55 protein-coding genes are annotated in these 56,570 nt (G+C 60.9%); 30 read left to right on the top strand and 25 right to left on the bottom strand.

The features are described 5' to 3' along the window. Positions 1–163: 163 nt before the first annotated feature. The 4 genes from DBP26_RS21580 (at position 164) to DBP26_RS21565 (ending at position 4,436) form a co-directional block, all read left to right on the top strand. Entirely contained in the window at positions 164–2,071 is a 1,908-nt protein-coding gene (locus DBP26_RS21580; RefSeq protein WP_108239547.1) for a sigma-54-dependent Fis family transcriptional regulator, read from the top strand. A 106-nt stretch (positions 2,072–2,177) separates the two neighbouring features. Then, positions 2,178–3,527 carry a UDP-N-acetylmuramate:L-alanyl-gamma-D-glutamyl-meso-diaminopimelate ligase gene (gene mpl / locus DBP26_RS21575; RefSeq protein ID WP_108239548.1) on the top strand — a complete coding sequence of 450 codons (1,350 nt, stop codon included), beginning with the start codon at positions 2,178–2,180 and terminating at the stop codon, positions 3,525–3,527. Next, positions 3,524–4,153 (top strand): flavin prenyltransferase UbiX, encoded by a 630-nt coding sequence (gene ubiX, locus DBP26_RS21570; RefSeq protein ID WP_108239549.1) that lies wholly within the window; start codon positions 3,524–3,526, stop codon positions 4,151–4,153. Before mpl ends, ubiX begins: the two co-directional genes overlap by 4 nt. Further along, positions 4,146–4,436, top strand: a complete 291-nt coding sequence (locus tag DBP26_RS21565; protein WP_108239550.1) for a YceK/YidQ family lipoprotein — start codon at positions 4,146–4,148, stop codon at positions 4,434–4,436. The genes ubiX and DBP26_RS21565 overlap by 8 nt, the downstream gene beginning before the upstream one ends. A gap of 80 nt (positions 4,437–4,516) precedes the next feature. Here the strand turns inward: DBP26_RS21565 and DBP26_RS21560 are convergent, their stop codons facing one another. From DBP26_RS21560 to DBP26_RS21550, 3 genes are all read right to left on the bottom strand, one after another. After that, a complete protein-coding gene (locus DBP26_RS21560; protein ID WP_108239551.1) occupies positions 4,517–5,158 on the bottom strand; it encodes an oxidoreductase in 642 nt (213 codons plus the stop codon). 205 nt (positions 5,159–5,363) lie between these two features. Then, the gene (locus tag DBP26_RS21555) at positions 5,364–7,079 is read right to left on the bottom strand and encodes a C13 family peptidase (protein WP_108239552.1); all 1,716 of its coding nucleotides are present in this window, start codon (positions 7,077–7,079) and stop codon (positions 5,364–5,366) included. A 138-nt stretch (positions 7,080–7,217) separates the two neighbouring features. After that, complete coding sequence (locus DBP26_RS21550) at positions 7,218–7,673, bottom strand: MaoC family dehydratase (RefSeq protein WP_108239553.1); 456 nt, start codon at positions 7,671–7,673, stop codon at positions 7,218–7,220. A gap of 316 nt (positions 7,674–7,989) precedes the next feature. Between DBP26_RS21550 and DBP26_RS21545 the strand changes: the two genes are divergently transcribed. From DBP26_RS21545 to DBP26_RS21535, 3 genes are read left to right on the top strand one after another with little or no spacing between them, the layout of a single operon-like run. Then, positions 7,990–8,352: a CidA/LrgA family protein gene (locus DBP26_RS21545; protein ID WP_108239554.1), complete on the top strand. Its 363-nt coding sequence runs from the start codon at positions 7,990–7,992 to the stop codon at positions 8,350–8,352. Beyond that, the gene (locus tag DBP26_RS21540; protein ID WP_108239555.1) at positions 8,349–9,065 is read left to right on the top strand and encodes an LrgB family protein; all 717 of its coding nucleotides are present in this window, start codon (positions 8,349–8,351) and stop codon (positions 9,063–9,065) included. Before DBP26_RS21545 ends, DBP26_RS21540 begins: the two co-directional genes overlap by 4 nt. A gap of 24 nt (positions 9,066–9,089) precedes the next feature. Continuing rightward, positions 9,090–9,680 carry an LON peptidase substrate-binding domain-containing protein gene (locus DBP26_RS21535; RefSeq protein ID WP_108239556.1) on the top strand — a complete coding sequence of 197 codons (591 nt, stop codon included), beginning with the start codon at positions 9,090–9,092 and terminating at the stop codon, positions 9,678–9,680. Positions 9,681–9,734: 54 nt separating this feature from the next. On the opposite strand, the gene DBP26_RS21530 is transcribed toward DBP26_RS21535, so the two are convergent. Both DBP26_RS21530 and DBP26_RS21525 read right to left on the bottom strand, forming a co-directional pair. Further along, positions 9,735–11,051, bottom strand: a complete 1,317-nt coding sequence (locus DBP26_RS21530; RefSeq protein ID WP_108239557.1) for a bifunctional DedA family/phosphatase PAP2 family protein — start codon at positions 11,049–11,051, stop codon at positions 9,735–9,737. Positions 11,052–11,054: 3 nt separating this feature from the next. Then, a complete protein-coding gene (locus DBP26_RS21525) occupies positions 11,055–11,735 on the bottom strand; it encodes a DNA-3-methyladenine glycosylase (protein WP_108239558.1) in 681 nt (226 codons plus the stop codon). A 216-nt stretch (positions 11,736–11,951) separates the two neighbouring features. Between DBP26_RS21525 and DBP26_RS21520 the strand changes: the two genes are divergently transcribed. The 12 genes from DBP26_RS21520 (at position 11,952) to lipA (ending at position 23,416) form a co-directional block, all read left to right on the top strand. Further along, complete coding sequence (locus DBP26_RS21520; protein ID WP_108239559.1) at positions 11,952–13,226, top strand: glutamate-5-semialdehyde dehydrogenase; 1,275 nt, start codon at positions 11,952–11,954, stop codon at positions 13,224–13,226. After that, positions 13,192–13,935 (top strand): nicotinate-nucleotide adenylyltransferase, encoded by a 744-nt coding sequence (gene nadD / locus DBP26_RS21515; RefSeq protein WP_256601867.1) that lies wholly within the window; start codon positions 13,192–13,194, stop codon positions 13,933–13,935. The genes DBP26_RS21520 and nadD overlap by 35 nt, the downstream gene beginning before the upstream one ends. A gap of 16 nt (positions 13,936–13,951) precedes the next feature. After that, entirely contained in the window at positions 13,952–14,344 is a 393-nt protein-coding gene (rsfS, locus tag DBP26_RS21510) for a ribosome silencing factor (RefSeq protein WP_108239560.1), read from the top strand. Between the two features lie 9 nt (positions 14,345–14,353). Next, entirely contained in the window at positions 14,354–14,821 is a 468-nt protein-coding gene (gene rlmH, locus DBP26_RS21505) for a 23S rRNA (pseudouridine(1915)-N(3))-methyltransferase RlmH (RefSeq protein ID WP_108239561.1), read from the top strand. A 31-nt stretch (positions 14,822–14,852) separates the two neighbouring features. Then, positions 14,853–16,754, top strand: coding sequence for a penicillin-binding protein 2 (gene mrdA / locus DBP26_RS21500; protein WP_108239562.1), 1,902 nt, complete (start codon positions 14,853–14,855; stop codon positions 16,752–16,754). A 31-nt stretch (positions 16,755–16,785) separates the two neighbouring features. Beyond that, positions 16,786–17,889: a rod shape-determining protein RodA gene (rodA, locus tag DBP26_RS21495; RefSeq protein ID WP_177411110.1), complete on the top strand. Its 1,104-nt coding sequence runs from the start codon at positions 16,786–16,788 to the stop codon at positions 17,887–17,889. A 41-nt stretch (positions 17,890–17,930) separates the two neighbouring features. Continuing rightward, complete coding sequence (gene mltB / locus DBP26_RS21490; RefSeq protein WP_108239564.1) at positions 17,931–18,941, top strand: lytic murein transglycosylase B; 1,011 nt, start codon at positions 17,931–17,933, stop codon at positions 18,939–18,941. Further along, positions 18,941–19,975: a septal ring lytic transglycosylase RlpA family protein gene (locus tag DBP26_RS21485; RefSeq protein WP_108239565.1), complete on the top strand. Its 1,035-nt coding sequence runs from the start codon at positions 18,941–18,943 to the stop codon at positions 19,973–19,975. The genes mltB and DBP26_RS21485 overlap by 1 nt, the downstream gene beginning before the upstream one ends. Before the next feature lie 203 nt (positions 19,976–20,178). Continuing rightward, positions 20,179–21,339, top strand: coding sequence for a D-alanyl-D-alanine carboxypeptidase family protein (locus tag DBP26_RS21480; protein ID WP_108239566.1), 1,161 nt, complete (start codon positions 20,179–20,181; stop codon positions 21,337–21,339). 109 nt (positions 21,340–21,448) lie between these two features. Then, positions 21,449–21,724 carry a DUF493 domain-containing protein gene (locus tag DBP26_RS21475; RefSeq protein WP_108239567.1) on the top strand — a complete coding sequence of 92 codons (276 nt, stop codon included), beginning with the start codon at positions 21,449–21,451 and terminating at the stop codon, positions 21,722–21,724. Then, positions 21,724–22,371, top strand: a complete 648-nt coding sequence (gene lipB, locus DBP26_RS21470) for a lipoyl(octanoyl) transferase LipB (RefSeq protein ID WP_108239568.1) — start codon at positions 21,724–21,726, stop codon at positions 22,369–22,371. The genes DBP26_RS21475 and lipB overlap by 1 nt, the downstream gene beginning before the upstream one ends. A gap of 1 nt (position 22,372) precedes the next feature. Then, complete coding sequence (gene lipA / locus DBP26_RS21465; RefSeq protein ID WP_108239569.1) at positions 22,373–23,416, top strand: lipoyl synthase; 1,044 nt, start codon at positions 22,373–22,375, stop codon at positions 23,414–23,416. 663 nt (positions 23,417–24,079) lie between these two features. Here lipA and DBP26_RS21460 read toward each other — a convergent pair. Together DBP26_RS21460 and arfA are read right to left on the bottom strand one after the other, a co-directional pair. After that, on the bottom strand, positions 24,080–25,414 hold the full coding sequence (locus DBP26_RS21460; RefSeq protein WP_108239570.1) for a lytic murein transglycosylase: 1,335 nt from the start codon (positions 25,412–25,414) through the stop codon (positions 24,080–24,082). A gap of 88 nt (positions 25,415–25,502) precedes the next feature. Further along, entirely contained in the window at positions 25,503–25,661 is a 159-nt protein-coding gene (gene arfA, locus DBP26_RS21455; protein WP_108239571.1) for an alternative ribosome rescue factor ArfA, read from the bottom strand. Positions 25,662–25,884: 223 nt separating this feature from the next. Between arfA and DBP26_RS21450 the strand changes: the two genes are divergently transcribed. Continuing rightward, complete coding sequence (locus DBP26_RS21450; RefSeq protein WP_108239572.1) at positions 25,885–27,564, top strand: hypothetical protein; 1,680 nt, start codon at positions 25,885–25,887, stop codon at positions 27,562–27,564. Here the strand turns inward: DBP26_RS21450 and DBP26_RS26895 are convergent. Next, positions 27,533–27,814 carry a hypothetical protein gene (locus DBP26_RS26895; RefSeq protein WP_146749675.1) on the bottom strand — a complete coding sequence of 94 codons (282 nt, stop codon included), beginning with the start codon at positions 27,812–27,814 and terminating at the stop codon, positions 27,533–27,535. The genes DBP26_RS21450 and DBP26_RS26895 overlap by 32 nt on opposite strands. A 153-nt stretch (positions 27,815–27,967) precedes the next feature. On the opposite strand from DBP26_RS26895, the gene DBP26_RS21445 reads away from it, so the two are divergent. Continuing rightward, positions 27,968–29,644 carry a hypothetical protein gene (locus DBP26_RS21445; RefSeq protein WP_108239573.1) on the top strand — a complete coding sequence of 559 codons (1,677 nt, stop codon included), beginning with the start codon at positions 27,968–27,970 and terminating at the stop codon, positions 29,642–29,644. A gap of 21 nt (positions 29,645–29,665) precedes the next feature. Here DBP26_RS21445 and holA read toward each other — a convergent pair whose 3' ends face one another. The 3 genes from holA to leuS all read right to left on the bottom strand — a co-directional run bounded on the left by holA (position 29,666) and on the right by leuS (position 34,049). Then, on the bottom strand, positions 29,666–30,703 hold the full coding sequence (gene holA, locus DBP26_RS21440) for a DNA polymerase III subunit delta (protein ID WP_108239574.1): 1,038 nt from the start codon (positions 30,701–30,703) through the stop codon (positions 29,666–29,668). 42 nt (positions 30,704–30,745) lie between these two features. Beyond that, positions 30,746–31,351 (bottom strand): LPS assembly lipoprotein LptE, encoded by a 606-nt coding sequence (gene lptE, locus DBP26_RS21435; protein ID WP_108239575.1) that lies wholly within the window; start codon positions 31,349–31,351, stop codon positions 30,746–30,748. Between the two features lie 91 nt (positions 31,352–31,442). Continuing rightward, entirely contained in the window at positions 31,443–34,049 is a 2,607-nt protein-coding gene (gene leuS / locus DBP26_RS21430; protein ID WP_108239576.1) for a leucine--tRNA ligase, read from the bottom strand. Positions 34,050–34,340: 291 nt separating this feature from the next. Here leuS and DBP26_RS21425 point away from each other — a divergent pair, with 291 nt between their 5' ends. Then, positions 34,341–34,739: a hypothetical protein gene (locus DBP26_RS21425; protein ID WP_108239577.1), complete on the top strand. Its 399-nt coding sequence runs from the start codon at positions 34,341–34,343 to the stop codon at positions 34,737–34,739. 84 nt (positions 34,740–34,823) lie between these two features. After that, positions 34,824–35,585 carry a YdcF family protein gene (locus DBP26_RS21420; RefSeq protein ID WP_108239578.1) on the top strand — a complete coding sequence of 254 codons (762 nt, stop codon included), beginning with the start codon at positions 34,824–34,826 and terminating at the stop codon, positions 35,583–35,585. Positions 35,586–35,696: 111 nt separating this feature from the next. Here DBP26_RS21420 and lnt read toward each other — a convergent pair whose 3' ends face one another. The 5 genes from lnt to miaB all read right to left on the bottom strand — a co-directional run bounded on the left by lnt (position 35,697) and on the right by miaB (position 41,155). Next, entirely contained in the window at positions 35,697–37,217 is a 1,521-nt protein-coding gene (gene lnt / locus DBP26_RS21415) for an apolipoprotein N-acyltransferase (protein ID WP_108239579.1), read from the bottom strand. Positions 37,218–37,240: 23 nt separating this feature from the next. Next, positions 37,241–38,083: an HlyC/CorC family transporter gene (locus DBP26_RS21410; protein WP_108239580.1), complete on the bottom strand. Its 843-nt coding sequence runs from the start codon at positions 38,081–38,083 to the stop codon at positions 37,241–37,243. A 5-nt stretch (positions 38,084–38,088) separates the two neighbouring features. Next, positions 38,089–38,589, bottom strand: coding sequence for an rRNA maturation RNase YbeY (gene ybeY / locus DBP26_RS21405; protein ID WP_108239581.1), 501 nt, complete (start codon positions 38,587–38,589; stop codon positions 38,089–38,091). Next, entirely contained in the window at positions 38,582–39,589 is a 1,008-nt protein-coding gene (locus DBP26_RS21400) for a PhoH family protein (protein ID WP_108239582.1), read from the bottom strand. Before DBP26_RS21400 ends, ybeY begins: the two co-directional genes overlap by 8 nt. Before the next feature lie 237 nt (positions 39,590–39,826). Further along, positions 39,827–41,155: a tRNA (N6-isopentenyl adenosine(37)-C2)-methylthiotransferase MiaB gene (gene miaB, locus DBP26_RS21395; protein WP_108239583.1), complete on the bottom strand. Its 1,329-nt coding sequence runs from the start codon at positions 41,153–41,155 to the stop codon at positions 39,827–39,829. A gap of 135 nt (positions 41,156–41,290) precedes the next feature. On the opposite strand from miaB, the gene DBP26_RS21390 reads away from it, so the two are divergent. Continuing rightward, complete coding sequence (locus tag DBP26_RS21390; protein ID WP_108239584.1) at positions 41,291–41,617, top strand: DUF1820 family protein; 327 nt, start codon at positions 41,291–41,293, stop codon at positions 41,615–41,617. Between the two features lie 9 nt (positions 41,618–41,626). On the opposite strand, the gene DBP26_RS21385 is transcribed toward DBP26_RS21390, so the two are convergent. The 4 genes from DBP26_RS21385 to DBP26_RS21370 form a co-directional block, all read right to left on the bottom strand. Further along, the gene (locus tag DBP26_RS21385) at positions 41,627–42,190 is read right to left on the bottom strand and encodes a tetratricopeptide repeat protein (protein WP_108239585.1); all 564 of its coding nucleotides are present in this window, start codon (positions 42,188–42,190) and stop codon (positions 41,627–41,629) included. Between the two features lie 401 nt (positions 42,191–42,591). Further along, positions 42,592–43,875: a glutamate-1-semialdehyde 2,1-aminomutase gene (gene hemL / locus DBP26_RS21380; protein ID WP_108239586.1), complete on the bottom strand. Its 1,284-nt coding sequence runs from the start codon at positions 43,873–43,875 to the stop codon at positions 42,592–42,594. Between the two features lie 49 nt (positions 43,876–43,924). After that, entirely contained in the window at positions 43,925–44,551 is a 627-nt protein-coding gene (gene thiE, locus DBP26_RS21375) for a thiamine phosphate synthase (protein ID WP_108239587.1), read from the bottom strand. A 24-nt stretch (positions 44,552–44,575) separates the two neighbouring features. Then, complete coding sequence (locus DBP26_RS21370; protein WP_108239588.1) at positions 44,576–45,373, bottom strand: hydroxymethylpyrimidine/phosphomethylpyrimidine kinase; 798 nt, start codon at positions 45,371–45,373, stop codon at positions 44,576–44,578. Positions 45,374–45,707: 334 nt separating this feature from the next. Between DBP26_RS21370 and DBP26_RS21365 the strand changes: the two genes are divergently transcribed. The 4 genes from DBP26_RS21365 (at position 45,708) to DBP26_RS21350 (ending at position 51,737) form a co-directional block, all read left to right on the top strand. Further along, positions 45,708–47,666 (top strand): hybrid sensor histidine kinase/response regulator, encoded by a 1,959-nt coding sequence (locus tag DBP26_RS21365; RefSeq protein WP_108239589.1) that lies wholly within the window; start codon positions 45,708–45,710, stop codon positions 47,664–47,666. A gap of 149 nt (positions 47,667–47,815) precedes the next feature. Beyond that, the gene (locus DBP26_RS21360; protein WP_108239590.1) at positions 47,816–49,465 is read left to right on the top strand and encodes an acyl-CoA dehydrogenase family protein; all 1,650 of its coding nucleotides are present in this window, start codon (positions 47,816–47,818) and stop codon (positions 49,463–49,465) included. 77 nt (positions 49,466–49,542) lie between these two features. Then, positions 49,543–51,039: an AMP nucleosidase gene (gene amn, locus DBP26_RS21355; RefSeq protein WP_177411108.1), complete on the top strand. Its 1,497-nt coding sequence runs from the start codon at positions 49,543–49,545 to the stop codon at positions 51,037–51,039. Positions 51,040–51,104: 65 nt separating this feature from the next. Further along, positions 51,105–51,737, top strand: coding sequence for a pseudouridine synthase (locus DBP26_RS21350; protein ID WP_108239591.1), 633 nt, complete (start codon positions 51,105–51,107; stop codon positions 51,735–51,737). A gap of 45 nt (positions 51,738–51,782) precedes the next feature. Here DBP26_RS21350 and DBP26_RS21345 read toward each other — a convergent pair whose 3' ends face one another. The 3 genes from DBP26_RS21345 to DBP26_RS21335 form a co-directional block, all read right to left on the bottom strand. Next, positions 51,783–51,989, bottom strand: coding sequence for a DUF2788 domain-containing protein (locus DBP26_RS21345; RefSeq protein ID WP_108239603.1), 207 nt, complete (start codon positions 51,987–51,989; stop codon positions 51,783–51,785). 48 nt (positions 51,990–52,037) lie between these two features. Continuing rightward, a complete protein-coding gene (locus tag DBP26_RS21340) occupies positions 52,038–52,517 on the bottom strand; it encodes an Lrp/AsnC family transcriptional regulator (protein ID WP_108239592.1) in 480 nt (159 codons plus the stop codon). A gap of 412 nt (positions 52,518–52,929) precedes the next feature. Next, positions 52,930–53,382, bottom strand: coding sequence for a hypothetical protein (locus DBP26_RS21335; protein ID WP_256601891.1), 453 nt, complete (start codon positions 53,380–53,382; stop codon positions 52,930–52,932). Positions 53,383–53,535: 153 nt separating this feature from the next. Here DBP26_RS21335 and DBP26_RS21330 point away from each other — a divergent pair, with 153 nt between their 5' ends. Continuing rightward, positions 53,536–54,114: a DUF6515 family protein gene (locus DBP26_RS21330; RefSeq protein ID WP_108576140.1), complete on the top strand. Its 579-nt coding sequence runs from the start codon at positions 53,536–53,538 to the stop codon at positions 54,112–54,114. Between the two features lie 56 nt (positions 54,115–54,170). Here DBP26_RS21330 and DBP26_RS21325 read toward each other — a convergent pair whose 3' ends face one another. Next, a complete protein-coding gene (locus tag DBP26_RS21325; protein ID WP_108239594.1) occupies positions 54,171–55,076 on the bottom strand; it encodes a cation diffusion facilitator family transporter in 906 nt (301 codons plus the stop codon). Between the two features lie 30 nt (positions 55,077–55,106). Next, on the bottom strand, positions 55,107–55,532 hold the full coding sequence (locus DBP26_RS21320) for a polyribonucleotide nucleotidyltransferase (RefSeq protein ID WP_108239595.1): 426 nt from the start codon (positions 55,530–55,532) through the stop codon (positions 55,107–55,109). Positions 55,533–55,676: 144 nt separating this feature from the next. On the opposite strand from DBP26_RS21320, the gene DBP26_RS21315 reads away from it, so the two are divergent. Next, positions 55,677–56,570: DEAD/DEAH box helicase (locus DBP26_RS21315; RefSeq protein ID WP_146752956.1), on the top strand; the 894-nt coding region annotated here is incomplete at its 3' end.

Here is a 56,570-nt window from a genome sequence, read left to right as displayed (position 1 = left end):
TTTCAGACGTCCGGCAGGGGCGTGTGTGCCAACCCTGGCACAGGGAAGCGTGACACTTTGTATCGAATCTGGGACAGCGATCTGGGTTGAGCCTTTGGGAGCATTGCAATGACCCAAGGTGAGGAGGATGCTGATTGGCAATGCAGCGGGGGAAGAATAAAAAGTGCCCAGCAACCACCTGACTCGACATGCCCAACAGGTCCTGACCGTCACTCAAGGCAAGGCCAATCATCGTTATGGACCTGGCGCCGATCCTTCCATCGCCCGGTCGTGGACGCGCTGCCTTGAGGATTATCATCTCGATCCCGCCCAACCCATGGCCCCTACTGTGCTGGAACATGCTCGGGTGTTGGAAAGCCGCCAGCGACTGCGGCAGGTACTGAGCATCGCGGGAAGCGAAATGAACAGCCTGCATCGCCAGCTCTCCGGCGGCCACGCCGTGCTGCTGACAGACGACCGTGGCGTGATCCTCAACTGCGTCACTGAGCCTGGCGAGCGGCGAATCTTCGAACGGGCGGGCCTCTGGCTCGGCGCGGACTGGAGCGAGTCGCGCGAGGGCACTAACGGCATCGGCACCTGCCTAGTGGAGCGCCAGTCCGTGACGATCCATCGCGACGAACATTTTCGAGGCCGACACACCGGGCTGACCTGCTCCGCCAGCCCGGTATTCGATCCACATGGCGAGCTGTTGGCAGTGCTCGATGTGTCCTCGGCGCGCCATGACGTGTCTCGCCAGAGCCAGTTTCACACCATGGCGCTGGTAAACCTCTCGGCCAAAATGATTGAAAACAGCTACTTCCTGCGTCATTTCGAGGACCAATGGTTGCTGCGTTTTCACCTCCAGGCGGGCTCGGTCGGGTTGTTCAGCGAGGGCTTGCTGGCCTTCGATGGCGACGGGCGGGTGATGGCGCTGAACCAGAGCGCGTTGAACCTGTTGAGCGTAGGGCCCGTGGAGCTGGTGGGGCAGCCTGTCGAAGCGCTGTTCGAATGCTCGCTAGATGACTTGTTGAGTCGAGCGTCTCCAACTGCTGCCGCTGGCTGGCCATTGCGTACGCGCGACGGCCGAGGATTTTTCGCGGTGCTGCGGGGCCAAACGCGATCCGTATTGAAGGTCATGCCGCCTGCGGCTGTGGGTCAGCGTGGTGAGGTGCCGGCGCCAAGCGGCGTGTGCCTGGAGGATCCTGCGCTTCGCAGCGCCTTGTGTCGGGCATTGAAAGTCTTCGAGCGCGACATCCCTCTGCTGATCAACGGCGAGACAGGATCGGGCAAAGAGGCATTCGCCAAGGCTGTGCATCAAGCCAGTCAACGTGCGGGCAAGCCCTTCGTGGCGCTCAATTGTGCGGCGATTCCCGAAAATCTGATCGAGAGCGAACTGTTCGGCTACCGTGGCGGCAGCTTTACCGGTGCCCGCAAAGAAGGCATGAGCGGTAAATTGCAGCAGGCCGATGGCGGCACGTTGTTTCTGGATGAAATCGGCGACATGCCGGTGGCCTTGCAAACCCGGCTGCTACGGGTATTGGAGGACCGGCTGGTGGTGCCCATCGGCGGCGAACCTCAGCCCATCGACGTGCGCATCATCAGCGCCACTCACCGGAATCTGTTGGAAAGGGTAGAAGGCGGCACGTTCCGTGAAGACCTCTTCTACCGCCTCAACGGGCTGGAAGTCGCGCTGCCGTCGCTGCGTGAGCGCAGTGACAAGTCGCAATTGCTGGATTTTTTGCTGAAAGAAGAATCAGGTGGTCATCCGGTGACGCTCGATCCCGAAGCCAGGCAGGCGCTGCTGGATTTCAGTTGGCCGGGCAACGTGCGGCAAATGCGCAATGTCCTGCGAACACTGGCCGCGCTGTGCGAGGACGAACGAATCGAGCTGTCCGATTTGCCGTCTGCCGTTCGTCAACGGTCGGCGCCGCGCCCCACCGAAGCCGATTCCCCGTTGGAGTGCGCCGAGCGTGCGGCATTGATCAGGGCCCTCGAAGCACGGCGCTGGCACATGACTCACGCGGCTGAGGCGCTGGGGGTCAGCCGCAATACGCTCTATCGCAAGCTGCGCAAGCATGGGATTTCACGTTAGCCGCGCCTGACGCCGGGCGAAGACGTCTGCCGTGCGGAGCGGCAATTGAACTGTGCGAACCGACTCTCTCTAAGCTAACCTGCGCGAATGTTTTAAGAGGTCGGTCATGCACATTCATATTCTGGGTATCTGCGGCACATTCATGGGCTCGTTGGCGGTTCTCGCCAAGGACCTGGGCCATAAAGTCACCGGCTCCGACGCCAACGTCTACCCCCCGATGAGCACGCAGCTCGAGGCGCAGGGCATTGAGCTGATGCAGGGGTATGACCCTGCCCACCTGGACCCGGCTCCGGATCTGGTGGTCGTCGGTAACGCCATGTCGCGAGGCAACCCGGCAGTCGAATACGTGCTGAACAAGGGGTTGCCCTACGTATCCGGCCCGCAATGGCTGGCTGACCATGTGCTACGCGGGCGCTGGGTACTGGCGGTGGCCGGCACCCACGGCAAGACCACCACCAGCAGCATGCTCGCCTGGGTGCTGGAACATGCCGGGATGGCTCCGGGGTTTTTGATCGGGGGCGTGCCGCAGAACTTCTCCGTCTCTGCACGTCTGGGCGACACGCCGTTTTTCGTGGTCGAGGCCGACGAGTACGACAGCGCCTTCTTCGACAAACGCTCGAAATTCGTCCATTACGGCCCGCGCACCGCGATCCTCAATAACCTGGAATTCGACCACGCGGACATTTTTCCTGATCTGCCGGCCATCGAGCGGCAGTTCCACCACCTCGTGCGTACGATCCCGAGCGAGGGCCTGGTCATTCACCCGACCACCGAGCCCGCCCTGGAGCGGGTGATCGCCATGGGGTGCTGGACCCCGGTGCAGACCACCGGCCAGGGTGGCCAATGGCAGGCGAAGTTGCTGAGCGAAGACGGCTCCAGGTTCGAAGTCTGGTTCGAAGGTGTGGCGCAAGGTGTGGTCGACTGGGGCATGACCGGTCAGCACAACGTAGCCAACGCGTTGGCCACACTGGCAGCCGCTCGCCACGTGGGTGTGGTGCCGCAGCAGGGTGTGCAAGCCCTCAGCGCGTTCAAGAGCGTGAAGCGGCGCATGGAGAAAGTCGCTGAAGTGCGCGGCATCACCCTGTATGACGACTTTGCCCATCACCCGACCGCCATCGCCACCACGCTGGACGGCTTGCGCAAGAAAGTCGGTGATGCGCCGATCATCGCCATCGTCGAGCCACGCTCCAATTCCATGAAGCTGGGCGCGCACCGAGACGGCTTGCCGGAAAGCGTCGATCAGGCAGATCAGGTGGTCTGGTACGCTCCGGCGAATCTGGGTTGGGACCTGGCGGCCACGGCGGCCTTGTGCAAAACGCCTTCTGTGGTCTGCGACTCGCTGGACGCCATCATCGAGCAGGTCAAACGCCAGGCACAGCCCGGCACGCATATCGTGATCATGAGCAACGGTGGCTTTGGCGGATTGCACGGGAAGCTGGCCGGGGCGCTGAAATGAGCGGCCCGGAACGCATCACCCTGGCCATGACCGGCGCGTCCGGCGCGCAATACGGCCTGCGCTTGCTGGACTGTCTGGTGCGCGAGGACCGCGAGGTGCATTTCCTGATTTCCAAGGCCGCGCAACTGGTGATGGCGACGGAAACCGACGTGACGCTGCCTCCCAAGCCGCAGATGATGCAGGCTTTTCTGACGGAGTACACCGGCGCAGCCGATGGGCAGATCAGGGTATATGGCAAAGAGGACTGGATGTCGCCTGTCGCCTCTGGCTCGGGTTCCCCGGCGGCGATGGTCGTCGTGCCGTGTTCGACGGGCACGTTGTCAGCCATCGCCACTGGCGCCTGCAACAACCTGATCGAGCGAGCTGCAGACGTCACGCTCAAAGAGCGCCGGCAGTTGATCCTGGTGCCTCGCGAGGCACCGTTCTCCAGCATTCACCTGGAGAACATGCTGAAGCTGTCGAATCTGGGTGCAGTGATTCTTCCAGCGGCGCCCGGCTTCTACCATCAGCCGCAGACCATCGACGATCTGGTGGATTTCGTCGTGGCGCGGATCCTCAATCTGCTGAACATTCCTCAAGACATGCTCCCGCGGTGGGGCGAACACCATTACGGCGCCGATGAATAAGAAACTCTTTGTCCTCACCCTCGGCTTGCTGCTGGCGACGGGCTGTTCGACCGTTCGGACCCTCGACGCCAATCAACCGGGCGCGCCGGTGATCTATTCCGGAACGCGGTTGGATCTTTATGCGATTCGAGGGGGTTGTTGCGAGAAGGATCGCTTCGGCGCCGAAGCGCCGAAATACCCTTTGCTGGATCTGCCGGGCAGTGCGTTGCTCGATACGGTGCTGTTGCCGTTATCGGTGCTGACGGCATTGGGTGTGGGGTATCAGGCGACGGGTGGGATCTAGCGTCCCAGGCCAACGCAGCACTTGGGCGGGGTATTCGCGAGCGGCTACCCCTCCATGATGCCTGGGCGCATCGGATCGGCTCATTTGCCCAACCGCCGCAGCTCATCCGACTCGACGATCCTCACCCCGTCCTGCTCCTCCAGCGCAAGGCGCCACAGGGCGCGAGCCAGCTGACAGGCTTCGATGCCACCGTATTTGCCCGGGATCAGCTTGGCGATCGGCGCCGCGATCTGCTCGACCAGTCGTTGGTCCTGCCGCTCGCCGATCAACAGCGAAGGGCGCGCGATGGTCAACTGAGGCCAGTCCTGGTCCCTGAGCGCTTGCTCCATTTCGCCTTTGACACGGCTGTAAAAAATGCTCGATTCAGGGTCGGCGTTGACCGCGCTGACCACCAAAAGATGCCTTGCACCCAACTCGCGAGCGCGTTTGCCAAAGGCCACCACCATGTCCTTGTCGACGGCACGGAAGGCGTCCTGCGAGCCTGCCTGCTTGATCGTGCTGCCCAGGCAGCAAAAGGCGATATCCACGCGCCCACCCAGTTCCGCCAGCAGGGATGTGAAATCACCCACGGGGTTTTCCAGATGAGGATGGTCAGCCAGAGGACGACGGCTGGGAGCCAAGACCCGGCTGACGGTCGGCTCATTGAGCAGGCGGTCGAGCAGATGCTCCCCGGTCAACCCCGTCGCCCCGGCCAGCAGAATGTGTTGCGGCGTCAAGTACATGTTTTCCACCCCCCTGATACAACACAGGCTACGACACAAGCATAGGCGCTCTAACGCAACAGACTGCCGGGTAGCGCAGCGGGTTTCACAAATCTTCGCAAATCTTCATGGCGGTGCACCGTTACGCTTTGGCTTTACGCCCCCGCAGGCTTCGCACTGCCGAGCGTGCGTTGCACCCACGTGCTGCTGAACGCGTGCCGTGCCGCTAGGGATGGTGCAGGTTCTTATCGATAGCCACGGTATTCAACGCCCGCTCCGCCTGACTCTTGCGCAACTTCTGCCAGTGCGCGAGCACGCCTTTGGGGGCCCAGATTTGCGGCTCTGACGCTTCGAAGTTTTCCTCGATCTCGCGTTTTGCCACGATGACTCTTGCGTCATTGAACGCCTGTTGCAGGTCGTCGGTCTCGACCAGCGCCTTGCCGAACAAGGCCTCGCCGAAGTAGGTGAAATCCGCTTCTTCCGAGCACCCGAAGGACACCCGATCCTGTCGCGACGCCGTGATGACCAGGGTTTTCTCGTCCTTGAGTGCCGGGATGAAGCCCCCGGAATAACAGGCGGAAATCACCACGATCTTGTCGCGATTCTTGAGCGGGGCCAGCACGGCAGCCATTTCGTCGGCAGGCAGATCCGAAAGCTCAAGGCGGGGTTGATCCAGTACCAACTCATGGTCATGGGTACCGTGGCTAGTGAGGTAGATGAAGACCAGATCTTCGGGGCCGCTGCGCTGAGCGAGGGTCTGCACGGCGCGTTTGATGTTTTCTCGGGTCGCCAGCGGCCGGTCGGCCATGTGGTCGCGGTGGTTGACCAAGGTGATCTGCCCCATTGCACCAAAGCGGGTGGCCAGCAGTTTGTTGACGTAGTCGGCTTCACGCAGGAATACGCTCTGTTTGCCGTCGCCACCCACGACTAGGCTGTACAGCTCGGTGGCGGGTGTGGATGCCGGAACCGCGGCCAGCGCCTTTTCCATCAGCGGGCCCTGTGCGAGCAAACCGACCTCCAGAGGGTCGGGCAACAACCGGCCCGATGCATCACGCACCCGTTGGCCATTGGACCAGGTGCCGCTCTGCACGCTGCCGTCGGGTGTGGTGAGTACCCCCGCGCCGTCATAATTGTCATTCTCGAATCGGCCGACGTACAGGCTGCCGTCCGGCAGCTTGAGGCGACCTTCGCCCGAGAAACGCCAATTGCGGAACTGCCCTTGGTACTGGGTCCCGTCCGTGCCGATCAGCTCGCCTTTGCCCGTGAATGCGCCTTCCTTGAACTCGCCGGACCACACGTCGCCGTCGGCATTTTCGTAGCGCCCATGGCCGCTCAACTGGTTATCGTGAAAGCCTCCGACGTATTGATCGCCATCGGCGCTGTTGAAATTGCCGGTGCCTTGTAACTGGCCATCGACGAACTTGCCACTGAATTGATTGCCTGCTGCGTCGCTGCGCTGGCCCTCGCCATTGGGTTTGCCGTGAGCGAATTGACCTTGGTATTCGCTACCGTCCTCCAATTCCAAGTGGCCCAGGCCGTCGTAAAGGTCCGCCTTGAATTCACCCCGGTAGCTCATGCCATGCTCTTTAAGGGTGCCTTCGCCATCGCGCCGTCCCAGCTTGTAGCCGCCGACGTAGGTTCCGGCGCTGGTGGTCAGCGTGCCCTGGCCGTGAAAAAGACCGTCCTGAAAGCCGCCCTTATAGACGTCGCCGTTGCTGGCGTGCCATTCGCCCTGGCCATTCCATTGCCCGTTCTTGAACGTGCCGGCGTACCAACTGCCATTGGGATAGTCGATACGGCCTTGGCCTTGCAAAACCCCATTGACCACGTCGCCACGGTAGCGACCGCCGTCGGGCAGGCGTGCGTCTGGGGGCAGCAGTGATTCGCCGTCACCGCAGGCGGTCAGCAGGAGGGTCAGGGCCAGAGGAGCAAGCGCACGCATGATAAATCCCGAAGATGAGGGGTTCGGCGTGCTTGGGGCGCGTTGGGTCATGCGTCACTTACACAGCCGCAGCGAGTATGCCGCAGGCGGGAAGCGTCATGAAACAGTCAGTTACGACTGTTTCATGTTCGACAGCGCTTACACGAAGCAGAGAGAGAGGGGTTCAGCGATGAACGCCGGCTTGTCCTGCCCGTCGATTTCAAGCGTCGCAGTGGCTTTGAGCAACCATTGCCCTGGTTTCTTTTCGGTCACCTCGGCCAGGGTGACTTTTAGACGAACGCGGGAATCCACCTTCACCGGCTGAATGAAACGCACACTGTCCAGGCCGTAGTTGACCACCATCTTCATGCCTTCGGGCATCACCAGCAGCGACTCCATCAACTTCGGCATCAAAGACAGCGAGAGAAACCCGTGGGCAATGGTCGAGCCGAATGGCGTCTGCGCTGCTTTGACGGGGTCGACGTGAATGAACTGGAAGTCGCCGGTGGCCTCGGCGAACAGATTGATGCGGGCCTGGTCGATCAGCAGCCAGTCGGAACATCCCAGTTCCTTGCCTTCATAGCGCTTGAGTTCTGCAACAGGTACGTAGGGCATGGGTACTCTCCTTGTCGATATTGTTTTCAGCTTTGTGCGGCGGTAGGCGCTTTTATTGCTTCACTCAATTCACGGGGCTACCTCGCTCACCACTGTAGGAGCGCGCTTGCCCGCGATAGGGGTGCATCAGGCAACAAAGGCGTCACAGACAAATCGCCATCGCGGGCAAGCGCGCTCCTACAGCCTGGGCGTGCCTGGATTTGAAGGTCACCACGCCATCGAGCGTTGGTCAAGAACCCCAAACCTCACGAATACCAAACCATAGTCCAGTGCGTGGCGTGCTTATAATGGCGCCGCAAATTGGCTGGAGTTGTTTATGTTGCTCAGAGGCCTGACATGGCTGGTGCTGTTCCAGTTGCTGGGAACCGCTTTGAATCATTTGTGCTTGCCCATCTTGCCCGGCCCGATCATCGGTCTGGTCCTATTGCTCATTTACCTGATGATCCGCGGTGAGGTGAGTGAACCGGTCAGTCTGGCGGCGAGCAGCCTGCTGCGTTATCTGCCCTTGTTGTTGGTGCCGCCCGCCGTGGGTGTGATGGTGTATGCCGGCCAGATCGCCGATGACTTCTGGGCCATAGTGGGCTCGCTGGTCTTGTCATTGATGATCGCACTCACCTTTGCAGGCTGGTTGATGCAGAAACTCATCGATCGGCAGGCCAAGCGCCGGGAGCCATCATGACCCTGGACTGGCAAGGCGCATGGCTGTCGGTGATCCATCACCCACTCTTCGGTATCGCTGTCACGTTGGGCGCCTATCAACTGGTGTTGGCAGCGTATGAGAAAACGCGTTGGGTGTTCCTGCAACCGGTGCTGGTCTCGATGCTGGTGGTGGTCGGCGTGCTGGTGATGTGCGGCCTGGATTACGCCGAGTACCGCAAGAACACCGATATCCTCAGTATTCTGCTGGGCCCCGCCACGGTGGCGCTGGCGGTACCGCTTTATCTGAATCTGCGTCGAATCCGGCAGTTGTTCTGGCCCGTGTTGACTACGCTGATGGTGGGCGGCGTCGTGGCCACGGGGTTATGCCTGGCGCTGGGCGAGTGGCTGGGGGCCAATCACATGATCCTCATGACCATGGCACCGAAGTCCGTGACTTCGCCCATTGCGATGTTGGTCGCTGAGCAGATTGGTGGCGTGGCCGCCCTGGCGGCTGTCTTCGTGTTGATCACCGGGGTGATCGGCGGCATATTCGGTCCCGGCCTGCTGACACTGGCGGGCGTCCACAGCCCAGAGGCCCGAGGGATGGCGCTGGGGTTGACCGCTCACGCAGTGGGGACTTCCGCGGCGCTGCAGGAAGGTGAAGAGTGTGGCGCCTTTGCGGCGCTGGCCATGAGTTTGATGGGAGTCGCCACAGCATTGTTTCTACCATTGGCGATCTCGCTGGTCGCTTGACGATGGGTGCTTGAGGATAGGTTTATGTCGTTGCCTTTGTTTCCGCTCAACGCTGTGCTGTTCCCGGGATGCGTACTCGATCTGCAGATATTCGAGGCGCGGTACCTGGACATGATTGGCCGATGCATGAAGCAGGGTGAGGGCTTCGGCGTGGTGTGCATCACCGAAGGCAGCGAGGTGGGGAATGTCCCCGAGGGCTTTTCTCAGATTGGCTGCGAAGCGGTGGTCACTGACTTTCAGCAACAGGACAACGGTCTGCTGGGGATTCGCGTGGTGGGCGGTCGGCGTTTCCGGGTGAGCGCTGCCCAGGTGCAGAAGGACAACCTGCTCGTCGCTGACGTGGAATGGCTGGAAGCACCCCAGGAAAGTCCCCTTCAAGAAGAAGACGAGGACCTCGTCGCCTTGCTTGCCGCGCTCGCCGAGCACCCGATGGTGGCTGCTTTGGAGATGGGCCTGACGGCGGAGGGGCAGCAATCGCTCTCCAACCAGTTGGCCTACCTGCTGCCCTTCGCCGAAGAAGACAAGATCGAACTGCTGGAAATCGACGACGCCGAGGAGCGGCTCGACGCCATTCAGGATTTGCTCGATGAAATGCAGGGAGATATGCAGCCATAGGGCACCGCGCCTTCGATAGGTTTGCGTTGATACGCCCTATGAAGTGGCCTCTCGTCAGTATTCATAGCGAACCAGTCCATGGGTCAGCGAATGCACGGCTACTCCGATCACCACGGCAAGTACCGCCGGCAGCAGCAACCACCACACCCGCATCGGCAAGGCCGGCAGCGACTGCTTGTTTTGCACGCAGGCCAGGCTGGTGGCGCAGCAGAAAAACGCCAGCAGCATCCCTGCCAGTACGTCGGTAGGCCAATGCACGCCCAGGTAAACCCGGGACACGCAGATCGACGCAGCAGGAATGGCGCCCAGCAATAGCCAGGTCAGTCGCAGGCGCACTGGCTGCCCACGGCCCGCCAGCACCGCCAGGGTCATGAACAGCGCGAATGACGCGGAGGCATGTCCACTGGGCATGCTGAAGGTGGTCAGGGGTTCGTTCAGTACCTCCGGGCGGGCGCGGGCGAAAGTGTGCTTCATGGTCTGGTTGAGGATCGCGGCGCCCAGTGTCGTCGCGCAGGCGAAGATCGCGTGCCGCCATTGGCGAGTCAGCACCAGTACCAGCAGGACCACGGCAGCAGCGAAGAACTGCGTCTTGAAGTCACCAAGCCCAGTGACCAGCACCACGAAGGTTTGTGCGGTTTCGCTGCGGTGCTCCTGGACGAGGGTCATGATGCCTTGATCGAGATGGGCCAGATACGGCCAGCCCAGAAAGACCGCGACGAGCAGGATCAGGCAGGTCAGCGCAATGGCTTTGGTGGCATAGGCCTTGCCCCGAACGCTGGTCTGGACCGCCACGCCCAGAAGAATCGCCAGCCCGGCACCGACGACCGCGGCTTCCGGCCAGAAACCCTCCGGCAGCGGCAAGCGGATGGCCGCGCCGGTCGCCCAGCCCGGCAGGATGTAGGCCACCGACCAGCCTGCCGCCGCGACCACGCTGACCAAGGCGAAACGCACAAACGGCATGTCGAACATCCCGGCCACCATCGGCAGCATCGGGCGCAACGGACCGATGAAGCGGCCGACCAAGAGGCTGGCAATGCCGTAGCGCTGGAAATAGGTCTCGGCACCGGCCATCCATTCCGGATGACTGCGCAACCCGGGCAGGCGACGAATGTTCTGGTGAAAGCGGCGACCGAGGAAATAGGAGACGAAATCACCCAGCAGGCCACCCAGCAACCCCAGCAACAGCGCTTCGCTCAGCGGTAGAATCCCGCTGCCGGCCAGCGTCGCGATGGCGAACAGCGCAACGGTCCCAGGGACAATGATCCCGGCGATGGCCATGCACTCGAGGAATGAAACCAGAAAGATCGCGGCGCCCAACCAAGACGGGTTGGCGCCAAGCCACGCGGTAACGCTGTCGAGCCATGAGCCCATGGATCAGTTTCCTTGCGCGATGATGAAGTAATCGCGGCCTTCGACTTGGCCGCGTCTTAGGGGGTTGCGGGTGCAAAAGCGTGCGTAGTCCAGGTCCACGAAGCGGTACATCAATTGTTCGTCTCGCCCGGTTGGGATGCCCAGGCGCGTGGTCTGCACGATTCGCTCAGGCCGCTGACCGACATCCTCGACAAAAAGCTGGGCGTGATCGAAGCGTTTGGCGTCCCACATCGGCACTTTCAGCCCCAGCGCCTTGCACAGCAGTGTCTGGCCCGCACACAGCCTTTCGGGCGGTCGCAGGTTGCCGCTGGCATCAGGGTTGTTCAGTTGCATCTGCGCCAGGCTGTTCTCGTCCGAAACCTCGTCGACCCAGGGATAGGCGGATTTGATCAAGACGGCATTGCCCGGGCCCGCGGCGCTGAAGTTGAGCGAATCGCCTCCCCTGGCGTAATACATATAGATGTGGCCGCCATCCAGAAACAAAGCCTTACGTTTTTCTGTGTAGCCGAGCGACGCGTGACTGCCTTTTTCCTCGAGGTAATAGGCTTCGGTCTCTATGATCCGAGCCGACAGCCACAAAGGGCCGACCTTGTGCCGGATCACCTTGCCCAGCAGGTCGCGGGCGAGGGTCTGGGCATCGCGGTCAAAGAAGTGGTCGCACAAGGCGCGTCGGTGATCGGGCATGGTTGGGCAGCGTGATGGCATGGCTGGGGATGATAGCAATGTCGGGCTTAATTGAGGCTGAATGAAGCGAATCCGCAAGCGCCTTGACGCTGCAATGTTTCAGTGGCCGTCCGCGCAACGATGGCTTATATCGACCATCCGCCTGTCGCCGCTGTCGTTCGTCACGCTCGGCAGCTATAATCGACCGCTTTCCTCTCTGCCAAGACCTCTGAGACCATGACTGAGTCCGTTCTTGACTACATGACCCGTCTGGGTCGCGCCGCCCGCGAAGCGTCACGTGTGATAGGCCGAGCCAGTACCGCGCAGAAAAACCGCGCGCTGGCCGCCACCGCGGCCGCGTTGGACGCTGCCCGTGACGAGTTGACTGCCGCCAACGAACGGGACCTGGCCAATGGCCGGGCCAACGGGCTCGAACCCGCCTTGCTCGAACGTCTGGCCCTAACCCCCGCACGTATCGACAGCATGATCGCCGGGTTGCGTCAGGTGGCGAGTCTGCCGGACCCGATCGGAACCTTGCGCGACATGAACTTCCAGCCGTCGGGTATCCAGGTCGGCAAGATGCGCGTCCCGTTGGGCGTGGTCGGAATCATCTATGAGTCACGGCCCAACGTGACCATCGATGCCGCCAGCCTGTGCCTCAAGTCGGGCAACGCCACCATCCTGCGCGGCGGCTCAGAGGCCATTTTTTCTAATCGGGCCATTGCCGCCTGCGTTCAGCGGGGGCTGGCCGAGGCCGGTCTGCCTGCCGCCGTGGTCCAGGTCGTCGAAACCACTGACCGCGAAGCGGTCGGCGCATTGATCACCATGCCGGAGTATGTGGACGTCATTGTTCCGCGTGGCGGCAAGGGCCTGATCGAGCGCGTCAGCCGTGACGCCAAGGTGCCAGTCATCAAGCATCTGGACGGCATCTGCCACGTCTACGTCAGCGCGCACGCCGATCTGGCGGCAGCGCAGAACATCTGCTTCAACGCCAAGACCTACCGCTACGGGATCTGCGGTGCCATGGAAACCTTGCTGGTGGATCAGGCCATTGCCGCCGATTTCCTCCCACGCATGGCCGCGCAATTCCGCGAGAAGGGCGTCGAGCTGCGCGGCTGCGAGCGGACCCGCGACTTGATCGAAGCCCTCGCGGCCACCGAAGACGACTGGCATACCGAATACCTTGCCCCGATTCTGTCGATTCGCATCGTGACCGGGCTGGATCAGGCCATCGAGCACATCAATCACTACGGTTCGCACCACAGTGACGCGATCGTTTCCGATTCCCAGGCCCAGACCCGCCGTTTCATGACGGAAGTCGACTCCAGTTCGGTGATGATCAACGCGCCAACCTGTTTCGCCGACGGTTTCGAATACGGCCTGGGCGCGGAAATCGGCATTTCCACCGACAAGATTCACGCGCGGGGCCCGGTGGGGCTCGAAGGACTGACCTGCGAGAAGTACGTCGTGGTCGGCGATGGTCGTCAATTGCGCGGACAAGGACCTGTCTGAGTTGACCGATGATCGGCAACACCCAGGCCAAGATGCACAGCCTGACGAAGCGCCCGTTCGACCTAGGCCGAAACGCATCGGCATGTTGGGCGGGACCTTCGACCCCGTGCACATAGGGCATTTGCGCGGCGCGCTGGAGGTGGCCGCGTTGCTGGAACTCGATGAGCTGCGTCTGACGCCCAGCGCCAGGCCGCCTCATCGCGATACGCCCAGTGTCTCGGCGCAGGATCGTCTGGCGATGGTCTGCAGTGCAGTGCGCGGGGTATCGCCTTTAACGGTGGATGACCGCGAACTGTCGCGGGACAAACCGTCGTACACCATCGACACGCTGGAATCGATGCGTGCAGAACTGTCTGTCGACGACCAGCTTTTTTTGGTGTTGGGGTGGGATGCCTTTTGCGGATTGCCGACCTGGCATCGATGGGAAGAACTGCTGGAGCACTGCCACATCGTGGTACTCCAGCGTCCGGATGCCGACAGCGAGTCGCCGGACACACTGCGTAACCTGCTGGCGGCACGTGCCGTCAGTGATCCCAAGGCCCTCAAGGGGCCGGGCGGACACATTACATTCGTCTGGCAGACGCCGCTTTCGGTGTCTGCCACCCAGATCCGTCAACTGCTGGCCAGCGGTAAGTCGGTACGTTTTCTGGTGCCAGACGCGGTACTGGCCTACATCGAGGCGCACGGGCTGTACCGTGCGCCCAATTGAACTGAATGAGTTTTATATGACACAGCAAAAAAACATCGTTACTGGCGAAGAGCTGGTTGAACTGGCCAAGGCCGCACTGGAAGACGTCAAGGCTCAGGACATCCAGGTCATCGACGTTCGCGATAAACACAGCCTGACCGACTACATGGTGATTGCCACCGGTACGTCGAACCGTCAGATCAACGCCATGCTCGACAAGGTCCGTGAAAACGTCAAGGCCAAGGGCGCGCAGCCCCTGGGCGAAGAAGGCAAGGGCGAAAGCGACTGGGTACTACTGGACCTGGGCGACGTCATCGTGCACATGATGACTGCCGCCGCACGCCAGTTCTATGACCTGGAACGCCTGTGGATGGGTGCCGAGCAGAGCCGCGCGGCCAGCGGTGCGCACCACACCCCGGGCAACGAATAAGGGCTCGTCGTGCGTCTGCGTCTGATTGCCGTCGGTTCACGCATGCCCAAATGGGTGGAAGAAGGTTGGCACGAATATGCCAAGCGTCTCCCGTCCGAATTGGCCCTTGAACTGGTCGAGATTCCGCTCAACACCCGAGGCAAGAACGCCGACGTGGCGCGCCTGATCCGTCAGGAAGGCGAGGCGATGCTCGCCAAAGTGCAGCCGGGTGAGCGAATCGTCACCCTCGAGGTCCATGGCAAGCCGTGGAGCACCGAGCAACTGGCCGCGGAGCTCGATCGCTGGCGCCTGGATTCGCGCACCGTGAACCTGATGGTGGGCGGCCCGGAAGGGCTGGCGCCAGAGGTGTGCGCCCGCGCCGAACAGCGCTGGTCGTTGTCGCCGTTGACGTTGCCGCACCCGCTGGTACGCATCCTCATCGGCGAGCAGATCTATCGTGCCTGGACGGTGTTGTCCGGCCACCCTTATCACAAGTAGCGCCGCTGCCTTCACTGTGAACACGCCCTAAATGTCTCAGCCGATTCGCCTGAAAGACCACGAAAAGGACGCACGCCTGGTGCGCAATCGCGTCGTGGTCGGCGCTGTGATCGTCATCGTGCTGATCTGCGTGTTGGTGGCGCGGCTGTATTTCCTGCAGGTGATCCAGTACGACTATCACTCCACGCTGTCGGAAAACAATCGGGTGCACGTACAGCCGATTCCGCCGAGCCGGGGCTTGATCTTCGACCGCAATGGCGTGGTCATCGCGGACAACCGGCCCAGCTTCAACTTGAGCATGACCCGCGAGCGCGCGGGAGGTGAGTGGGCCAAAGTGCTCGACACCATCATCGAAGTGCTGGAGTTGACGCCGGATGACCGGATCATCTTCGAAAAGCGCATGAAGCAGGGCCGCCGCCCCTTCGAGCCTGTGCCGATCCTGTTCGAACTGACGGAAGAGCAGATCGCCCGCATTGCCGTGAACCAGTTCCGGTTGCCGGGCGTGGAGGTGGTTGCGCAATTGATCCGGCACTATCCGCAGGGTGCGCATTTTGCGCACTCGGTGGGCTACATGGGCCGCATCAACGAAAAAGAACTCAAATCCCTCGATCCGGTGAATTACAGCGGTACCCATCACATGGGCAAAACCGGCGTCGAACGGTTTTACGAGGCCGAACTGCACGGGCAGGTGGGCTATGAAGAGGTCGAGACCAATGCCCGTGGCCGGGTATTGCGTGTCCTCAAACGGACCGATCCGGTGCCGGGCAAGGACATCGTCCTCAGCCTCGACATCCAGTTGCAGGAAGCTGCCGAGGTGGCCCTTGGCGGCCGTCGTGGCGCGGTGGTCGCGCTCGATCCGAACACCGGTGAAGTGCTGGCCATGGTCAGTCAGCCGAGTTTCGACCCGAACCTGTTCGTCACGGGCATCAGCTTCAAGGCCTATTCAGAGCTGCGCGACTCGGTCGACCGGCCGCTGTTCAACCGCATCTTGCGCGGTCTTTATCCCCCCGGCTCGACCATCAAGCCAGCGGTGGCCATTGCGGGCCTTGACACGGGCGTGGTGACGGCCAGTACCCGGGTATTCGACCCCGGCTACTACATGCTCCCCAATTACGACCACAAATACCGTAACTGGAACCGCACCGGGGACGGCTGGGTCGACCTCGACACCGCGATCATGCGTTCCAACGACACCTATTTCTACGACCTCGCCCACAAGGTGGGGATCGATCGCCTGTCTACTTACCTCAACAAGTTCGGCATCGGCCAAAAGGTCTCGCTGGACATGTTCGAAGAGTCACCCGGCCTGATGCCGTCCCGCGACTGGAAACGCATCACACGCCGTCAGGCCTGGTTCCCGGGCGAGACGCTGATCCTCGGGATCGGTCAGGGCTACATGCAGGCGACCCCGCTGCAGCTTGCCCAAGCCACGGCATTGGTGGCCAACAAGGGCAAATGGAACAGGCCGCATCTGGCCAGGACGATTGAAGGCGAAAAGCCGGTGGATCACAATCCGATGCCGGATATCGTCCTTCGCGACCCGTCGGACTGGGCCAAGGTCAACCACGGCATGCAACAGGTCATGCACGGCGCGCGTGGCACCGCGCGCAAGGCGTCCATCGGCGCGCAATATCGCATCGCTGGCAAGAGCGGCACGGCCCAGGTCGTGGCGATCCGGCAGGGCGAGAAGTACGACCGCTCGAAGGTTCAGGAGCGCCATCGCGACCACGCCTTGTTCGTGGGCTTCGCGCCGGCCGACAACCCGAAGATCGTGGTGGCGGTGATGATTGAAAACGGTGAGTCCGGCTCCGGCGCGGCGGCTCCCGTGGTACGTCAGGTCATGGATGCCTGGTTGCTGGGCTCGGATGGCCGCCTGAAACCTGAGTACGCCGCCAACACACTGCCTCCGGAGACCGCGGCCCGTGAAGAGTAATTTCGACCGCATCCTTTCCAGCGAAGATGTGATGCGCCGTCGCGCCACATTCCTGCAGAAAATCCACGTCGATGGTCCATTGCTGATCTTGCTCCTGACGCTGGCGGCCGGCAGTCTCTTCGTGCTGTATTCGGCCAGCGGCAAAAGCTGGGACCTGCTGATCAAGCAAAGCACGTCGTTCGGAATCGGGCTGGTGTCGATGTTCATCATCGCGCAGCTGGAGCCGCGTTTCATGGCGCGCTGGGTGCCAGTGGCCTACGTACTCGGCGTCCTGCTGCTGGTCGCGGTGGACGTCATGGGCCATAACGCCATGGGCGCGACCCGATGGATCAACATTCCAGGGGTGATCCGCTTTCAGCCTTCCGAATTCATGAAAATCATCATGCCGGCGACCATCGCCTGGTATCTGTCCAAGCGCACATTGCCGCCGCACCTCAAGCATGTGGCGGTCAGCCTGGGTTTGATCGGCTTGCCCTTCATCCTGATCGTGCGCCAGCCGGACCTCGGCACTTCATTGCTGATCCTGGCCTCCGGGACGTTCGTTCTGTTCATGGCAGGGCTGCGGTGGCGCTGGATCATTGGGGTCATCGCCGCCGCGGTGCCCGTGGCGGTCGCGATGTGGTTTTTCTTCATGCACGACTACCAGAAGCAGCGGATTCTGACGTTCCTCGATCCCGAGAGCGACCCCCTGGGCACTGGCTGGAACATCATTCAATCCAAGGCTGCGATCGGTTCGGGCGGCGTCTTCGGCAAAGGCTGGTTGTTGGGCACCCAGTCCCACCTGGATTTCCTGCCCGAAAGCCACACCGACTTCATCATTGCTGTTCTGGGCGAGGAGTTCGGCCTGGTGGGCATCTGTGCCCTGTTGTTGATCTATCTGGCGCTGATCGGGCGTGGGTTGGTCATTACCGCGCAGGCCCAGACCCTCTACGGCAAGCTGCTCGCGGGCAGTCTGACCATGACATTTTTTGTTTACGTGTTCGTCAACATCGGTATGGTCAGCGGTTTGCTGCCGGTGGTTGGGGTGCCGTTGCCCTTCATTAGCTATGGCGGAACTTCGCTCGTGACGCTGCTGTCAGCGTTTGGGGTTTTGATGTCGGTCCATACGCACCGCAAGTGGATCGCTCAGGTTTGATTACAGTGAATAACCGGTCAGGTTTTAAGGTCAGGAACTCAATGCAGGTAGTGCGTGGCTGGGCTGCTCGATATGCGCCGCTGGTCGGTCTGATGGGCATCCTCGGCTCAGTGCAGGAGTCGCTTGCCGGTGACTATGAAGGCTCCCCGCAGGTCGCGCAGTTCGTCAGCGACATGACCCGGGATTATGGATTCGCCGGGGAGCAACTGATCGAAGTCTTTCGTAATGTCGAACGCAAACAGTCGATCCTCGACGCCATTTCCAAGCCCGCCGAACGGGTGAAGCCGTGGAAGGATTACCGCCCCATGTTCCTGACTGACGCCCGAGTGGCGCGCGGCGTGGATTTTTGGCGGCAGCATGAGGCGGTCCTCGCGAGGGCCGAACAAGAGTACGGTGTACCGGCCCAGGTCATCGTCGCGATCATTGGCGTGGAAACGTTTTTCGGACGTAATACCGGTAATTACCGGGTGATCGACGCATTATCCACACTGGGTTTCGATTATCCGCCCCGCGCAGAGTTTTTTCGAAAGGAGCTCCGGGAGTTCCTTTTGCTCGCGCGTGAAGAGCAGGTGGACCCGTTGACCCTCAAGGGCTCGTATGCCGGTGCAATGGGTTTGCCGCAGTTCATGCCCAGCAGCTTCCGCAATTACGCGGTGGATTTCGACGGTGACGGTCACATCAACATCTGGACCGACCCGGACGACGCCATCGGCAGCGTCGCCAGTTATTTCAAGCGCCACGGCTGGGTGGCGGGCGAGCCGGTGGTCAGTCGTGCGACCGTGCGCGGCGACCGGGTCGACGAGGGGTTGAGCCCCGGCATCGAGCCGGTCAAGACCGTGGGGGAGTTGCGAGCGTTGGGGTGGGCGAGTCATGATGCGCTGCGCGATGATTTGCCGGTCACGGCGTTTCGCCTGGACGGCGACGCGGGGCCTGAATACTGGATGGGTTTGAAGAATTTTTACGCAATCACGCGTTACAACCGCAGCGTGATGTACGCCATGGCCGTGCATCAGCTGTCTGAACTGCTTGTTCAAGCTCGGGACGTCAAGTAATGCGGTCGATCCAAAAACCATTGAAGCTGGCAGCGTTTGCAACGCTTGCGTTGCTGGTCGTCAGTTGCTCCACCAGCCGACCGACAAAGCAGCAAGGCAATATCATCCGGTCGCAACCGGGGCTGGACATCAATCGCGCGCACAAAGACGGCGCGCCATGGTGGGATGTCGATGTTTCACGTATCCCGGACGCCGTCCCGACACTGCACACCGGTCCTTACAAGGCCAACCCTTACACGGTGCTGGGCAAGACCTATTTCCCGCTCACCGACTCCGCCAGCTATGTGCAGACCGGTACGGCGTCCTGGTACGGCACCAAGTTTCACGGGCAGAACACCGCCAACGGCGAGGTGTATGACCTGTATGGCATGAGCGCAGCGCATAAGACGTTGCCGCTGCCCAGCTATGTTCGGGTGACCAACCTGGATAACAACCGCACCGTGATTCTGAGGGTCAACGACCGCGGGCCGTTTTATTCGGATCGCATCATCGACCTGTCGTACGCCGCAGCGAAAAAGCTCGGCTATGCCGAAATCGGTACGGCCCGGGTCAAGGTGGAAGGCATCGATCCTGCCCAGTATTGGGCTCAGCGGGGCAAACCGGCTCCGCTGATGCTGGATCAGCCGCAAGTCGCGCTCAGCGGGCCTGCGGCTCGGCCGCAGCCTCAAGCGGCCACCCCTGTGATCACTGCGTCGGCGGGCGCCATCGAGCAATGGACGCCGCCGCCGCAACAGCATGCCGCCCCTGTGACGCCCGTGCCGATCGACGCAAAAAAAAACGCTTCCGGACAAGCGTCTGGGCTGTTTCTCCAAGTGGGAGCCTTCGCCAACCCGGACGCTGCGGAACTCCTGAGGTCGAAACTGAGCGGAATGGTGAGGGCTCCGGTCTTCGTCAGCTCGATAGCGCGCAATCAACAGACGCTCTATCGCGTCCGATTGGGGCCGGTAGACACGCCGGGTGAAGCCCAGCAGCTGCAGAACAGCGTACGTTCGGCGAACCTGGGGTCGCCAAGCGTCGTGACGTCGGACCAGTAAAAGAACGCAACGGTCCGAACCCCGACAGCGGGGGAGGATCGAAGCGCCTGGCAGACGCTTGCTATCAGCGCAGCACTGTCAGCAGCTTTTCACGGGACCATCCAGGGTGCCACCTGTAGAATGTGGCTCCGCTCGCCAGGTCCGCCTGGCATTACGCTTTGCCCGCAAGGGCATGTTTGCCCATTAGCAATTTCGAGAGACGGATGAACATCACCACCTTTGCAAAACGCCTATGCCTGCTTATCCCGCTATTCACCGCGCCTGCCGTGTTCGCGGCCGAGCAGATGACGCCATCGCCACCGCAACTGGCTGCCAAGGCTTACGTGCTGATGGACGCCAACAGCGGTAACGTGCTGGTCGAAAACAACGGCGACCAGCGTCTCCCACCGGCCAGCCTGACCAAGCTGATGACGGCCTACATCGCCACGCTGGAAATCCGTCGTGGGCAGATTGGCGAAAACGATCCCGTGACCATCAGCGAAAACGCCTGGCGTACCGGCGGTTCCCGGATGTTCATCAAGGTGGGCAGCCAAGTAACCGTCAGCGACCTGCTGCACGGCATCATCATTCAGTCGGGCAACGATGCGAGCGTCGCGGTTTCCGAGCACATTGCCGGCAGTGAAGACGCTTTCGCCGACATGATGAACAAGACCGCTGGCGACCTGGGCATGGTCAACAGCCACTTCATGAACCCAACGGGCCTGCCGAACCCGGATCATTACTCCACCGCGCACGACATGGCGATCCTTGCTCGCGCGATCATTCATGAAGACCCGGCCCACTACGCCATCTATTCGCAGAAAGAGTTCTTCTGGAACGGCATCAAACAGCCGAACCGTAACCTCCTGCTGTGGCGCGACAAGACGGTCGACGGCCTGAAGACCGGTCACACCGAGGAAGCGGGCTATTGCATGGTGTCATCAGCAGTTCGTGACGGTATGCGTCTGATCGCGGTCGTGTTCGGTACCACCAGCGAGCAGGCCCGCGCCGCGGAAACCCAGAAACTGCTGACCTACGGCTTCCGCTTCTTCGAAACCCAGACCTTCTACCAGAAGGGCACCGAACTGGCCCAAGCGCCGGTCTGGAAAGGTACCGAGCGCCAAGTGAAGGCCGGTCTGGCCGAAGACTTGTCCATGACCATGCCTAAAGGTGAAATCAAGAAGCTCACCGCCAGCATGACCATCAATCCGAAACTGGTCGCCCCTATCGCCAAAGGCGATGTGATCGGTCAGGTTGAAGTGAAGCTGGAAGATAAAGTGGTACGCACCGCTAATCTCATCGCGATGGACAGCGTTGAAGAAGGTGGTATCTTCCGCCGCCTGTGGGACAGCATCCGCATGTTCTTCTACGGTCTGTTCAACTGATTGCCGGTTGGCTATCGACTGACCGCGCATTGACTGTTGTTCCGTCCGCCCCTGCCGCTGATCGCGGCAGGGGCCTGTCCGTTTTCCGGCTTACGAGGCCGTTACTGCCATGACAGATACCGAAGCTAAAGCTCCAAAAATCGAATTTCCCTGCAAGGATTACCCGATCAAGGTGATCGGGGACACCATCGTGGACATCAAGCAGCAGATCATCGACATCGTGAAGAAGCACGCCACGATCAACGATGAGCGGGTGGACGAGCGCCAGAGCAGCAACGGCAAATACACCACCATCCAACTGCACATCTTCGCCACTGGCCAGGATCAGCTTTACGACATCAACAGCGAACTGCGGGCCACCGGTTTCGTGCACATGGTGCTGTGATGGCGGGGCGTCTGGGTTTTCGTGATCTGGGACTGATCGATTACGAGCCCACCTGGCAAGCCATGCAACGTTTCACGGACGGCCGCGACCGCGACACGCCGGACGAAGTGTGGCTGGTTCAGCACCCCCCCGTATTTACCCAGGGGCAGTCCGGCAAGCCCGAGCATCTACTACTTCCGGGTGATATTCCGGTGGTACAGGTCGATCGCGGCGGGCAAGTGACTTATCATGGCCCCGGGCAACTGGTGGCCTACCTGCTGCTGGATGTGCGTCGCCTCGGGTTTGGCGTGCGCGAACTGGTGACCCGGATCGAGCACAGCCTGATCGAGCTGCTGGCCAGCTTTGGCGTCGCGGCAGCTGCGAAACCCGAAGCACCGGGGGTCTATGTCGACGGGGCGAAGATTGCCTCGCTGGGCCTTCGTATTCGCAACGGCTGTTCGTTTCATGGGTTGGCGTTGAACGTCGACATGGATCTGGACCCGTTTAAACGGATTAATCCCTGCGGGTATGCGGGGCTGGCGATGACCCAGCTTCGCGAACAGGCAGGTCCGATTGAATTTGCCGAGGTCAGTGCCCGGCTGCGTGCGCAGCTCGTCAGACACCTCGACTACGCTGAGCAGACGACCCTAACGGGCGGAATCGATTGATATGACTACTGCGCATGAGACGGCCGACGGCGCCGTGCAAACCCAGATCCCGACAGTCAACGTGCATACGCCCGAGCGTCCTGTGCGTCCCAAGGTCGAAGCCGGCGTGAAGCTGCGCGGTGCCGAGAAAGTCGCGCGTATCCCGGTGAAGATCATCCCGACGGTCGAACTGCCGAAAAAACCGGACTGGATTCGGGTCCGTATCCCGGTGTCCCCGGAGGTAGACCGCATCAAGGCACTCCTGCGCAAACACAAGTTGCACAGCGTCTGCGAAGAAGCCTCCTGCCCGAACTTGGGCGAATGCTTCTCTGGCGGCACTGCGACTTTCATGATCATGGGTGACATCTGCACCCGTCGCTGCCCATTCTGCGATGTGGGTCATGGTCGTCCGAAGCCGCTGGACGTCGATGAGCCCAAGAACCTCGCCGTTGCCATCGCTGACCTGCGCCTGAAGTACGTGGTGATCACCTCGGTGGACCGCGACGACCTGCGTGACGGCGGTGCCCAGCATTTCGCCGACTGCATTCGTGAAATTCGTGCGCTTTCGCCGAACGTGCAGCTCGAGACACTGGTCCCGGACTATCGCGGTCGTATGGACATCGCGCTGGAAATCACAGCTGCGACGCCTCCCGATGTGTTCAACCACAACCTCGAAACGGTACCGCGCCTGTATAAGGCTGCCCGTCCCGGGTCGGATTATCAGTGGTCGCTGACCTTGCTGCAGCGCTTCAAGGAAATGGTCCCGCATGTGCCAACCAAATCCGGCCTGATGCTGGGCTTGGGCGAAACCGACGACGAAGTCATCGAAGTGATGCACCGCATGCGCGAGCACAACATCGACATGCTCACTTTGGGTCAGTACTTGCAGCCGTCCCGTAACCACCTGCCGGTTCAGCGTTTCGTGCACCCGGATACCTTCGCTTGGTTCGCTGAAGAAGGTTACAAGATGGGCTTCAAGAACGTAGCTTCCGGGCCGCTAGTACGCTCTTCTTACCACGCCGACGAACAGGCCAAGCTGACCAAGTCGTTGCTGACTGCGGGCTGATCAAAGCGGTAACAGAAAAAAGGGCCGGATAGCGATATCCGGCCCTTTTTGTTTGAACTGTGCGCCGTCCTGTAGGAGCGCGCTTGCGACTACGCCAGCCCATCCGACACCTCTCTGTCGTATGTTCCGGCCGTTCGCGGGCAAGCGCGCTCCTACAGGTGTTTCGCCATCACGGCCTGCGCAGGTTATTCAGCAACTCTTGCGTGGGATAGCCGTCCGTTGGTCAGCCATAGGCCTGCTGGGCGCTTCCGGGCCGCTGGTACGCTCTTGTTACCACGTCGACGAATAGGCCACATTTGAACTGTGCGCCGTCTGTAGGAGCGCGCTTGCCCGCGACTACGCCAGCCCATCCGATGCGTCAGTGTCATATGTTCCGACCGTTCGCGGGCAAGCGCGCTCCTACAGGTGTTTCCCCATCACGGCCTGCGCAGGTTATTCAGCAACTCTTGCGTGGGATACCCGTCCGCAGGCCAGCCAAAAGCTTGCTGGGCGCTTCCGGGCCGCTGGTACGCTCTTGTTACCACGTCGACGAATAGGCCAAATTTGAACTGTGCGCCGTCAGTAGGAGCGCGCTTGCCCGCGACTACGCCAGCCCATCCGATACTTTTCTGTCGTATGTTCCGACCGTTCGTGGGCAAGCGCGCTCCTACAGGTGTTTCCCCATCACGGCCTGCGCAGGTTATTCAGCAGCTCTTGCGTGGGATAGCCGTCCGCAGGCCAGCCAAAAGCCTGCTGAGCGCTACGGATCGCCTTGCGCGTGTTGGCGCCGATAATCCCGTCTGCAGCGCCTGCATCGTACTGACGGGCTGACAACAGGGTTTGCAGCTCGATACGCTCTGAACGGCTCAGTGGGCGATCACCGCGCGGCCACTGGCCAATCACATAACCGCCGCCACTGAAACGCTCTGACAGCAGCCCGACGCCCAACGCGTAGGAAGAGGAGTTGTTGTATTTGAGGATCGCGCGGAAGTTGTCCATCACCAGAAATGCCGGGCCTTTGTACCCGGCGGGCAACAACAACGCAGCCTGCTGTTGCAACAGGTTGGCTGGCAGCGCGCCACCGCTGGGTAGTTTCAGGCCCAGTTGTTGCCATTCACCGACGCTCTTGCGGGTCGAGGCGTCCGCCAGTGCATAGTCGAAACCCGGGCGCAATTGCACCTCGAAACCCCAGGGCTGCCCTTTCTGCCAGCCAGAACTTTGCAGGTAATGGGCGGTGGAGGCGAGGGCGTCCACGGGTGAATTCCAGATGTCGCGACGGCCGTCTCCGTCGAAATCCACCGCGTGAGTGTTGTAGGTCGTGGGAATGAATTGCGTCTGCCCCATGGCCCCCGCCCAAGAGCCGAGCATGCTCTGAGCGTCAATGTCTCCATGCTGGATGATCTGCAGCGCTGCGATCAGTTGGTCCTGCGCGAACTGCGGGCGGCGGCCTTCATAGGCCAGCGTCGCCAGCGAGCGGATCACCGACTGGGTACCCTGGAACTGCCCAAAGCTGCTTTCCATGCCCCATACCGCAACCAGCGCCTGACGATCCACGCCATAGCGCTGTTCGATGGCGTTGAGCACATCCTCGTACTGCGCCAGCAGCGCCTGACCCTTGCGCACGCGCACGGGCGACATCGCGCCGTCAAGGTATTCCCAGACTGGCCGGGTGAATTCAGGCTGGCTGCGGTCGGCTTTGACAACGCTCATGTCAGGGGTAATGCCGGCGAACGCGTTATCGAAGACATCGGCGCGGATCCCGGCGGCAAGCGCCTGTGCGCGGAAGGCCGTCTGCCATTCGGCAAAGCTCATTGCTGGCTGGATTTCGAAGTTCGAATCGTCGGGCTGGGCGACGGCAGTCTGGGCGTTTGACGCTGGCTTGGCGACCGCCATAGGGGCGGTTTGCAGGGGAGTGGCGACGGCAGCGGTGGGTTGCTCCGCGCAGGCGACCAGCACAAGGAAACTGGAGGCGGCGATCAACTGGCGAACGGGCCAGCGATGGGAAAAGCTCGAGGGCATTCTGGGGTCCACAGGGATAAACCGTAAGGTGCAGACCTTAACATGTCGGCCCTGTCGGCGGGGCGCCGGTCAGTAACCTGAAATGTTTTCAAGCCGCCTTAACGGAAGAAGCCTCCCAGTTTTTCGACTGGAAGGCTTCGCGGCGGTAGCTGCCTTTGCCCTTGGCGGGTTGTTCCTGGCGGCTGCGGAACAGGGGCTGGGCGATGATGGATTTGGCTTTATTCGGCCGCTTTTTGGCTTTGGTCATAGAGAACGCTCTTGGGTCGGTTAACCATGGGGCGGGGATCATCGGACAACGAGGTCTGTACGTCCAATTGATCGCCGCTATCGACATGTCGAATCCTCTTTCCAACCGCATGCTTATCGCGAGACGTTCTTGCCTGCTGTCACTTCTGACAGTAGTTGCGCGCGCAGACCTGTAGCAGAGTTTCTCAAGGAGTGGCCAATAAGCACCATGACTGGAGAAGCACATGAAAAGGATTTTCATACCCTTGCTGCTGTTTTTGATTCTGGGTGCCTGCACCCGTACAGAAGCGCCTGAGGTTGCGCCAACGGTTCAGGCGCGCCAGGCAACCCTCGCAACCGTAGCCGATCGCCTCATCGCTCGTTATAACAGCGCGGTGACCAGTTGCGCCGGGGGCACCCCAGCCTTCAATTGCTCCGGCGTGTTGATCCGCCGAGTGAACTACGATCCGAACTCCGATTTCTGGGGGTATAGCGCCGATGAGGCACGTGTGGGTTCTGCGACCTTTTCTTACATCCGCAATGGATTGAATTCCAGTAGCGATGACATCACCAGTGGCTACGTTCTAATGGATCCAGACAGCGCCAAGGCCGCAGGTAAGCTTGTGCTCAAAGCACGCTGCATATTTCCGTTCATGGCGGATGCTCAGTCAAACAGCCGGGCAATGCACGGTTGCGGATTTGCCAATCGACCCGATCCCACACCGTTGCCTGACGATCTGAGCAATTGCGCCACACTAGCGGTTCCGGCAGTGACCCCGCCCGCCTGGATCAAGAACTTCAACGAACACGGCTCCAGCCGTATCAATCAGTGCTCGTTAAGCACCATGGTTGCAGCACAGTTTGCCACGAGCTTGACGGTTAGAGCCTCCTACCCGGATCTCACAAATCTGTACGGCAATGAAGTCCTCTTTGAACCGTGGGAGACTCAGGCGCCTGCAAATCTTCCAATCGAAGCTATTTTCTATAACGCCTCGAAGGAGGGCAGTCTGGTCAATGCGCAGGCGCTCAAGCATGCCTATCGAACGAAGACCGATATCGAATTGCCGATCATTCGACTGGACTTTGGTACAGGCGCGAAGCGTTTCGTACTGAGGGAGGTTGACCAGGAAGACGGCTGGACGGTTGCCAAGCGGCTGAATGAACGTTACGCCAATACCACGGGTGAATGCCCTGGCGCGAAAGCGGCGGTGTATTGCAGCGGAGTGCTGGCTCGGGCTATTTCCTACAGTACTAGTTACAAGGCATGGAACCCTAACCCCGGCAGCGCGCAACCTGAGGGCGTGTCGTTCAGTTTCTTGAGGGCGGATGTAAAGACGCTGGCGATGTTTCGCGACAAGCCGGCGGGGATCATATTTCGTGAGTTGGAGTACGCACACAATGCGGGGCTGACGCCCGTGCAGGCTTTATGCATTTTTATTGATGATGGCGCTACCGATCGGCGTCTTGATAAAGGATGTGGCGCTCACGCAAAACATCCGACTGGAAGTGCAAGTTGTGCTTCGCAGGGTATTACAACATTTGACCAGTTTCGCCAGCATTACCTGTCGATAGCCAATTTGAGCACCCGTCGGGAACACGAATGCAGCCTCGCTATCGAACCCGTGCCGTTCATGCTGTCCATTGAGTCACGACGCCAACTGGTGACCGGTAGCGAATCCGTCTATCACCGCTTTAACGAACTGATGATCGAGGCCTGGCCCATGGACATCCCGTCCCGACTACCGCTCGACACTTTTTACTACGTTGCCGGCGAGAGCAGCGGTGATGGACTCAGGCAAGCCAAAGAAATCCAGAAAGACTTCTGGCGCTCGACCGACGGGCTAATCAAGCCGGTCATTCGGCTAAACCTTGCAGCGTCAGCGGGCGATTGGTTCACGTATCAACGTGATGAGCAGGCGTATTGATCAGGCTCGTACAACCATCGGAGTGAATGCCGGCACGCCGTGCCTTCAGTTGCGCGCCGTGTTTGACCCGAACCGTTTGGTGAGAGCGCGACACACCGAGACTTTCGCTGACCAGCTTCACTGGCACTGACCGCTGGCAAGCTGACTTCCTGATAAAGCTTGCGCCATGGGAAAAGCTGGTTGGCGTGATGCCGTTGCGCGTGACGCCCACCGAAACGCTTTGCCCGGGTTCCATGCGTTCGCGCACCATGGCCAGCTTTTGCTCGCTACTTCAGCTCTACTGGCGCTCCTGGTCACTGTCATTTTTGACAGTCGACAATAAATAACTTCAGAACGCTAACGGAAATCTGCGGGATGGATAAGGGCGAGGTCGGTAACGCCGAGCCTGTCAAGGAGAGACTATATGAAGACCTTGATGCTCATCATGAGCCTGTTGATGCTCGGCGGTTGCACGACCAGCCATGTACCTTCGATAGCCAATTCGCAGCAAACGGCCAGCGGTGTTGCGCGGCCGCTGGAGGATCTCGAAGACAGGCTTACAAACCGCTACATCAGCAACGTGGCGAAATGTTCGGGCGATAGGCCTGCATACAACTGCTCGGGGCTTCTCATTCGGCGTGCGAACTACAATCCGAGCTACGACTTCTGGGGCCTCAGCGCTGACGCCATTCGACTGGGCTCCACGACCTTTTCCTATATCCGTAGCGGCGTTAATTCGGACAGCAGTGATCTGACCAACGGGTTTATCAGGATGGACCCCGACAGTGCACAGCAGGCGGGCAAGCTGGCGGTCAATGCGCGCTGCATTTATCCGTTCATGGCCGACACTCAGGAGAACAATCGAGCAATGCACGGATGCGGCTTTGCGAACGGGCAAGACCCCATTCCTCTTCCCGCCGATCTCGCCAGTTGTGCGACCTTATCAATGCCTGCGACATCGCCTGATGCCTGGATTGAAAACTTCATTAGCCACGGCTCTTCCCGCATCAACCAATGTTCGCTGAGTACGCAAGGCGCAGCGCAGTTCATCACCAGCCTGACGGTGCGTCCGCGCTTTCCGGACCTGACCCGCGCCTATGGCAATGAGATCCTCTTTGAGAACTGGAACACGGCCGACCCCGCTCGGTTGCCGATCGAAGCGATTTTTTACGAGGCTTCCAGAGGAAGCTTGCTCAATGCTCAGCAGCTCAAGCTGGCTTATCAAGCCAAGTCTGGCATCGAGTTGCCCATCGTCCGCATCGATTTGACCAACAGCGCCAAACGCTTCACTGTGGTAAGGGCTGGCGACGGCGAAGGTGCGCTGGTAGCCCAGCGTTTGAACGCGCGACACGCCAATCTCACGCCATCGTGCGCAGGAGGCACGGCCCCTGTGTACTGCAGCGGCGTCCTTGTTCGCGCTGCGTCATACAGCACCAATTATCACGCCTGGAACCCCAACGAGGATTCCGCTCCTGCGGGCGCAACTGCCCTCTCCTATCTCCGAGGAGATATCAAGACGCTGGCGTTGTACAGCAGTAAAGGCCAGGGGATCATCTTTCGGGAATTGGAATCTATTCCGGCAGGGCTGCCTGCCATGCGTGCGCTATGTATCTACATGGCCGATGCCGATAGTTGGAAGCGTGCTGACAAAGGATGCGGGCTGCACATTAGCAGTCCGACCCCAGGGAGCGAGAGCTGCGCTTCCCAAGGTATCACCACGCTGGCACAGCTGGGGGCTCATTGGCGTACCCCTCTCGAGACGCCTGAGTGGGAGCGACGGAACCACCAGTGCAGTTTAGCGATCTCACCTGCGTCCTTCATGCTGGCCGTCAATGGACGCAAGGAAAACATCACTGGCACGGAGTCACCTTATTACCGCTACAACGAGATCATGATCGAAAACTGGAAAATGAACGCGGCTGAGTACGTCGATGCGGTTTATTACATCTCGGGAAATGCCGAAGGGCTTCGGCAAGCGAACGAAATCCAGCAAGACATCCGGCGCTCAGCTGACGGACTGATCAGGCCGGTCATACGCATCGACTTGAATCGAGCGGCGGACGCTGTGTTCAGTTTTCACCCGGAAGATCAGTCGTTTTGACGTCGTGAGGGCGTTGGGAAACTATTCCGACGGCAACGCCAGCCGCTGTCCGGCCATGTGCAGCGCAAGCAGGTTTAGATTGTTCCAGACTGAGCCGGGTGCCTGGCCCTTGATTTGCGCGTCGATGTACTGAGCGTCCATCAAGAGCTGATTCCAGCGTCGCGCTGAGTGGCGTTGTAGGGCTTTGCTCATCAGCGGCCTGCGCTTGTCCCAGATCGGCGGGCGCGCTTGGCTGAAGGCTTTATCGAGCGGTGTCCCCTGGCTGAACTGCAACGCAAGATTGGCCAGCACGCGCAACTCTCGGGACAATGCCCAAAGAATGACTGGCGGCTCGACACCTTCGCCGCGCAGGCCTTCAAGTATGCGCAAGGCGTGGGAAGCTTCGCCGTTGAGGATCGCGTCGGTCAGGCCGAACACGTCGAACCGCGCACTGTCCGCCACGGCCGCCTGCACGGTTTCGACCGTGATCTGGCCGTCCTCGGCCATCAGCTTGAGCTTCTCGATTTCCTGCGCGGCGGCAAGCAGGTTGCCTTCCACACGGGCGGCAATCAGCTCCACGGCGTCAGGGCTTGCGGCCAGACCGGCTTGTGCCAAACGCTGGCGAATCCATTGCGGTAGCTGGCTCCCATCCACCGGCCAGATCTGCACGAATTGAGTCTGTGGACCCTCGACCAAGGCCTTGCCCCACTTGGTCTTCTGCGCGGCGCCGTCCAGCTTGGGCAGGCTGATCAGCAACAGCGTGTCTTCGGCAGGGCGATTGCAGTATTCCAGCAGCGCAGCGGCGCCTTTATCGCCCGGTTTTCCCGAGGGAAGGCGCAGTTCAAGCAGGCGGCGTTCGGCAAACAGCGACATGCTGGCACCCGCTTGCAGCAGCGTGCCCCAGTCAAAGCTCGAGTCGGCGCTGAACACTTGGCGCTCATCGAAGCCTTGCTGGCGGGCAGCGCTGCGAATGGCGTCGCAGGCTTCCTGGCATTGCAGGGGGTCGTCGCCGCTGACGATGTAGACAGGCGACAACGCACCTTGGAGGTGTTTGGAAAGCTGGGCGGGGGCGAGTTTCATGGTTCAGAAACGATCGGGGCCGGCGAACCGGCCCCGATGCTGTCACTTGGTCGGGAATTCGACAGGTGACTGCTGCGGCGTCTCGTCGCGAATGCGTTGAGCCGCTGCTTCGGCGTCGGCCTGCGCGCGGGCGGCGGCATCGGCCTTGGCTTGCAGTTCGTCGAGACGCTCGGGTGTCAGCTGTTGCAGACGCGCGATCATCTTCTGCACGAGTTCACTGCGCATTTCCTTGCGCACCTGTGCGGCTTCCTGGTCGGAGCCGATCAGGTTGTTGCCGTCATGCACGAAGGTGCGGGTCGACTGGACGTTGTCGTCCAGCAGTACCACGTTCTTGGTGCCCTGGATCTGATACTTGAGCACCGTGGTCAACTCGTACTCGGCGGAGCGACCCGAGCCGGCGTAGCTGGCGGTGCGCTGGGATTCATCCTCGCGCGCCAGGAACAGTTTGTACTGGGCACCGGTGTACACATGTACGCCGCTGTTGCTCAGGGTCTGACGCAACTGGGTCACTACGTCGCCATAGGCATCACGAGCACTGACGTCCAGTTCCTTGACGGCCAAGGTGTTGGTGCCGGTCCCGCGCAGCTGGAAACCGCAGGCGCTCAGCAATACGGCGAGGCCCATTACCAGCAGATTGCGTTTGATCATCTTGTAGCTCCCCTTGAATCCGTTTGAGCCCGAAGCGGCGGGCCCTGGAAGTGTTGTGGGCGCCTGGTTGAGTGCCAGGCGCCTGATCCAATCAGCTGGCGACGATGTTCACCAGTTTGCCGGGCACGACGATCACTTTGCGAATCGTCAGGCCCTCGGTGAAGCGCAGCACGTTTTCGTTGGTGCGGGCAGCGGCTTCGACGTCTTCGCGGCTGGCGCTGGCAGACACTTCGATCTGACCGCGCAACTTGCCGTTGACCTGGACCACCAGTTGCAACGTGTCCTGCACCAGCGCGGCCTCATCGACCACGGGCCATTGGGCGTCGATCACCGGGTCGGCGTGACCCAGCGCGTTCCACAGTTCGTGACTGATGTGCGGCGTGATCGGGGCCAGCAGCAAAGCCACCGTTTCCAGGCCTTCCTGAAGCAGACCGCGGTCCTGTTCCGATGCCTGGGGGGCCTTTTCCAGCACGTTCATCAACGTCATGACCTGTGCGATGGCGGTGTTGAATTTGTGATGCTGGCCAACGTCCTGGCCGGCTTGCCTGATTGCCAGGTGGATCGAGCGGCGAATGGCTTTCTGGTCGTCGCTCAGGGCTGCCTTGTCCAGCGCGCCCGGAAGGCCCGCCGCCACGTGGGTCTGCGCCAGGCGCCAGACGCGCTTGAGGAAGCGATGCGAACCTTCGACGCCGGAGTCGGACCATTCCAGGCTCATGTCAGGCGGCGAGGCGAACATCATGAACAGACGGCAGGTGTCAGCCCCGTACTGGTCGATCATCGACTGAGGATCGACGCCGTTGTTTTTCGATTTGGCCATCTTCTCGATGCCGCCGATTTCCACCGGCAGGCCATCGGCGATCAGCTTGGCGCCAATGATCTTGGCCTTGCTGTCGCGTTCGAATTCGACATCTGCCGGGTTGAACCAGGTCTTGCTGCCATTGGCTTCGAGGCGATAGAAGGTCTCGGCGACCACCATGCCCTGGGTCAGCAGGTTCTTGAACGGTTCGTTGGAGCTGACCAGGCCTTCGTCACGCATCAATTTGTGGAAGAACCGTGCATACAGCAAGTGCAGGATCGCGTGTTCGATACCGCCGATGTATTGATCGACCGGCAGCCAGTGGTTGGCGGCTTTCGGATCGACCATGCCGCCTTCGTAGTGAGGTGAGGCGTAGCGTGCGAAATACCAGGACGATTCGACGAAGGTGTCCATGGTGTCGGTTTCGCGTTTGGCCGGTGCGCCGCATTTAGGGCAGGTGCACTCGTAGAACTCAGGCATGCGCGCCAGGGGTGAGCCTGCTCCGTCCGGCACCACGTCTTCAGGCAGCTTGACCGGCAACTGATCTTCAGGAACCGGCACGTCACCGCAGGCGTCGCAGTGGATGATCGGGATTGGGCAGCCCCAATAGCGCTGGCGGCTGATGCCCCAGTCGCGCAGGCGGAACTGGGTGCGCGATTTGCCGAGATCTTTTTTGATCAGCGCGGCTTCAATGGCATCGAACGCTCCCGCGAAGTCCAGACCGTCGAACTCCCCGGAATTGATCAGTTGGCCGTGCTCGCCATAAGCGTCTTGCCAAGGGGCCGGCGAAGCGTCGCCAGCACTGGTACGCACCACCGACTTGATCGGCAGGTCGTACTTGGTCGCGAATTCGAAGTCCCGCTCATCGTGGGCGGGAACGGCCATGACCGCGCCATCGCCGTAATGCATCAATACGTAGTTGGCGACCCACACCGGCAGTTTTTCGCCGGTCAGTGGGTGCTCCACGAACAGGCCCGTCGGCAGGCCTTTCTTTTCCTGGGTCGCGACGTCGGCTTCTGCGACGCTGCCGCTCTTGCACTCGTGGATGAAGGCTTGCAGCTCAGGATCGTTCTGCGCTGCCAGGGCCGCCAGCGGGTGCTCGGCGGCGACGGCCACGTAGGTCGCGCCCATCAGGGTGTCAGGGCGAGTAGTGAAGACTTTCAGTGCGCCCGCTTCGCCGATCGATGCCTGGTCATAGGGGAACTGGACTTCCATCCCGCGCGATTTGCCGATCCAGTTGCGCTGCATGGTCTTGACCTGTTCAGGCCAGCCCGGCAGTTCGTCGAGGCTCTCCAGTAGCTCATCGGCGTAGGCCGTGATCTTGAAGTAGTACATCGGGATTTCGCGTTTTTCGATCACCGCCCCGGAGCGCCATCCGCGGCCGTCGATGACCTGTTCGTTGGCCAGCACGGTCTGGTCGACCGGGTCCCAGTTCACCGTGCCGTTCTTGCGGTAGATCACACCCTTTTCGAACAGGCGAGTGAACAGCCACTGCTCCCAGCGGTAGTAGTCAGGCTTGCAAGTCGTGACCTCGCGGGACCAGTCGATCGCCAGGCCCAGGCTCTTGAGCTGGGTCTTCATGTAGGCGATGTTTTCGTACGTCCACTTGGCAGGGGCGACGTTGTTCTTCATCGCGGCGTTTTCCGCCGGCATGCCAAAGGCGTCCCAGCCCATCGGTTGCAGGACGTTCTTGCCCTGCATGCGCTGATAGCGCGCGATCACGTCACCGATGGTGTAGTTGCGCACGTGCCCCATGTGCAGCTTGCCGCTCGGGTAAGGGAACATCGACAGGCAGTAGTAAGTGTCCTTGCCGGGTTGCTCGCTGACTTCAAACGACTTTTGCTCTTCCCAGAACGTCTGGGCGGCGGCTTCGGTTTCGCGGGGCTGATAGAGTTCGTGCATGGCTACTTTTGACTAAAGATGGGTGACCCTTGACCGCTTCGCTGCATTCCCGGACCGGATGGGCGTGCTGTTCAGGCAAGGCCGTTCGGTGGCGCGGTGTGTTCGTGTCCGGGTGAGCGGAAGTGGAATGACAGGAAGCCCCGTAGCATACATGAGGGCAGACTGCCGAGGGAAACCCTGATTACATGCCTCAAGCCCCCGCCCGCCGTTGGTCGCGGCACCGCGCCAGTTTTTGCAGTGCCGCTAAGCTCATTGACGAGGGTATGGGTTTATCTTCAGTGAGGTGAACGGATGGCAGAGCTGCGGCACCAAGCAAAGATTTCTGATCTGTATGACCGTTTGATCGATCGTCTGGGGCTGGCCCTGGACATGGCAAAAACAGCAGTCCGGCTTCGTGACGAGCACCCCCTCGAACTGGAGTTGCGTGGGTTAAGCCACGCCGAATTCCAACTCATCGAGGCTTACCTGGACCGAAGCGAAATACGCCAGGCCGTCTTGAAACAAGCCGTGGTCAAAGAGGAAACACTCGGCGTAAAGAAAGGCAGTTCCAGCGCTTCACGGGAGCCTTCGGAGCCGTCGTTCCGTGCACCGCGTCCGGCAGCCAATGTCATCTGGCTGAAGGATCAGCGTCGTGCCAAGGTGTCGGCGAAGTTGAGTCGCTACAGTTCCAGTAAACATTTCAAGCGGTAACCTCTGCGGGTCTCATTCCCGCCTGTTTAAGCATTGTTGCTTAGTGTCATTCCCATTAGGCTTCGGGCATCTCTGGAGATGCCCATGCCTTTTCGCTACTTCATCAAGAATCTTCTTTTGCCCCCAGGCGCCTTTTTACTGCTCCTGTTGTTCGCCTGGTGGTTGAGAAATGCCCGGCCCCGGCTTGCGCGGATGCTGTTTGCCATTGGGCTGATCGGGATGACGGCGATGAGTTTGCCGATTGTCGTGCAATGGTCGGCGAGGGCCATCGAGACCGTTCCGCCTTTGTCACAGGACGATTGGGCCACCCTGGCGCAGCGCGCCGATGCCATTGTGGTGCTGGGATCTGGGCGTGAGCGCAACGATCCGAGCTGGGGCGCCGATATTCCCACGGGCGTCGCGCTGGAGCGGATGCGCTATGCGGCGCGGTTGTCGAAAGCCTCGGGCCTGCCGATTCTCACCACCGGTGGCTTGCATTACGGGGCGCCTCCGAGCGAAGCGTCGATCATGGCCGAGTCACTGCGCGATGACTTTGGCGTGAGCGTGCGTTGGCAGGAGGGCGAGAGCCGCACGACCTGGGAAAATGCAACCATGAGCGCGGCGATCTTGCTGCCCCAGGGCATCAAGCGGGTGGTCGTGGTGACACAGGCCTGGCACATGCCACGGTCGGTCTGGAGTTTCGAGAAGGCAGGCTTTGACGTGGTGCCCGCGCCGGTCGGTTTTTTGAGCGTCGACAACGCACGCCCATTCGGTGGCTGGACGCCTGAGGCCAAGGCGGTCTGGCAGAGCGGGCAGTTGTTGAATGAAGCGGCGGGACTGGTCGGGTATCGGTTGTTTTATCGCTAGGGTGGCATGCTCTCTATTGTAGGAGCGCGCTTGCCCGCGATGGCGGTTTATCAGTGAGTTCACCTCTAACTGACAGAACGCTATCGCGGGCAAGCGCGCTCCTACAATGACCTAGACCGTCTTGGCAATCCGGCTCGCCAGCAGTGCCCAGCCAATCAACAGCACCGACAGAATGATCAGCGGCCACGAACGCCAATGCAGGTAAGGCGTGAGGTTGTGCATCGGCGTCACCTCGCCGTACATCACCGCACGCTGGAACTGCGGGACGGTGCGGGTGATTTTGCCGAATGGGTCGATCAGCGCGCTGACGCCATTGTTGGTGGCGCGGATCATCCAGCGTCCGGCCTCCAGAGCCCGCATCTGCGCCATCTGCAGGTGTTGCAACGGACCGATCGAGGTGCCGAACCAGGTGTCATTGCTCACTGTCAGCAGCAAGTCGCTCTGGGCGGACAGGCCGGCCGCAAACTCCGGGTAGACCACTTCGTAGCAGATGAACGGAGCGATTTCGTAACCTTTGGCCTGCAACAGGGCCTGATCGGCGGGGCCGCGGGCGAAGTCAGACATTGGCAGGTCAAAGAAGGTGATCAACCCGCGTAGCAGGTCCTGCAGCGGCACGTATTCGCCAAACGGGACGAGCTTCTGTTTCAAATAAGTGCCGTCACCCTCTCCGGTCACCGTGATCGCGTTGTAATAACGGAATTCGCCGCGGCCGGTTTTCTGCCGCAATGGCACACCCGTGATCAATGCCGCGTCTCGGTCGGCCGCAAATTTGCCCATGACCGACAGGTAGCCCTCCACCGACTCCTTGAGTACCGGCACCGCGGTTTCCGGCCAGACGATCAGGTCGGCCTTCTGCGACGCGAAGGTCATGTCGCGGTACAGCGCCAGTTGCGCGTTAAGCGCAGCCGGGTCCCATTTCATGCTTTGTTCGACATTGCCCTGCATGGCCGCGACTGACAGCGGCGCGCCGGACGGCTCGGTCCACGCGTGGTTTTTCAGGCTCAGGCCAATGACCCAAGGCGCGAGTAGCAGAACGACGCCTGCGGCGAGAAAGCTTTTGCGGGCGCGCAGCCGTGGAAGGTTGCAGAGCAGGGCGGCGGTCAAGGCGAGACTGAACGAGATCAGCCACATGCCACCCAATGGCGCGAGGCCTTTCAAGGGACCATCGAGCTGGCTGTAACCGGAATAAAGCCAAGGGAAGCCGGTCAGGAACCAGCCACGGAACATTTCCTGGCCAAACCAGAATGCTGCGAAAGCGAGCGCGTCGGCCAAAGGCGCTTCGTTGCGACGAATCCAGCGGGCCCACAGGAAGGCGGGCAGGGCGAAGAAGAACGCCACCGATGCGCAGAACAGCACCATCAGGAATCCGGCCAGCCATACTGGCGCTTCACCGTAGGTGTGGATGCTGACGTAGATCCAGCTGGTGCCGCCGCCGAACAGCCCGAAACCGTAGCACCATCCGCGCCACAAGGCCTGCCGAGGCTTGAGATCGCGCAGCCCCAGGTAGAACACCACCAGCGCGACGATCGCCAGTGGCCAGATATCGAACGGCGCCAGGGCCAGAGTGGTCAGTGCGCCAGCCGCCATGGCCAGCAGATTACCGGGCCAGCCGGGGCGGGTGATCCAGCGCATTTACGATCCTTATGAAGGTAAGACTACGAGCGGGAGATCGGGCTCAGGCGCAACAGGTGAATACGACGGCTGTCCGCGTTCAGGATGCGGAAACGGTACGCGCCGATTTCGGTGATTTCATTACGCTTGGGCAAGTGCCCGAACGCATTCATCACCAGGCCGCCGACGGTGTCGAACTCGTCATCCGAGAACTCGCTGTCGAAAAACTCGTTGAAGCTTTCGATGGGGGTCAGCGCCTTGACCAGGAAGTCACCGCTGGGCAGCGGCTTGATGTAGCTGTCTTCCTCGACATCGTGTTCGTCTTCGATGTCGCCGACGATCTGCTCGAGCACGTCCTCGATGGTCACCAGCCCGGCCACGCCGCCGTATTCGTCGATGACGATGGCCATGTGGTTATGGTTGGCGCGGAACTCGCGCAGCAAAACGTTCAGCCGCTTGGACTCCGGCACGAAGGTCGCCGGGCGCAGCAAGTTCTTCACATCGTCCGCGCCGCCGTTTTCCCTGAGGATCAGTGGCAGCAAATCTTTGGCCAGCAGCACGCCCAGCACATCGTCGTGGCTTTCGCCGATGACCGGATAGCGCGAGTGCGCCGAATCGATCACCGCGGGCAGGAATTCGCGTGGGCTCTGGCTCGCCTTGATGCTGATCATCTGCGAGCGCGGCACCATGATGTCGCGCACTTGCAGGTCGGCGACCTGGATGGCGCCCTCGACGATGGCCAGCGCTTCGCTGTCCAGCAGCTTGTTCTGATGGGCTTCGCGCAGCAGCTCCAGCAGCTCCTGACGGTTTTTCGGCTCATGGGCAAATGCCTGGGTCAGTTTGCCCAACCATGACTTTTGCCCGTTGCTCGATCGATCTTCGCTCATAGCCCTTACTCGTGGTCCTTGCCAGGTGTTTCTGAAGTGGGTGTGTCGCCGAGCTCATCGTCGGCGTAGGGATCGGGATAGCCAAGCTCTGCAAGCAACTCTCGTTCCAGCGCTTCCATTTCCTCGGCTTCTTCGTCCTCGATATGGTCATAGCCCAACAGGTGCAAGCAGCCGTGGATCACCAGGTGCGCCCAATGGGCGTCCAGCGCCTTGCCCTGCTCGACGGCTTCGCGCGCGACGACCGGTACGCAAATGACCAGATCGCCCAGCAGCGGGATGTCGAGCAGTTCGTCAGGGACTTCGGCAGGAAACGACAGTACATTGGTGGCGTAGTCTTTGTGACGCCAGGTGTGGTTCAGTTCCCGGCCTTCGGCTTCGTCCACCAGGCGGATGGTCATTTCCGAATCCGCCGCGCGCTGACGCAAGCCCATTTCACACCACAGGCGGAACTGGGCTTCGCTGGGAGCGCTGGCGTGAGTCGCGATCTGCAAATCCAGCTCAAGCATCGCGTCGGGATTCCCGGGTGGGCTGCGGATCGTTGTGGCTCGCCTCGAAGCGCTCGTAGGCTTCGACGATGCGTTGCACCAGCGGGTGGCGCACGACGTCTTTGGGCTTGAAGTGAGTGAAACTGATGCCCGGCACGTCCTTGAGCACTTCTATGACGTGGGTCAGGCCTGACTTGGTGCCGCGTGGCAGGTCGATCTGCGTGATGTCACCGGTGATCACTGCGGTGGAGCCAAAGCCAATACGGGTCAGGAACATCTTCATCTGCTCGACAGTGGTGTTCTGACTTTCGTCGAGAATGATGAAGCTGTTGTTAAGGGTGCGCCCGCGCATGTAAGCCAGCGGCGCGACTTCGATCACCTGTTTTTCGATCAGTTTGGCAACGTATTCGAAGCCCAGCATCTCGTACAGCGCGTCGTAGAGCGGCCGCAAATACGGGTCGATCTTCTGCGCCAGGTCGCCCGGCAGGAAGCCCAGCTTTTCACCCGCTTCGACGGCCGGACGGACCAGCAGGATGCGGCGAATCTGCTCGCGCTCCAGTGCATCGACCGCAGCCGCCACCGCCAGGTAGGTTTTACCCGTACCTGCCGGGCCGATGCCGAAGTTGATGTCGTTGCCGAGAATTTCCTTCACGTAGCGCTGCTGATTCAAACCACGCGGGCGAATCATGCCCTTCTTGGTGCGCAGCGCAACGCCCGCGTCGGCGGCAGGGTGGTTGTCCAGCGCTTCGACGCCGGACTCCTGCAGGAACAAGTGGACCATGTCCGGAGACAGTTCGGTGCTCTTGGTCTCCCGGTACAGGCGTCGCAGCAGGTTTTCGGCAGAAGTGGTCTGTTTGCGCTCGCCAATCATTTCGAACTGGCCTCCGCGATTGCGGATTTCGATGTCCAGCCGCTGTTCGATCAGGCGCAAGTGCTCGTCGAATTGGCCGCACAGATTGGCGAAGCGATGGGCCTCGATAGGTTCGAGACTGAAACGATGAGGTTCGATAGGTGCGTTCAAAGTGGTTATCAGCCGCCCGACGGCAATGAATGTGGAATGAAGGATAACCCCTGTGGGCAGTGTCCGAAAGGGCCCACTTACTAATGGTCGGATTGGATATTGCGATAAAACCCGTAGGAGCGCGCTTGCCCGCGATAGCTTTCTGTCAGCCAGCAGTGTTTTGTCTGAAACACCATGGTCGCGGGCAAGCGCGCTCCTACAGGATTTTGCGCCATCGCTGGCTTGCGGCGTCTGTCCCTATTGCAACAGCGAACCGCGCAGCGAGTGCGGTTGTGCGCTGTCGATGTACACGTCAACGAACTGCCCGATCATCTTCGGGTTGTCACAACGGAAGTTGACGATGCGGTTGTTCTCGGTGCGCCCCTGGAGTTCTCCCGGGTCTTTTTTCGAATAATCGGTGACCAGGATGCGTTGCACCGTGCCCGCCATGCGGCGGCTGATTTCGAAGCCTTGGCGATCGATCAGCAGTTGCAGCTGTTTCAAACGCTCCTTCTTCACCTCTTCCGGGGTGTCGTCGTGCAGGTCGGCTGCCGGGGTCCCCGGGCGCTGGCTGTAGACGAAGGAGTAGGAGAAATCCATACCGACCTCTTCCACCAGCTTCAGGGTCTGCTGATGGTCTTTCTCGGTCTCGCCGGGAAAGCCGACGATGAAGTCGGAACTGATGCAGATATCTGGCACAGCGGCGCGGAGTTTGCGCAAGCGGGATTTGTATTCCAGCACGGTGTGGTTGCGCTTCATGGCCGCCAGAATGCGGTCGGAACCCGATTGCACTGGCAGGTGCAGGTGTTTGACCAATTCCGGCACTTCGGCATGGGCCTGAATCAGGCTGTCTGAAAACTCCAGCGGGTGCGAGGTGGTGTAGCGAATCCGGTCGATGCCGTCGATGGCGGCGACCACGCGAATCAGCTCGGCCAGATCGGCCACGCGCCCGTCGTGGGTGGTGCCGCGATAGCCATTCACGTTCTGGCCCAAAAGGGTCACTTCACGCACGCCGTTTTCCGCGAGATGGAAGACCTCGGTGATCACGTCGTCGAACGGGCGGCTGACTTCCTCGCCGCGGGTGTAGGGCACCACGCAGAACGTGCAGTATTTACTGCAGCCTTCCATCACCGAGACGTACGCGCTCGGGCCATCGACGCGGGGCTCGGGCAGATGGTCGAACTTCTCGATTTCAGGAAACGAGATATCCACTTGCGGGAGCCGGGTGACCCGCGCTGCGTCGATCATCTCGGGCAGGCGATGAAGGGTCTGGGGGCCGAAGACCACGTCGACATAGGGCGCACGGTCGCGAATGGCCTCGCCCTCCTGGCTGGCCACGCAGCCGCCCACGGCGATCACCATTTCCGGATTGGCCAGTTTCAGCTCACGCCAGCGGCCTAGCTGGGAGTACACGCGATCCTGGGCGCGTTCGCGGATCGAGCAGGTATTGAGCAGGATCACGTCGGCATCTTCCGCGCGAGCGGTGACTTCCAGCGCTTGATGTTCGCCCAGCAGATCGACCATGCGCGAGCTGTCGTACTCGTTCATCTGGCAACCGTGGGTTTCGATGTAAAGCTTCTTGGCCATGCGGGTTCGGATTTATCAGGTGATTCGAAGAACCGCGCATTATAGTGACCCGAGCCCTGGGTTCCTAGCGTCGCCTAACGAGCGGCGTGCTATAGTTCGCGCCCTTTTCAAAACACCGATCATTGCCTGCCTGTCATGACCAAACGCGAAGCTCCAATCTACAAGGTAATTTTTCTCAACCAGGGCCAGGTGTACGAGATGTACGCCAAGCAGATCTATCAAAGCGATCTGTGGGGCTTCCTGGAAGTCGAGGAATTTGTCTTCGGCGAGCGGACCACGGTGGTCGTCGATCCGAGCGAGGAGAAGCTCAAGGCGCAGTTCGATGGCGTAGTGCGCAGTTTCGTGCCAATGCACTCGATCGTGCGTATCGATGAGGTGGAGCGCATGGGCACCGCGAAAATCAGTGAAGCGCGCCCGACCGGCAACGTCATGCCGTTTCCGATGCCGATGCCGGAAAAGTAAGCGGCTCGATCAGGGCTTGCTGGTGTCAGGGAAGGGTGCGAAAGGCGTGCGCCCTTCAGCGGTTTGCAGTTCCAGCAGGTATTTACGGAAGATTTGCCCCAGCACCTGGGTGGCGACGTCCAGGTCTTCCTTCTTCATTTGCCCGGACACTTCGTCGGCTTCGTCCAGCGCGTCTTCGGAGCCATTGACCGCGGCCATCTTCAGCACGATGTAAGCCTGAATGTTATTGGCCTGTACCCCTTCGCCACGGAAAAACATCAGACCCAATTGATATTGCGCCTGTGCATGGCCCTGCAAAGAGGCCTGTTCGAAGTAGTTGAGTGCCTGAGTGAGATCACGCGGCGCATTCTTGCCGTCGTAATAGAACTGTCCCAACTCGTATTGCGCTTGTGCATCCCCACTCTGCGCCGCCTGCTGGCAAGCCGCTAACGCTGCGGGCAGGTTGTCTGGCTGGGTGTTCAGGGTGCAGCGACCCACCGCTGGGATTAACAACGAGTTGCCACCTGCATTCGCCAGCAGGGGATGAAGAAGCAACAGGCAGCCCAATGCAAGGGTGCGGCCGGTGCGATTCATGGAAGTCGACTTACCTCTGAAAAAGGTGCGGGTAATGCCCGTCCAGCTGAACGTGCTGGCTGCGCATTATGAAATAAGCGGGGCCTACCTTACAAAGTCTTTGCACAAATTCTGCCGCACGGCCTTGATTGGCCTGACTTCAGGCGCTCAATCCGACGTGCGGATATAACGATTCAACAAAATAACGCAGAAACAACCCAAATCAACTGCAAATACCTTACTGGACTCTGTAGGAGCGTGGCTGTCTGTGGGCCGTACTCGGGCGATCTGCCGGGGACCGGTTGCAAAGCCTGAACACCCGGCTTACTGACTCCCCGGGTTGATCGGTTTTACGACGGCTTCGCAGCCGATCATCCGAATGCGGCCCAGAGGCAAGCCACGCTCCTACAATGGCAGCGAGGTTATTTCAGCTGCGCAAATGCTTTCTCAGCGGCTTCCAGCGTCAGTTGCAGCTCTGCATCGCCATGGGCGATGGAGGTGAACCCTGCCTCGAACGCACTTGGCGCCAGATACACCCCACCCTCGAGCATCAAGTGGAAGAAGCGTTTGAAGCGCTCGGCGTCGCTGCTCATCACGTCCTGGAAGGTGACGATTGCTTTCGCGTCGGTGAAATACAGGCCGAACATGCCGCCTGCCTGGGTGGTGGTGAACGGAATGCCGGCAGCGTCGGCACGCTGCTGCAGGCCGTCGAGCAGGCGCGTGGTGTAGGCCGTCAGTTCATCGTGAAAATTCGGACGGCTGATCAGGCGCAGCGTCGTCAGGCCCGCGGCCATCGCCAATGGGTTACCCGAGAGGGTGCCCGCCTGGTAAACGGGGCCCAGTGGAGCGATATGCGACATGATTTCGCGTTTGCCGCCGAAGCAACCCACGGGCATGCCGCCGCCGATGATCTTGCCGAACGTGCTCAGGTCCGGGGTGACGCCATAGTGGGCCTGCGCGCCACCGAGGGCCACACGAAACCCGGTCATGACTTCATCGAAGATCAGCACCACGCCATGCTTGTCGCAGGCGTCGCGCAGGCCTTGCAGAAAGCCGGGGGCTGGTGGCACGCAGTTCATGTTTCCGGCGACGGGTTCGACGATGATGCAGGCCACTTCCTGGCCCACATCCGCGAGCATTGCGTTGACCGCGTCAATGTCGTTGAACGGCAGGGTCAGCGTGTGTTTGGCGAATGCCGCCGGGACGCCTGGCGAGCTGGGAACGCCCAGCGTCAGCGCCCCGGAACCGGCCTTGACCAGCAGGCTGTCGGAGTGCCCGTGATAACAACCCTCGAATTTGATGATGCTGTCGCGGCCCGTGTAGCCACGCGCCAGACGAATCGCGCTCATCGTGGCTTCGGTGCCGGAACTGACCATGCGCACCATCTCCATGGAGGGGACGATGGAGCACACAAGGTCCGCCATTTCGGTTTCCATGGCGGTCGGCGCGCCGTAGGACAGGCCATGTTCCAGTTGCTTACGCACGGCTTCCAGCACGTCGGGGTGGCTGTGGCCGAGAATCATCGGCCCCCATGAGCCAACGTAATCGACGTAGCGCTTGTCGTCTTCATCGGTGACGTAGGCGCCGGCTGCATGTTTGAAGAACAGTGGCGTACCGCCGACGCTCTTGAAGGCGCGAACCGGCGAGTTGACGCCGCCGGGGATGTGCTTCTGGGCGTTGGCGAACAGGGTTTCAGAACGGGACATGATGAGGTCTCTGTTTGAATCGAAAGAGGTGAACCGGCCCGATGTGGAATCAGGCCGATTTGAACAAGTCGTTGAAGGCGCGAGCGCGACGGGTGACTTCCTGAGTGGTTTCAGCGCCGAACAAACCTTGCACCACCGCCAGCAAGTCAGCCCCCTGCGCCACCAGCGGCGCGGCGTTTTCCAAGGTGATCCCGCCAATGACGGCGATCGGCAGCGAGATTCGCTTGCGCGCCTGCGCCAGCATGTCGAGGCTGCACGCCGGGGCGCCCGGCTTGGTGGTGGAATTGAAGAAGCGGCCGAAGGCCACGTAGGTCGCCCCGTCTGCCTTGGCTTTTTCGGCCAGTTCGATCTGCGCATGGCAGGTCGCGCCGACGATAGCTTTATGGCCAAGCAAAGCACGGGCATCGGGCAGCGAGCCGTCGGTCTGGCCAAGGTGCACGCCGACGCCCAGACGTGCGGCGACTTCAGCGTCGTCGTTGATGATCAGGCGGGTCTTGTAGCGCTCACACAATTTGAGCAGTTCCGAGGCTTCGCGCAGTCGACGGGTTTCGTCGCCGGACTTGTCGCGGTATTGCAGCAGCGTCACGCCACCGTCGAGGGCGGCTTCGACATAAGCGAGGAATTTTCCGGCCAACAGTTGGCTGTCGGTCACGGCGTACAAGCCACGCAGTTTCATCAGGGGTGCCTCTTGTTCGTGGCGTTACGAGCAGAAATCCAGTGGCAGGCGACGCGGCACGAACTGGCCTTTGCCCAGTTGTTCAGCGTCGCGCAAGGTGCGCCAAGTGTAGTCCAGGGCTGTTTCCACAGCGCCCAGCACGTCCTGACCCAGTGCCAGTCGACCGGCGAGGGCGCTGGCCAGGGTGCAGCCGGAACCGTGGTAGCTGCCAGGTAAACGCTGACAGGTAAAGGTGCGCGACGGGCCATTGCGGGTGTAGAGACGGTTGTGGACTTCATGCTCATCGCCGTGGCCTCCGGTGATCAGCAAATGTCCACAGAAGGGCAGCAGCTTGTCGGCGCACTCGTCGGCAGTGCCTTCTGGCAGCTCGGCGAGAATACGCGCTTCGGGCAGGTTCGGCGTGGCGATGGTGGCTAATGGTAACAGGCGTTCGCGCATGGCATAGCCCACTTCGTCCTTGCCCAAACGGCCGCCGCCACCGGCCCGCAGCACCGGGTCGCAGACCAGCGGCAGATGCGGGTTGGCTTGCAGCAATTCGACGACGGTGTCGACCATTTCCAGCGAGCCGAGCATGCCCAGCTTGACGGCAGCCACTGTCGAGTCGTTGAGCACGGCATGGGCTTGGGCCAGCACCCATTCGCGATCCAGCACCCGAAAATCGGTGACGTTCACGGTGTCTTGCACCGTCAGGGCAGTGACCGCAGGGGCGGCGTGGCAACCTTGGGCGAGCAGGGCTTCGATATCTGCCTGCAAACCGGCGCCGCCACTGGGGTCGTGGCCGGAGAGACAGAGGACAACGGGGCGGGAGCTATAGATAGTCATGGTGCGCGAGCTTACCACTAAAGCTTTTGTCGGGCCGATGGTGGGTATCACAATTTTCCGGATCTCAAGCCGAACCCCTCTAGACCGGGTCTTTGAGAAGAAAGATGAACGGTGGTCATGAAAGGTTAAGGAAAGGCAGATGTGTGACGATTTAAATAGTGTCATCCAGCTATCAAACGCTATGCTTTCGCTTAGCTGTGTTCTTCCTGCCATCAGAGAAAAAGCAAGTGCGTTGCCCGCTATCCCAGTTGGCCGGGGCATCCCGGAACAAAATGTCGCCTTCAATGGTTCGGGAAATCTGCGACGCCGCCCACGCTGAAACGGGCGGTTTCCCATGCGTTTTCTTCTGATCGGGTTGCTGATGCTGGTGCCGATGCTGGTCAGCGCCGTGGATTTCAATGAAGACACACGCAATTTGCCGCTAGGCCCGGCGACCCTGGTTTATGAAGACCCCACCGGCGCAGCCACCATCGAAGAGGTCGCCTCTCCCCAAGGGCGGGCGAAGTTTCAGGCGTTGAACGCCAGCGCGCTGAATGCCGGGTATTCCCGTTCGGCGTATTGGTTGAAAGTGGATTTGACCTACAGACCACTCAATCCCGTGGCGGCCACGGACTGGTTGCTGGAATTGGCCTATCCGCCCATGGACCATGTCGACCTTTATCTCGCCAGCGAGGGCGCAATACCCAGCCTGACGTGGCAGACCGGGGACACGCTGCCGTTTTCCAGCCGTCAGATCAGGCAAAACAACTACCTGTTCGACCTCGACCTCAAGCCCCATGACACCAAGACCGCCTATATTCGAGTGGCCAGCCATGGCTCATTGCAGGCACCGCTGAACCTCTGGGCCAGCCACGCCTACATCGAAGAGCAGCCCTCACGGTTCTACATTCTCGGCATGATCTACGGCGTGCTGGCCGTGATGCTGGTGTACAACCTGTTCATTTACCTGAGCGTGCGGGATACCAGCTACCTCTATTACATCCTCTATATCGTCTGCTTCGGCCTGTATCAGGTCTCGGTCAACGGCGCGGGCATCGAGTACTTCTGGCCAGACAACCCTTGGTGGGCGAACACCTCGACGACCTTCCTGATGGCGGCAGCGCTCCTCTTTGCCAGTCAGTTCGCGCGCAAGTTCCTGCAGACCCCACGGTTGGGACCTTGGCTGGACGTTCCTTTGGTACTCACCATGGTCTGCGCCGCAATCATCATGGTGCTTGCGTTGTGCATGGATTACGGCATCGCTTTGCGCCTGGTCACCGCGCTGGTGCTGGTGTTCACCCCGGTGATCCTGTTGATTGGCGTGGTTGCCTGGCTTCGAGGCCGCCGCGTGGCGCGCTATTTCATCGTTGCCTGGTCAGCGTTTCTGCTGGGGGGCGTCGTCAACGCCACGATGCTGCTGGGGCATCTGCCGAACAACTTCTGGACCATGTACGCCAGCCAGATCGGCTCGGTGGTGGAGGTTGCACTGCTGTCGCTGGCATTGGCCGATCGCATCAACACCTTGCGCGAACGCCAGGCGCAAATCATGGCCCAGTCCAGCCAGGACCTCGAAAAGCTCAACCAGCAACTCGCAGTCAGCAACCGCTTGAAAGATGAGTTCCTCGCCACCTTGACCCATGAACTGCGAACGCCCATGAACGGTGTGATCGGCTCCCTGGAGCTGATGCAAATGGAGAGTGACCAGGACGAAATCGAACTCTATCGCCAGACCGCCGCGGACTCCGCGCAAAACATGATGGGCATCGTCAACGGCATTCTCACCCTCACTGAGCTGCAGGCTCGGCGCATCGCCGTGCAAAACGCGACGTTTAGCCTGCGTCATCTGCTGTTTCAGGTGCGCAGCACGTTCGAGCCCTTGGCGCGAGACAAGTCGCTCGCGTTGAACATCGAGATCGACGAAACGCTGCCTGACAGTCTGCACGGCGATGCCCTTCGCTTGCGCCAATGCCTGGATTGCCTGCTGGACAATGCAATCAAGTTCACCAAGGCCGGGTCGATTCGTGTCCGCGTGAGCGGCCACGTCATCAATGACCGGGATGTGCGGCTGGTGCTGGATGTCATCGACACCGGTATCGGCTTTGCCCGGTTGGATGAAGAGACGCTCTATGCCAACTTCTACCAAGTCGACGGCTCCATGACTCGGGAATACGGCGGGCTCGGCATCGGGCTGGCGATCTGTCGGCAATTGATCGAGCTCCAGGGCGGGCGTCTGAGTCATCAATCCGAGCCGGGCAATGGCAGCCAGTTTCGCCTCAGCCTGGACGTGCAGCGCGCGGCGTTGCCGGTGACTTGAGCGAAGAAGGACCGCACGGCACGGGCGAGCGCCGCGCATGACCCCGCGCCGGAGGGCGAAAGCGCCGAGATTTAGTCGTCTATGGCACTTCTTTCGCGTTTGGGTGCGTGTTTCACTGAGGGCATCTGCCGAACGAACCGGAGCCCGCCATGAACCTGCATCAGTTCGCTGAGACCCATGAAGTCACTAACCAGCCGCCGTCGCTGGAGGGGGTCAATCTCTATCGCATTGACCTGCCGCTTCAAGAGTGGTCGCGACGCTTCGGGGCCGGTTGGGCCGAGGCCCGGATCGATGCCTATGGCGCGCTGGCCGGTGGCCCGCTGATGGAAGCGGGTTTTCTGGCGAACCAGAACAAACCGGTGTTCGCCAGCCATGATCGCTATGGGCATCGCATCGATCTGGTGGAGTTTCACCCGGCCTATCATCAGTTGATGCAAACCGCTGTCGAGCATGGCATTCCTTCGCTGCCATGGACCGATCCGCAGGGCGGAGCGCATGTCGCCCGCGCAGCCATGAGCTATCTCCATTCGCAGGCCGAAGCGGGCAGTGGGTGCCCGCTGACCATGACGTTCGCCAGCGTCCCCGCGCTCCGTTTGCAGCCCGATCTGGCCGAGACCTGGCTGCCAAAAATCCTCGCCACTCACTACGATCCGCGCAACGTCGGCGTCGCCCACAAGGCCGGGGTCACCATTGGCATGGCCATGACCGAAAAACAGGGCGGCACCGATGTGCGGGCGAACACCACGCGGGCCTACCCGGTCGGCCAGCCTGGCCCAGGCCAGGCCTATGAGCTGGTAGGGCACAAGTGGTTCTGTTCGGCGCCGATGTGCGACGCCTTTCTCACCCTCGCGCAGACCGACAAAGGCCTGACCTGCTTTCTGCTGCCACGCCATCGTCCAGACGACACGCGCAACGAGTTCTACATACAGCGCCTGAAGAACAAGCTGGGCAACTGGTCGAATGCGTCCAGCGAAGTGGAGTTCCGCGGCGCCTTGGCCTGGATGGTCGGTGAGGAGGGGCGGGGCGTGCCCACCATCATCGAAATGGTCGCCATGACCCGTTTCGATTGCATGACCGGCTCCAGCGCCCTGATGCGTCAGGCCCTCACCCAGGCCGCGCATCATTGCGCGCATCGTCGTGTCAGCGGCCGGTTGCTGAACGAGCAGCCTTTGATGCAGAACGTGTTGGCGGATTTGGCCCTGGAAAGCGAGGCGGCGCTGGCGTTGAGCATGCGCATGGGACGCTCGCTGGAGCGGCTCGAGGATGCCCATGAGGCACGTTTTGCCCGGTTGGTCACGGCGGTGGGCAAATATTGGATCTGCAAACGTGCCCCTGCGATGATCAACGAAGCCGCTGAATGCATGGGCGGCGCAGGCTATGTCGAAGACACGATCCTCCCACGCCTGTACCGGGAAGCTCCGGTCAATTCGACGTGGGAAGGTTCGGGCAACGTGCAATGCCTGGATGTGCTGCGGGCGCTGTCCAAAGAGCCGGGCGTGCTCGATGCGCTGTTCGACGAATTGGGCGACGGTCATGGCGATCGACGGCTGGCTTCCCACATCGAAAGGTTGAAGGCGGCGTTCAGCGACACCGCTGACATCCAGTACCGCGCACGGCAGTTGACCGAAGACATCGCCGTGGCGCTTCAGGCCAAATTGTTGCTGGAGGCGGGCAACTCCGCCGTCAGCGACGGTTTCATCGCCGGGCGTATCGATCAGCCGGGCCGGGTGTACGGCGCGCTGCCGCGTGGGGTGGATGTCGAAGCGTTGGTCGCCCGGTCTTCGCCACAGGTGGCGTGAATCCTCGGCCGCGCTCCTGCAGGGGCATGCGGTACGGCTTCCATCATTTCGTGCCTTCGTTCGTCGTTGCAGGCAAGATGGAGCCTTGCAAGATCAGAAGGATGCACATCGTGACTGAAGCTTTTGTCGTCGTAAAAACTGCCGAGCAAGCCGTGGACCGGCTTGCCGAACTGCACGGTCGTGCGACCAGCGCGTTGAGCCAGGCGCTCAAGCGTTACCTCAAGGACCGCATCGAGCCCGACGCCGCCGAGCGTCTGCTGTTCCGCTACCCCGAAGTGCGCCTGACCTACCATTGCCAGGGCGAAGTGCCGCTGACCACTCGCGCCTACGCCAAGGTTCAACTGCCCGGGACCTACAGCGTCACCGTGACCCACCCGGCGGCGTTTCGCAAATACCTGATCGAACAGCTGACGCCCTTGATGAATGACTTCACCGTCACTGTCGAGGTCGGTGTCAGCGAGCAAAACATTCCGTACCCCTACGTCGTCGAGCAGGGCGATGAACTGGCGGGCACGGGCGTGACGGCGGCGACGCTGGCGCGGGTGTTCCCGAGCACCGATTTGTCGGCGGCCACCGATGGCATCGCCGACGGCCTCTACGACTGGGCCAATACCGATCCGCTGCCGCTGGCGTTGTTCGATGCCGCTCGCGTGGACTTCTCTCTGCGCCGTCTGGTGCACTACACCGGCAGCGACTGGCGCCACGTGCAGCCGTGGATCCTGCTCACCAACTATCACCGCTATGTCGACCAGTTCATCGTCCACGGCCTTGAAAAACTTCGCGACGACCCGCGCTTCGTGAAGATGGTGTTGCCCGGAAACGTGGTGGTGGACAAGAGCATGGATCACGGCGAGGCGCAGGCTATCGTCTCCAGTGTGGTCTGGCACCGCTATCAGATGCCGGCCTATCACTTGATCGCCGAAGACGGTCATGGCGTGACGCTGGTCAACATTGGCGTCGGCCCGTCCAACGCGAAGAACATCACCGATCACCTCGCCGTGCTGCGTCCGCATTGCTGGCTGATGATCGGGCACTGCGGCGGGCTTCGTCAGTCGCAGACCATCGGTGATTACGTCCTGGCTCACGCTTACATGCGCCGTGACGGCATTCTGGATCGCGTGCTACCGCCGAACATTCCGATCCCCGCGTTGGCCGAGGTGCAATTGGCGTTGCAGGAGTCGGCGGCGCAAGTCACCGGCGAGCGCGGCGACGACCTGAAAAAGCGCCTGCGCACCGGCACCGTGTTGACTTATGACGACCGTAACTGGGAACTGCGCTGGGCTCAGGAGCGACCGTTGATCAACCTGTCCCGTGCCGTCGCGGTGGACATGGAAAGCGGCACCATCGCAGCCCAGGGTTATCGCTTGCGGGTGCCGTACGGGACGCTGCTTTGCGTGTCGGACAAACCGCTGCACAGCGAAATCAAATTGCCGGGCTCGGCCAACGCCTTCTACGAGCGTGCGGTGACCCAGCACCTGAAGATCGGCATCGCGGCGCTGGACCTCATGCGGACCCAGCTCAACTCGCTGCACTCGCGCAAATTGCGCAGCTTCGATGAGCCGCCATTCCGTTGATTCGCTAGGCGTTTGAAGAAAGGGCCACTAAAGTGGCTCTTTCTGTTTTCTCGCTTCGAGTTGATATGCCCCGCAACCCTCGCCCCCCTGCCCGTCGCCCTGCGCCCAAACCGTCGGGCTCGCCTCGTCGTGTTGCCAAGGCGCCGCCTGCCGAACCGCGGCTGATTCTGTTCAATAAACCCTTCGACGTGCTGACCCAGTTCAGTGATGGTCACGGGCGCGCAACCCTCAAGGACTTCATCGACATCCCAGGCGTTTATCCCGCCGGGCGACTGGACCGCGACAGCGAGGGCCTGTTACTGCTGACCAATGATGGGCAGTTGCAAGCGCGTATTGCCGATCCCCGGCACAAACTAGCGAAAACCTATTGGGTGCAGGTCGAAGGCGAGCCGTCTGAAAGGCAGTTGCAAATGCTGCGTGATGGCGTCGAGCTGAACGATGGCCCGACCTTGCCAGCGCAGGCCCTGCTGCTCGACGAACCCGAACTGTGGCCGCGCAACCCGCCGGTGCGTTTTCGCAAAAGCGTACCCACCCATTGGCTGGAACTGATCATCAAGGAAGGTCGCAATCGTCAGGTGCGCCGGATGACCGCAGCCGTCGGCCTGCCAACCTTGCGGTTGGTGAGGGTGAGAATTGGCGACTGGAGCATCGACGGGCTGGATCAGGGGCAATGGCGAGAAGTCCCCGCCAAGCTTTGACGAGCCTAGGAGAGCACGGCTTTACGGGAGGTTGCCAGTGAGCCGTTACGGGTGTTGCTCAAGGTAGGCGATCACCGCGCTCTTGATCACGAACGCCAGCACGCCCAGGCCCAGCACACCGAACAGCATGATCGTGCCGAAGCGCCCTGCGCTGGATTTCTTCGCCAGGTCCCAGACGATGAACGCCATGAAGCCGATCAACACGGTTACCAGAATGGTCATCATCCATTCTTCGAACAGTTCGGGCTCCATGGTCGTCTCCAATCGGTAAGGCAGCAGGTCAAAAAAACGCAACTGGGTTCAGTTGCGCAAATGCACCAAGGGCAATTCGGTGCTGGCCAGCACCTGATTGAGCACGAAGCTCGAGCGCACGCTGGTCACGCCATCGATACGGGTGAGGTGGCCGAGCAGGAATTTCTGATAGTGCTCCATGTCCGGCACGACCACTTTCAATTGGTAGTCGGCGTCGACTCCGGTCACCAGGCTGCATTCCAGCACTTGCGGCAGGTTGCGGATCTGCTGTTCAAAGTTTTCGAAACGGTCCGGCGTGTGCCGGTCCATGCCGATCAGCACATAGGCGGTCAGGCTCAACCCCAGCAGTTTGCGATCGAGCAGGGCTACCTGCCGGACGATGTAGCCGTCGTCCTCCAACTGTTTGACGCGGCGCGAGCAGGGTGACGGGGACAGCCCGATGCGCTCGGCCAGCTCCTGATTGGAGATGCGGGCATCGCGCTGCAATTCGGCCAGTATACTCAGGTCATATCTGTCGAGTTTGCTCACGACTGACTCCTTTATTCGATCAATTGCGCCGAATTATTCATCCGAAGGGAAAAATTGCGCAAGTGGTGTTTTCCTCAGCAACATTCGCAATCCTCTGTCGCTCCTGTAGGCCTATTCTTTTCAACAGAATCACTGCCCGGACATAGCGTCCAGCGCGGCCCGCCCAATCAGGCCAGCCGCGGCCTCCAATCCGACAGGGTTGACCAGGCCACCGGGCTACGCACTGTCCAGAAGACGATGCGAGGTGAGCCGGCGTCAAAAGCGTCGAGCCAGGGCGAAGTATCCAAAAGAGGGCTGACGAGCCCTCTTTTTTTATGCCCGCGATTCGGGAGCCTCCTCGGCCCTCCCTGCGCGGGCATCGCAGTTTCACGGCATGCTTCTCGCTGATAGAGTGCGGCGAACGGCGCACCCATTACGCAGTCCTATCATCAGGTATCCGCGCCGCAGTGAGGAAAGCATGAGCATGCGCATCTGGCGTTTGGCAGGTGTCAGTCTTTTGGCCTTGAGCATCAGCGCTCAGGTGTTGGCCGACGATAACAATCAGCAACAACAGCAGCGCAACGAGCAACGTCAGCAACAGCAGCGTGGCTTCGAGATGCAGCGCCAGCAGCAACAGAATCAGCAGCGCAGTTTCAACGAAGACCGCCAGCGCGATCAGCAGCAACGCCAGCAACAGCAACAGCAATTCCAGCAGCAGCGCCAGCAGGAGCAGTTGAATCAGCAGCGCCAGATCCAGCAGCAACAGCAGCAGCGCTTCGATCAGCAGCGCCAGCAACAAGACCGCGAGCGCAATCAACAGCGTCAGGAGCAGTTGCAGCAACAACGCCAAGAGCAGCTTCAACAGCAACAGCGCCAACAGCAGCAACAGTTGCAACAGCGCCAGTTGCAAGACCGCCAGAACAGCCTGCCCATTCAGAGTCGCCCCGACACCGCCATTCAGACGCAACCGCCGCGCCAGGGTTTTTATCGGGATCAGCCCCGTGATAACCCTTGGCGAGGGGGGGACAATCGCCCGCCCGTGGTCGGCCACCCCGGGGGGCATGGCGATGGCTGGGGCTCGGGACCGCGCTACCGTCCAGGCTACGAGATCGATCGCATCCCCGGCGGTTACTCTCGCGTGCCTTATCGCGGCAATGATTATTTTTACTCGGGTGGCTACTGGTACCGCCCCCAAGGTCCGCGTTACGTCGTCGTCGAGCCACCACGGGGCGTGCGAGTGCGGTATCTGCCCGATTATGCCCAACAGGTCTGGCTGGGCAGCGCGCTGTTCTTCCTGGCGGCGGGCACTTACTACTCCTATGAGCAAAGCACCCAGGAATACGTCGTGGCCGAACCGCCGCAGGGCGTTGAGCCGGTGTACAGCCCTGAGCAGCCGGTCCAACAGGGCAGCCCGTATGAAGTGCTCGCCTATCCCGCCAACGGTCAGGGCGAGCAGCAGATCGCTCAGGATCGCTACGACTGCTATCAGTACGCGATACAGCAGAGCAACTTCGATCCGTCCACCGCGACCTACCAGCCGGCGCCGGAAGTTGTCGGACTATTCCGCCAAGCCATGGCGGGGTGCTACGCGGGTCGGGGGTACAGCGTTCAGCAGTGAGTCAGGGCATAGCCGTTGCGGGGCCTCGTCTCTGCCCGCAACGGCTGCCCCATCCCTCAATTCAGGACCGGACTGCCGGCTTGATTCACCACTTCCTGCGGGTCGGCGTGGACCAGCACTTCGGCCTTCGGGTATTCGCTGATGATCGCTTGCTCGACCTGAACGCACAGGTCATGCGCGACCGACAGGGTCAAGGTGCCGGGCAATTCCAGGTGCAACTGCACGAACCAGTGGTTACCCGAAATGCGTGTGCGCAAGTCATGGGCGCCGAGCACGCCGGGGACACCTTGCGCCAGTTCGAGCATCTTCGCGCTGACACCTGGCTCCAGTTCCGCGTCCATCAGCACTGACACCGTCTCGCGAGCGATGGAAACCGCGCTCCACAAAATGTAGAAGGCGATGGCCAGACCGAACCAGGCATCCAGTTGGCCGTATCCGAAGTAGGCCAGGCCCAGCGCCACCATGATGCTGACGTTGAGCAGCAGGTCGGAACGGTAGTGCAGCGAGTCGGCGCGGATCGCGGCTGAGCCGGTCTCCTTGACCACTTTGCGTTGCAGAGCCAGAAGCGCGACCGTCAGCACGATCGACAGCAGCATGACCAACATGCCCAAGCCAGGGGCGTTCAGCGGCTCGGGGTGCTGAATGCGCTCGATTGCTTGAAAGGCGATCAGGCACGCACTGACGGCGATGAACAACGATTGCGCCATCCCGGACAGGGCCTCGGCCTTGCCGTGACCGTAACGATGGTCGTCATCGGCCGGACGCAACGCGTAATGCACCGCCAGCAAGTTGAGGAAGGAGGCGGCGCCATCGAGCAGCGAGTCGGTAAGGCCCGCCAGCAGGCTGACCGAGCCGCTCAGCCACCAGGCAACGGCTTTGGCGATCACCAGAATACTGGCCACCGCCAGCGAGGCTCGCGTTGCCAGACGCAATAACCGGGCGTGTTCAGGACTGCTGTTCATGGCGCTTCCTCAGCGAGTCGACGTAAATCATCAGGCGGAGGGCACCAGACCCAGTGACGCCAGTTGCTCCACGCTGCCTTTGTGCTGAATCAGGCGTGGGTCATCCAATGGCAGGCTGCGGCCCAGTTCGGCCTGCAGGATGGCCTGCAACTTGGCATTGTCTACCGTGCCATCCGCACGCACGGCGGGTTGCAGCTTCTGCGGGTCGACTTGCGCCTGTTTGCCTTGGGGCAGGTAGATGGCGCCGGTGGCGAAATCGACGCCAAATGCGATCACGCCGGGGATGATGTAGAACAGCAAACCGATGGCGTCGAGCACCACGATTGCGGGGTCCATCCGGCCGCTGCCTTGAATCTGGCCGCGGCGTTCGGGGTAGAAAATGCTGCCGCAAGCGGTCAGTTGAGCCAGCAGGCTGACAACCAGAGCACCGCCGATCAAACGGGAAGGAATACGCATGAAGATCTCCTCAGAGGAAGTCGCAACTATACAAGGCAAATGCCTAACCAATAAGACTATCCCGTGAGCGCGACGGTTCGGTGTCGCGAGAAGCAAAGACGCGAGCCAGACCCGTATAATCGGCGACCCGTGTTTGGAGCCACCATGATTTTCCTACCCATCGATGCCGCCCTGCCTGCGCTGCGCCAGGCCTTGGTCCACCGTCACGAAGCGGTACTCGAAGCGCCGCCCGGTGCGGGCAAGACCACACGCGTTCCCCTCGCGCTCTTGCGGGAGCCGTGGCTGGCGGGGCAGACCATCCTGATGCTCGAACCCCGTCGTCTGGCCGCCCGGGCCGCTGCTGAGCGGCTGGCGTCGGAGCTGGGGGAAAAAGTCGGTGAAACGGTGGGCTACCGGCTTCGACTGGAGAGCAAGGTCGGCCCGTCCACCCGTATCGAAGTGGTGACCGAAGGCATCCTGACCCGACGTTTGCAGGAAGACCCGTCCCTGGAAGGCGTCGGGCTGTTGATCTTCGACGAATTTCACGAGCGCAGTCTCGACGCCGATCTTGCTTTGGCGCTGACCCTCAACGGCCGTGCGTTGTTCCGGGACGAGCAACCGCTGAAAATCCTCCTGATGTCGGCGACCCTCGAAGGCGAGCGGCTGTCGAGCCTACTCGACGATGCGCCGGTGATCAGCAGCGAAGGGCGGATGTTTCCGGTGGCGCTGCGGTGGGGCCGACCGTTTCAGCCGGGCGAGTTCATCGAGCCGCGTGTCGTGCAAACCGTGCTTGATGCGTTGGGCAATGAATCGGGCAGTTTATTGGTGTTTCTGCCTGGGCAGGCGGAGATTCGTCGCGTCCATCAACAGTTAGCCGATGCCTTGGGCGAGCGCAGTGATGCGATGCTCTGTCCGCTGCATGGCGAGTTGGACCTGAGTGCACAGCGCGCGGCCATCGACCCGGCGCCAGCGGGCAAGCGCAAGGTGGTGCTGGCGACGAACATCGCCGAGACCAGCCTGACCATCGACGGCGTCCGCGTGGTAATCGATGCCGGGTTG

It is taken from the genome of Pseudomonas sp. RIT409 (assembly GCF_003052515.2).
Lineage (GTDB): Bacteria > Pseudomonadota > Gammaproteobacteria > Pseudomonadales > Pseudomonadaceae > Aquipseudomonas.
Note: the sequence above shows the minus strand (reverse complement) of the source record. Positions and strands in the feature narration are given on the sequence as shown.

Coding starts and splice junctions, on each gene's coding strand:
- mpl (WP_108239548.1), top strand. CDS start 2,178: ATGCACATTCATATTCTGGGTATCTGCGGCACATTCATGGGCTCGTTG.
- ubiX (WP_108239549.1), top strand. CDS start 3,524: ATGAGCGGCCCGGAACGCATCACCCTGGCCATGACCGGCGCGTCCGGC.
- DBP26_RS21565 (WP_108239550.1), top strand. CDS start 4,146: ATGAATAAGAAACTCTTTGTCCTCACCCTCGGCTTGCTGCTGGCGACG.
- DBP26_RS21560 (WP_108239551.1), bottom strand. CDS start 5,158: ATGTACTTGACGCCGCAACACATTCTGCTGGCCGGGGCGACGGGGTTG.
- DBP26_RS21555 (WP_108239552.1), bottom strand. CDS start 7,079: ATGCGTGCGCTTGCTCCTCTGGCCCTGACCCTCCTGCTGACCGCCTGC.
- DBP26_RS21550 (WP_108239553.1), bottom strand. CDS start 7,673: ATGCCCTACGTACCTGTTGCAGAACTCAAGCGCTATGAAGGCAAGGAA.
- DBP26_RS21545 (WP_108239554.1), top strand. CDS start 7,990: ATGTTGCTCAGAGGCCTGACATGGCTGGTGCTGTTCCAGTTGCTGGGA.
- DBP26_RS21540 (WP_108239555.1), top strand. CDS start 8,349: ATGACCCTGGACTGGCAAGGCGCATGGCTGTCGGTGATCCATCACCCA.
- DBP26_RS21535 (WP_108239556.1), top strand. CDS start 9,090: ATGTCGTTGCCTTTGTTTCCGCTCAACGCTGTGCTGTTCCCGGGATGC.
- DBP26_RS21530 (WP_108239557.1), bottom strand. CDS start 11,051: ATGGGCTCATGGCTCGACAGCGTTACCGCGTGGCTTGGCGCCAACCCG.
- DBP26_RS21525 (WP_108239558.1), bottom strand. CDS start 11,735: ATGCCCGATCACCGACGCGCCTTGTGCGACCACTTCTTTGACCGCGAT.
- DBP26_RS21520 (WP_108239559.1), top strand. CDS start 11,952: ATGACTGAGTCCGTTCTTGACTACATGACCCGTCTGGGTCGCGCCGCC.
- nadD (WP_256601867.1), top strand. CDS start 13,192: ATGGTCGTCAATTGCGCGGACAAGGACCTGTCTGAGTTGACCGATGAT.
- rsfS (WP_108239560.1), top strand. CDS start 13,952: ATGACACAGCAAAAAAACATCGTTACTGGCGAAGAGCTGGTTGAACTG.
- mrdA (WP_108239562.1), top strand. CDS start 14,853: ATGTCTCAGCCGATTCGCCTGAAAGACCACGAAAAGGACGCACGCCTG.
- rodA (WP_177411110.1), top strand. CDS start 16,786: ATGCGCCGTCGCGCCACATTCCTGCAGAAAATCCACGTCGATGGTCCA.
- mltB (WP_108239564.1), top strand. CDS start 17,931: ATGCAGGTAGTGCGTGGCTGGGCTGCTCGATATGCGCCGCTGGTCGGT.
- DBP26_RS21485 (WP_108239565.1), top strand. CDS start 18,941: ATGCGGTCGATCCAAAAACCATTGAAGCTGGCAGCGTTTGCAACGCTT.
- DBP26_RS21480 (WP_108239566.1), top strand. CDS start 20,179: ATGAACATCACCACCTTTGCAAAACGCCTATGCCTGCTTATCCCGCTA.
- DBP26_RS21475 (WP_108239567.1), top strand. CDS start 21,449: ATGACAGATACCGAAGCTAAAGCTCCAAAAATCGAATTTCCCTGCAAG.
- lipB (WP_108239568.1), top strand. CDS start 21,724: ATGGCGGGGCGTCTGGGTTTTCGTGATCTGGGACTGATCGATTACGAG.
- lipA (WP_108239569.1), top strand. CDS start 22,373: ATGACTACTGCGCATGAGACGGCCGACGGCGCCGTGCAAACCCAGATC.
- DBP26_RS21460 (WP_108239570.1), bottom strand. CDS start 25,414: ATGCCCTCGAGCTTTTCCCATCGCTGGCCCGTTCGCCAGTTGATCGCC.
- arfA (WP_108239571.1), bottom strand. CDS start 25,661: ATGACCAAAGCCAAAAAGCGGCCGAATAAAGCCAAATCCATCATCGCC.
- DBP26_RS21450 (WP_108239572.1), top strand. CDS start 25,885: ATGAAAAGGATTTTCATACCCTTGCTGCTGTTTTTGATTCTGGGTGCC.
- DBP26_RS26895 (WP_146749675.1), bottom strand. CDS start 27,814: ATGGTGCGCGAACGCATGGAACCCGGGCAAAGCGTTTCGGTGGGCGTC.
- DBP26_RS21445 (WP_108239573.1), top strand. CDS start 27,968: ATGAAGACCTTGATGCTCATCATGAGCCTGTTGATGCTCGGCGGTTGC.
- holA (WP_108239574.1), bottom strand. CDS start 30,703: ATGAAACTCGCCCCCGCCCAGCTTTCCAAACACCTCCAAGGTGCGTTG.
- lptE (WP_108239575.1), bottom strand. CDS start 31,351: ATGATCAAACGCAATCTGCTGGTAATGGGCCTCGCCGTATTGCTGAGC.
- leuS (WP_108239576.1), bottom strand. CDS start 34,049: ATGCACGAACTCTATCAGCCCCGCGAAACCGAAGCCGCCGCCCAGACG.
- DBP26_RS21425 (WP_108239577.1), top strand. CDS start 34,341: ATGGCAGAGCTGCGGCACCAAGCAAAGATTTCTGATCTGTATGACCGT.
- DBP26_RS21420 (WP_108239578.1), top strand. CDS start 34,824: ATGCCTTTTCGCTACTTCATCAAGAATCTTCTTTTGCCCCCAGGCGCC.
- lnt (WP_108239579.1), bottom strand. CDS start 37,217: ATGCGCTGGATCACCCGCCCCGGCTGGCCCGGTAATCTGCTGGCCATG.
- DBP26_RS21410 (WP_108239580.1), bottom strand. CDS start 38,083: ATGAGCGAAGATCGATCGAGCAACGGGCAAAAGTCATGGTTGGGCAAA.
- ybeY (WP_108239581.1), bottom strand. CDS start 38,589: ATGCTTGAGCTGGATTTGCAGATCGCGACTCACGCCAGCGCTCCCAGC.
- miaB (WP_108239583.1), bottom strand. CDS start 41,155: ATGGCCAAGAAGCTTTACATCGAAACCCACGGTTGCCAGATGAACGAG.
- DBP26_RS21390 (WP_108239584.1), top strand. CDS start 41,291: ATGACCAAACGCGAAGCTCCAATCTACAAGGTAATTTTTCTCAACCAG.
- DBP26_RS21385 (WP_108239585.1), bottom strand. CDS start 42,190: ATGAATCGCACCGGCCGCACCCTTGCATTGGGCTGCCTGTTGCTTCTT.
- hemL (WP_108239586.1), bottom strand. CDS start 43,875: ATGTCCCGTTCTGAAACCCTGTTCGCCAACGCCCAGAAGCACATCCCC.
- thiE (WP_108239587.1), bottom strand. CDS start 44,551: ATGAAACTGCGTGGCTTGTACGCCGTGACCGACAGCCAACTGTTGGCC.
- DBP26_RS21370 (WP_108239588.1), bottom strand. CDS start 45,373: ATGACTATCTATAGCTCCCGCCCCGTTGTCCTCTGTCTCTCCGGCCAC.
- DBP26_RS21365 (WP_108239589.1), top strand. CDS start 45,708: ATGCGTTTTCTTCTGATCGGGTTGCTGATGCTGGTGCCGATGCTGGTC.
- DBP26_RS21360 (WP_108239590.1), top strand. CDS start 47,816: ATGAACCTGCATCAGTTCGCTGAGACCCATGAAGTCACTAACCAGCCG.
- amn (WP_177411108.1), top strand. CDS start 49,543: ATGGAGCCTTGCAAGATCAGAAGGATGCACATCGTGACTGAAGCTTTT.
- DBP26_RS21350 (WP_108239591.1), top strand. CDS start 51,105: ATGCCCCGCAACCCTCGCCCCCCTGCCCGTCGCCCTGCGCCCAAACCG.
- DBP26_RS21345 (WP_108239603.1), bottom strand. CDS start 51,989: ATGGAGCCCGAACTGTTCGAAGAATGGATGATGACCATTCTGGTAACC.
- DBP26_RS21325 (WP_108239594.1), bottom strand. CDS start 55,076: ATGAACAGCAGTCCTGAACACGCCCGGTTATTGCGTCTGGCAACGCGA.
- DBP26_RS21320 (WP_108239595.1), bottom strand. CDS start 55,532: ATGCGTATTCCTTCCCGTTTGATCGGCGGTGCTCTGGTTGTCAGCCTG.